Source organism: Plantactinospora sp. CNZ321 (genome assembly GCF_004217235.1).
In genome coordinates this window covers 292337-350007 of the sequence record NZ_SHKQ01000001.1, presented here as the reverse complement: position 1 = coordinate 350007, position 57671 = coordinate 292337, and the positions used below count along the sequence as shown (strand labels likewise).

At 70.7% G+C, this 57671-nt stretch carries 46 protein-coding genes (2 of these 46 running past the window's edge); 26 read left to right on the top strand and 20 right to left on the bottom strand.

Annotation, left to right across the window (positions count from 1 at the left end; translation table 11 throughout):
- Positions 1-988, bottom strand: partial view of a MurL-like N-terminal domain-containing gene (locus EV371_RS01485; protein WP_130460447.1) — the 5' portion only. 362 nt of this gene lie to the left of the window's left edge; 988 of the gene's 1350 nt are visible here — the first part of the coding sequence; its start codon is at positions 986-988; its stop codon lies beyond the left edge, outside the window.
- A 22-nt stretch (positions 989-1010) separates the two neighbouring features.
- A complete protein-coding gene (locus EV371_RS01480; RefSeq protein WP_130460446.1) occupies positions 1011-2363 on the bottom strand; it encodes an acyltransferase family protein in 1353 nt (450 codons plus the stop codon).
- Positions 2364-2691: 328 nt separating this feature from the next.
- Between EV371_RS01480 and ngcE (EV371_RS01475) the strand changes: the two genes are divergently transcribed.
- The 6 genes from ngcE (EV371_RS01475) (at position 2692) to EV371_RS01450 (ending at position 7219) form a co-directional block, all read left to right on the top strand.
- Entirely contained in the window at positions 2692-4104 is a 1413-nt protein-coding gene (gene ngcE / locus EV371_RS01475) for an N-acetylglucosamine/diacetylchitobiose ABC transporter substrate-binding protein (protein WP_130460445.1), read from the top strand.
- Positions 4105-4207: 103 nt separating this feature from the next.
- Entirely contained in the window at positions 4208-5116 is a 909-nt protein-coding gene (locus EV371_RS01470) for an ABC transporter permease subunit (RefSeq protein ID WP_130460444.1), read from the top strand.
- 95 nt (positions 5117-5211) lie between these two features.
- On the top strand, positions 5212-6027 hold the full coding sequence (locus tag EV371_RS01465; RefSeq protein WP_130465575.1) for an ABC transporter permease subunit: 816 nt from the start codon (positions 5212-5214) through the stop codon (positions 6025-6027).
- A 371-nt stretch (positions 6028-6398) separates the two neighbouring features.
- Positions 6399-6599 carry a DNA-binding protein gene (locus EV371_RS01460; RefSeq protein ID WP_130460443.1) on the top strand — a complete coding sequence of 67 codons (201 nt, stop codon included), beginning with the start codon at positions 6399-6401 and terminating at the stop codon, positions 6597-6599.
- 84 nt (positions 6600-6683) lie between these two features.
- Positions 6684-6968, top strand: coding sequence for a type II toxin-antitoxin system prevent-host-death family antitoxin (locus EV371_RS01455; RefSeq protein ID WP_130460442.1), 285 nt, complete (start codon positions 6684-6686; stop codon positions 6966-6968).
- Positions 6965-7219 (top strand): Txe/YoeB family addiction module toxin, encoded by a 255-nt coding sequence (locus EV371_RS01450; RefSeq protein ID WP_130460441.1) that lies wholly within the window; start codon positions 6965-6967, stop codon positions 7217-7219. Before EV371_RS01455 ends, EV371_RS01450 begins: the two co-directional genes overlap by 4 nt.
- Positions 7220-7282: 63 nt before the next feature.
- Here EV371_RS01450 and EV371_RS01445 read toward each other — a convergent pair whose 3' ends face one another.
- Positions 7283-8275, bottom strand: a complete 993-nt coding sequence (locus EV371_RS01445) for a BadF/BadG/BcrA/BcrD ATPase family protein (protein ID WP_130460440.1) — start codon at positions 8273-8275, stop codon at positions 7283-7285.
- 201 nt (positions 8276-8476) lie between these two features.
- On the opposite strand from EV371_RS01445, the gene EV371_RS01440 reads away from it, so the two are divergent.
- The 4 genes from EV371_RS01440 (at position 8477) to EV371_RS01425 (ending at position 12961) form a co-directional block, all read left to right on the top strand.
- The gene (locus EV371_RS01440) at positions 8477-9439 is read left to right on the top strand and encodes an SIS domain-containing protein (RefSeq protein ID WP_130460439.1); all 963 of its coding nucleotides are present in this window, start codon (positions 8477-8479) and stop codon (positions 9437-9439) included.
- Positions 9440-9644: 205 nt separating this feature from the next.
- The gene (gene ngcE, locus EV371_RS01435) at positions 9645-11099 is read left to right on the top strand and encodes an N-acetylglucosamine/diacetylchitobiose ABC transporter substrate-binding protein (RefSeq protein WP_130460438.1); all 1455 of its coding nucleotides are present in this window, start codon (positions 9645-9647) and stop codon (positions 11097-11099) included.
- Positions 11100-11119: 20 nt separating this feature from the next.
- On the top strand, positions 11120-12028 hold the full coding sequence (locus EV371_RS01430) for an ABC transporter permease subunit (RefSeq protein ID WP_130460437.1): 909 nt from the start codon (positions 11120-11122) through the stop codon (positions 12026-12028).
- A gap of 12 nt (positions 12029-12040) precedes the next feature.
- Positions 12041-12961: an ABC transporter permease subunit gene (locus EV371_RS01425; RefSeq protein WP_130460436.1), complete on the top strand. Its 921-nt coding sequence runs from the start codon at positions 12041-12043 to the stop codon at positions 12959-12961.
- 29 nt (positions 12962-12990) lie between these two features.
- Here EV371_RS01425 and EV371_RS01420 read toward each other — a convergent pair whose 3' ends face one another.
- The 3 genes from EV371_RS01420 to EV371_RS01410 all read right to left on the bottom strand — a co-directional run bounded on the left by EV371_RS01420 (position 12991) and on the right by EV371_RS01410 (position 23932).
- Positions 12991-13566 carry a hypothetical protein gene (locus EV371_RS01420; protein ID WP_130460435.1) on the bottom strand — a complete coding sequence of 192 codons (576 nt, stop codon included), beginning with the start codon at positions 13564-13566 and terminating at the stop codon, positions 12991-12993.
- On the bottom strand, positions 13560-22049 hold the full coding sequence (locus tag EV371_RS01415; RefSeq protein WP_130460434.1) for a golvesin C-terminal-like domain-containing protein: 8490 nt from the start codon (positions 22047-22049) through the stop codon (positions 13560-13562). Before EV371_RS01415 ends, EV371_RS01420 begins: the two co-directional genes overlap by 7 nt.
- A gap of 83 nt (positions 22050-22132) precedes the next feature.
- Positions 22133-23932 carry a BTAD domain-containing putative transcriptional regulator gene (locus EV371_RS01410; protein WP_165436575.1) on the bottom strand — a complete coding sequence of 600 codons (1800 nt, stop codon included), beginning with the start codon at positions 23930-23932 and terminating at the stop codon, positions 22133-22135.
- A gap of 250 nt (positions 23933-24182) precedes the next feature.
- On the opposite strand from EV371_RS01410, the gene EV371_RS01405 reads away from it, so the two are divergent.
- Positions 24183-24893, top strand: a complete 711-nt coding sequence (locus tag EV371_RS01405) for a DNA alkylation repair protein (RefSeq protein WP_130460432.1) — start codon at positions 24183-24185, stop codon at positions 24891-24893.
- 31 nt (positions 24894-24924) lie between these two features.
- Here EV371_RS01405 and EV371_RS01400 read toward each other — a convergent pair whose 3' ends face one another.
- On the bottom strand, positions 24925-25722 hold the full coding sequence (locus tag EV371_RS01400) for an alpha/beta hydrolase (RefSeq protein ID WP_486484432.1): 798 nt from the start codon (positions 25720-25722) through the stop codon (positions 24925-24927).
- Between the two features lie 171 nt (positions 25723-25893).
- Between EV371_RS01400 and EV371_RS01395 the strand changes: the two genes are divergently transcribed.
- Both EV371_RS01395 and EV371_RS01390 read left to right on the top strand, forming a co-directional pair.
- Positions 25894-27648 (top strand): bifunctional 3'-5' exonuclease/DNA polymerase, encoded by a 1755-nt coding sequence (locus EV371_RS01395; RefSeq protein ID WP_130460431.1) that lies wholly within the window; start codon positions 25894-25896, stop codon positions 27646-27648.
- A 119-nt stretch (positions 27649-27767) separates the two neighbouring features.
- On the top strand, positions 27768-28367 hold the full coding sequence (locus EV371_RS01390; protein ID WP_130460430.1) for an NTP transferase domain-containing protein: 600 nt from the start codon (positions 27768-27770) through the stop codon (positions 28365-28367).
- A gap of 22 nt (positions 28368-28389) precedes the next feature.
- On the opposite strand, the gene EV371_RS01385 is transcribed toward EV371_RS01390, so the two are convergent.
- Together EV371_RS01385 and EV371_RS01380 are read right to left on the bottom strand one after the other, a co-directional pair.
- A complete protein-coding gene (locus tag EV371_RS01385; RefSeq protein ID WP_130460429.1) occupies positions 28390-29199 on the bottom strand; it encodes a metal-dependent hydrolase in 810 nt (269 codons plus the stop codon).
- 353 nt (positions 29200-29552) lie between these two features.
- Entirely contained in the window at positions 29553-31487 is a 1935-nt protein-coding gene (locus EV371_RS01380; RefSeq protein WP_130460428.1) for a glycogen debranching enzyme family protein, read from the bottom strand.
- Positions 31488-31735: 248 nt separating this feature from the next.
- On the opposite strand from EV371_RS01380, the gene EV371_RS01375 reads away from it, so the two are divergent.
- Entirely contained in the window at positions 31736-34483 is a 2748-nt protein-coding gene (locus tag EV371_RS01375) for an MGH1-like glycoside hydrolase domain-containing protein (protein WP_486484431.1), read from the top strand.
- Between the two features lie 178 nt (positions 34484-34661).
- A complete protein-coding gene (locus tag EV371_RS01370; RefSeq protein WP_130465572.1) occupies positions 34662-36908 on the top strand; it encodes a S8 family serine peptidase in 2247 nt (748 codons plus the stop codon).
- 160 nt (positions 36909-37068) lie between these two features.
- Here EV371_RS01370 and EV371_RS01365 read toward each other — a convergent pair whose 3' ends face one another.
- Both EV371_RS01365 and EV371_RS01355 read right to left on the bottom strand, forming a co-directional pair.
- Positions 37069-37725 carry a hypothetical protein gene (locus EV371_RS01365; protein WP_130460427.1) on the bottom strand — a complete coding sequence of 219 codons (657 nt, stop codon included), beginning with the start codon at positions 37723-37725 and terminating at the stop codon, positions 37069-37071.
- 763 nt (positions 37726-38488) lie between these two features.
- Complete coding sequence (locus EV371_RS01355; protein WP_130460425.1) at positions 38489-39451, bottom strand: phosphotransferase; 963 nt, start codon at positions 39449-39451, stop codon at positions 38489-38491.
- Between the two features lie 415 nt (positions 39452-39866).
- On the opposite strand from EV371_RS01355, the gene EV371_RS01350 reads away from it, so the two are divergent.
- Positions 39867-40034, top strand: a complete 168-nt coding sequence (locus tag EV371_RS01350) for a hypothetical protein (protein ID WP_486484430.1) — start codon at positions 39867-39869, stop codon at positions 40032-40034.
- A gap of 73 nt (positions 40035-40107) precedes the next feature.
- A complete protein-coding gene (locus EV371_RS01345) occupies positions 40108-40833 on the top strand; it encodes a nucleotidyltransferase domain-containing protein (protein ID WP_130460424.1) in 726 nt (241 codons plus the stop codon).
- Positions 40834-41070: 237 nt separating this feature from the next.
- Here EV371_RS01345 and EV371_RS01340 read toward each other — a convergent pair whose 3' ends face one another.
- Complete coding sequence (locus tag EV371_RS01340) at positions 41071-41538, bottom strand: NUDIX domain-containing protein (RefSeq protein WP_130460423.1); 468 nt, start codon at positions 41536-41538, stop codon at positions 41071-41073.
- Positions 41539-41752: 214 nt separating this feature from the next.
- Between EV371_RS01340 and EV371_RS01335 the strand changes: the two genes are divergently transcribed.
- Both EV371_RS01335 and EV371_RS01330 read left to right on the top strand, forming a co-directional pair.
- Positions 41753-42283, top strand: coding sequence for a SigE family RNA polymerase sigma factor (locus tag EV371_RS01335; protein WP_130465571.1), 531 nt, complete (start codon positions 41753-41755; stop codon positions 42281-42283).
- A complete protein-coding gene (locus EV371_RS01330; RefSeq protein ID WP_130460422.1) occupies positions 42280-43473 on the top strand; it encodes a hypothetical protein in 1194 nt (397 codons plus the stop codon). The genes EV371_RS01335 and EV371_RS01330 overlap by 4 nt, the downstream gene beginning before the upstream one ends.
- 75 nt (positions 43474-43548) lie before the next feature.
- Here EV371_RS01330 and EV371_RS01325 read toward each other — a convergent pair whose 3' ends face one another.
- The 3 genes from EV371_RS01325 to trmB all read right to left on the bottom strand — a co-directional run bounded on the left by EV371_RS01325 (position 43549) and on the right by trmB (position 47607).
- Positions 43549-44373, bottom strand: coding sequence for an inositol monophosphatase family protein (locus EV371_RS01325; protein ID WP_130460421.1), 825 nt, complete (start codon positions 44371-44373; stop codon positions 43549-43551).
- A gap of 37 nt (positions 44374-44410) precedes the next feature.
- Entirely contained in the window at positions 44411-46915 is a 2505-nt protein-coding gene (locus tag EV371_RS01320) for a DUF3516 domain-containing protein (RefSeq protein ID WP_130460420.1), read from the bottom strand.
- A gap of 101 nt (positions 46916-47016) precedes the next feature.
- Complete coding sequence (gene trmB / locus EV371_RS01315) at positions 47017-47607, bottom strand: tRNA (guanosine(46)-N7)-methyltransferase TrmB (protein WP_349340816.1); 591 nt, start codon at positions 47605-47607, stop codon at positions 47017-47019.
- Positions 47608-48202: 595 nt separating this feature from the next.
- Here trmB and EV371_RS01305 point away from each other — a divergent pair.
- Together EV371_RS01305 and EV371_RS01300 are read left to right on the top strand one after the other, a co-directional pair.
- Entirely contained in the window at positions 48203-48706 is a 504-nt protein-coding gene (locus tag EV371_RS01305) for a hypothetical protein (RefSeq protein WP_349340808.1), read from the top strand.
- 19 nt (positions 48707-48725) lie between these two features.
- The gene (locus EV371_RS01300) at positions 48726-49436 is read left to right on the top strand and encodes a class F sortase (RefSeq protein WP_130460419.1); all 711 of its coding nucleotides are present in this window, start codon (positions 48726-48728) and stop codon (positions 49434-49436) included.
- A gap of 70 nt (positions 49437-49506) precedes the next feature.
- On the opposite strand, the gene EV371_RS01295 is transcribed toward EV371_RS01300, so the two are convergent.
- From EV371_RS01295 to add, 4 genes are all read right to left on the bottom strand, one after another.
- A complete protein-coding gene (locus EV371_RS01295) occupies positions 49507-49845 on the bottom strand; it encodes an antibiotic biosynthesis monooxygenase family protein (RefSeq protein ID WP_130460418.1) in 339 nt (112 codons plus the stop codon).
- A 4-nt stretch (positions 49846-49849) separates the two neighbouring features.
- On the bottom strand, positions 49850-50650 hold the full coding sequence (locus tag EV371_RS01290; protein WP_130460417.1) for an exodeoxyribonuclease III: 801 nt from the start codon (positions 50648-50650) through the stop codon (positions 49850-49852).
- 81 nt (positions 50651-50731) lie between these two features.
- Positions 50732-51652 carry a PAC2 family protein gene (locus EV371_RS01285; protein ID WP_130460416.1) on the bottom strand — a complete coding sequence of 307 codons (921 nt, stop codon included), beginning with the start codon at positions 51650-51652 and terminating at the stop codon, positions 50732-50734.
- Positions 51653-51666: 14 nt separating this feature from the next.
- Complete coding sequence (add, locus tag EV371_RS01280; protein WP_207230375.1) at positions 51667-52689, bottom strand: adenosine deaminase; 1023 nt, start codon at positions 52687-52689, stop codon at positions 51667-51669.
- A 329-nt stretch (positions 52690-53018) separates the two neighbouring features.
- Between add and EV371_RS01275 the strand changes: the two genes are divergently transcribed.
- The 3 genes from EV371_RS01275 to EV371_RS01270 all read left to right on the top strand — a co-directional run bounded on the left by EV371_RS01275 (position 53019) and on the right by EV371_RS01270 (position 55808).
- Complete coding sequence (locus EV371_RS01275) at positions 53019-54410, top strand: hypothetical protein (protein WP_130460414.1); 1392 nt, start codon at positions 53019-53021, stop codon at positions 54408-54410.
- A 184-nt stretch (positions 54411-54594) separates the two neighbouring features.
- Complete coding sequence (locus EV371_RS33225; RefSeq protein ID WP_165436574.1) at positions 54595-54741, top strand: hypothetical protein; 147 nt, start codon at positions 54595-54597, stop codon at positions 54739-54741.
- A 407-nt stretch (positions 54742-55148) separates the two neighbouring features.
- Positions 55149-55808, top strand: a complete 660-nt coding sequence (locus tag EV371_RS01270) for an EcsC family protein (protein WP_486484900.1) — start codon at positions 55149-55151, stop codon at positions 55806-55808.
- A gap of 33 nt (positions 55809-55841) precedes the next feature.
- On the opposite strand, the gene EV371_RS01265 is transcribed toward EV371_RS01270, so the two are convergent.
- On the bottom strand, positions 55842-56720 hold the full coding sequence (locus EV371_RS01265; RefSeq protein ID WP_130460413.1) for a GDSL-type esterase/lipase family protein: 879 nt from the start codon (positions 56718-56720) through the stop codon (positions 55842-55844).
- A gap of 290 nt (positions 56721-57010) precedes the next feature.
- On the opposite strand from EV371_RS01265, the gene EV371_RS01260 reads away from it, so the two are divergent.
- Both EV371_RS01260 and EV371_RS01255 read left to right on the top strand, forming a co-directional pair.
- Positions 57011-57280 carry a DUF6343 family protein gene (locus tag EV371_RS01260; protein ID WP_130460412.1) on the top strand — a complete coding sequence of 90 codons (270 nt, stop codon included), beginning with the start codon at positions 57011-57013 and terminating at the stop codon, positions 57278-57280.
- A 114-nt stretch (positions 57281-57394) separates the two neighbouring features.
- A protein-coding gene (locus EV371_RS01255) for an NADP-dependent succinic semialdehyde dehydrogenase (protein WP_130460411.1) crosses the window boundary here: on the top strand, positions 57395-57671 show its beginning. Its footprint extends 1139 nt past the window's final position; the window shows 277 of its 1416 coding nt (coding positions 1-277); its start codon is at positions 57395-57397; its stop codon lies off the right edge, out of view.

Below are 57671 nucleotides of genomic sequence, written 5' to 3'. Positions count from 1 at the left end.
CCCCGCACCACCGGTCGCTGGGGTCGCGCAGCTTGAACGCCGCGTTGCAGCTCGTCACCACGTCGTCGTAGCGGTCGAACTGGGCGAAGAGCCGGGCGATGTGCAGCTCCGAGAGCTGCCGCAGCAGCGAGAAGTACGGCTCGGTCAGCCCGGCGTGTCCGGCCAGCGCGGCCCGGAGCAGCCCCTCCGCCTCGACTCCCTTGGACCACTGGTGGTTGACCTGGACACCGTGCCAGACCAGGTTGGGGTCGGATGCGGAGCGCTCGTTCGACATCACCACCGGGCCCAGCCCGTGCAGTACGGCGGTGGCCACCGCGACCAGCGAGTTGATGGCGGTGACCGGGATGTGCCCGTTGCGGGCTCCGGCCGCGTTCAGCTCGATCAGCGCCGGGTCGAGCCGCCGCCGGGCGGCCAGCGGGGTCAGCCCGGAGGCCTCGTCGACGCTGGCGATGATGTGGTTCGGGTTGACCGAGAAGGGCACCGGGTCGAAGCCGGCCCGGCGCAGCGCCTCCAGGGTGACGATGGAGTCCTTGCCGCCACCCACGGTGGAGAGCGGCCGGCGGTCCGAGTTGTCCCAGCCGACCGGTTCGGCGATCCGCCCCGGTGGCAGCTCGGGGGTCAGGTCCAGCACGTGCGGCAGGTCATTGCGGTAGGCGTACTCGGCGAGTCCGGCGGTGTAGACGGCGGTGACCAGCGCGACCGCCTGCTCGCCCAGCGGTGCCGGCAGGACCAGCCTGGGCGGTGCGGCGGCCTTGTAGTAGCTCACCCCGGCGACCAGGTGCAGCAGCTCCAGCACCCTACCGAAGGTGGCCAGGGCCTTCGGTGACGGCGGTGCCTCCGGCCGGGGGAAGCTGATCCGCTCGGTGAACCGCAGCTCGCCGTCCGGGCCGGTCAGCGCGTATTCGAGGGCGGCCTGGCCGGTGGCCGGGTCGAAGGAGTGGGCCGGAAAGGAGAAGGCGGCCATCCGCCGGAGCTGTCCGTTGGGCACAGGCAATAGTATTCCGCCCTGGTCAGTCCGGGGCCGGGGTGGGCACCGAGCGGAGCAGCCGGAGCAGGCCGGCTCCGAGGAGATACGCGACCAGCGCGCCGGTGGGCAGGCCGAGCGGGTACTCGCCGCTCTTCGGCGCGGCGTTGTTGCTGAACAGCCCGACCACGGTCGCGGCGAAGCCGAGCACGACGAGCAGCAGCCGGGGCAGCGGGCGGGCGAGGGTGCGGCACAGTGCCGCCGGCAGCGCCCGGTGCCGGCCGTGCGGGCGGCGGGAGCCGCGCAGCTCGATCCGGCCGAAGATGGCGACCAGCACCGCCAGTACCCCGGTCAGCATGATCAGCCAGGGGATCCGCCAGAGCCACCAGGTGGTGGTGCCGACCGGCGGGGCGGGCAGGGCGCCGAGCGCGTCCAGCCCACCGGCCAGCAGGATCACGGCGGTGAGGTGCCAGAGGAAGATGGTCAGCACCACCGAGTTGACCGCGACGACCAGCATCCAGGGGTGGGTCCGGTGCAACCACCGCTCGGCCGGGGCGCGGAGCAGCATGATCAGCCCGAGCTGCGCGGTGGCCAGGGCGAGCAGGGCCAGGCTCGGCGGGGACATGTTCTGGATCCGCTGGTCCGGTTGGTTGATCATGCTGGTCGGGTACGGGCCGACCAGGGTCAGCAGCAGCAGCGCGGTCAGCCCGACCGCGAGCAGCGGCCCGCCCACCCGGGGACGCATCGGCAGGTGCCCGGTCCGCCAGGCGAACCCGACCTGGTGCATGGCGAGCCAGCCGAACAGGAAGTTCCCGTATCCCAGCCGGCTCTCGCCGAGCAGCCGGGCCAGGTCACCGAGGGCGGTCAGTCCGAGCAGTACCACCGGCACGACCAGGCCGTACCGTCGGTGCAGGGCGTACGTGACCGGGGTAAGCAGCACCACGCAGAGGTATGCGGACAGGAACCAGAGCGGTACGGTGGCGTACCAGACGACCTCGCGGACCTGGGACGGGCCGCCGCCGAGCAGCCGGGCGGCCAGCGCGGCGAGGGCGAGCAGCACCAGCAGCACGGTGGTGGGCCGGAGCAGCCGTCCGCTGCGGTCCCGCAACCAGGCAGCGGCGTCGCCGCCCTGCTGTCGGTGGCTGGCCAGCGAGGCGGCGTTGGCGTAGCCGCCGACCAGGAAGAACAGTGGCATGACCTGGAAAAGCCAGGTGCCCGGATGGGCCCACCCGATGTCCTCAAGGGCGTTGTGGCCGCGCAACTGTCCGTCGTCGCCCTCGATTACGGCGATCAGCCAGTGACCGAGCACCACCAGGGCGATCGCCGTCGCGCGGAGCAGGTCGACGTAGCGCTCCCGCCGGGCTGGCGTGCGGTCGGCGACCTCCCGCAGGCGGCGCATGTGGCCAGGCTATCTATTCTGTCGGCCCCCGGACGCGCTATGCGGGAACCCGGGGTGGATTGCCGCTGCGTAACGGTTCGGCCGCCGGGGCTTGCTGCCGGCACCCTCTTCCGTAAGAATCCTTCAGTAACTTTCTGTCAAGTGAAGACAAGCACCACTGTCCGAATTTTCCCACCTGTCAAGGCGACACCACCCCACACGACCCGTCGACGGCCGAGCCGCCGACCAGCACCGCCAGCGCCACCCGACCCGATGACCCCGAGCCTCGTTGGCGGGCGCCGCCCCAACCGGCTGCGGCGTCCACCTGGACCGGATCCGAGGAGAAGCAATGAACAGGCGTGACATTCTCCGTCGTACCGCCGCGGCCGGCCTGCTGGCCGTCCCCGCCACCGGTCTGTTGACCGGTTGCGCCCTCGGCGGCGACGACGACAAGAGCGGCGGCGAGTCGCTCGAAGGCACGAAGAGTGAGCAGAACCCACTCGGGGTCAAGGAAGATGCACCGCTCGAGGTGGTCATCTTCAACGGTGGTTTTGGCGAAGAGTATGCCAAAGCCCACCAGGCGATGTACACCGCCAAATATCCAAAGGCAACGATCAAGCACTCGGCGACCCAGGAGATCAGCAAGACCCTCCAGCCCCGGTTCGTCGACGGCACCCCGCCGGACGTGGTGAACAACTCCGGCGCAGGGCAGATCGACTTCAACGGCCTGGTCTCGCAGAACGCCCTGGCCGACCTCGGCGAGCTGCTGGACGCGCCCAGCCTGGACATTCCGGGCAAGAAGGTCCGGGACACCCTGCTGCCGGGCGTGGTGGACGTCGGGTCGTACGACGGCAAGTTCCTGGTGCTCAGCTACGCGTACACCGCCTACGGCATCTGGTACTCCACCAAGCTCTTCAGCGAACGGGGCTGGCAGTACCCGAAGACCTGGGACGACCACATCGCGCTCTGCAAGCAGATCAAGGCCGCCGGCATCGCTCCCTGGACCTACGCCGGCAAGCACCCCCGGTACATGAGCTGGCCGGTCCTCTCCACCGCCATCAAGTTCGGCGGCCCGGACGTGTCGAAGGCGATCGACAACCTGGAGCCGAACGCCTGGAAGTCCGAGCCGATGAAGATGGCGGCGGACGCCTGGTACCAGATCGTCAAGGACGGCTTCATCATGCCGGGCAGCCCTGGCCTGGACCACGTGCAGTCGCAGACCGAGTGGTGCCGGGGCAAGGCCGCCTTCATCTCCTGCGGCTCCTGGCTGGAGAGCGAGCAGGCCAAGGTCACCCCGCCCGGCTTCAACATGTCCGTCGCGCCGACCCCCAGCCTGGGGACCAGCGACAAGCTGCCGTTCGAGGCGATGCGTGGCACCGCCGGTGAGCCGTTCATGGTCCCGGCCAAGGCCAAGAACCGGGCCGGCGGCCTGGAGTACCTGCGCACCATGCTGTCGATGAAGGGTGCCCAGGACTTCACCCGGAAGGTCTCCAGCCTGACCGTGGTGGCCGGCTCCACCGAGGGCATCGACCTGCCGTTTGGGCTGAGCACCGTGGTCAAGGCGCTGGACGCCTCGGGCAGCAACGGGTTCAACTGGGTCTACAACAACTACTACCGCAAGCTGGAGCGCGAGCTGGTGGACGCGGCCTGCGGCGAGTTCTTCAGCGGCCGGAGCACCCCGGCCGAGTTCCTGGACGCGTGCCAGAAGGGTGCCGACCAGATCGCCGCGGACAGCAGCATCAAGAAGTACAAGCGTCAGTAGGCCGTCGGGTGACGTCGCGGGGGTCGGCCGGCACGGCCGGCCCCCCGGCGTGATCGTCGCGGGGACAGGTCTTCCCGCGTGGAGTGGGCAGGATGTCAGTCACGTGAAACATGGCAAGTATCCGCTGATCATCACCTTCCTGGTACCGCCGCTGCTGCTGTACGGCATCTTCGTGCTCTCGCCGTACCTGCAGGCGTTCCAGATCTCCACCACCAACTGGCTGGGCTACTCGGCCTCCGCCGACTATGTCGGGCTGGAGAACTTCAGCACGCTGCTGCGTGACGGCGCGCTGTGGAACGCGGTGAAGAACAACGCGATCCTGCTGGTGCTGCTCCCGGTCCTGACCATCGGGCTGGGGATCTTCTTCGCCAGCATGCTCAACATGGGCGGCCGGCGCGGCAGCGCCGGGGTGGTCGGGGTGCGCGGTTCCAGCGTCTACAAGCTGGTCTACTTCTTCCCGCAGGTGCTCTCGGTGGTGATCATCGCGTTGCTCTGGAAGGAGGTCTACCACCCCAACAACGGGCTGCTCAACGCCACGCTGCGCACGGTCGGGCTGCCCGCGCCGACCTGGCTCGGCGACCCGCGTACCGCGTTCTGGGCGGTGTTGGCGGTGATGGTCTGGAGCAACGTCGGCTTCTACGTGGTGCTCTTCGGCGCGGCGATGCAGGCCATTCCGAAGGACATCTACGAGGCGGTGATGCTCGACGGCGCCTCCCGGCTCACCACGCTGCGAAGGGTGACCCTCCCACTGCTCTGGGACACCGTGCAGGTCGCCTGGATCTATCTGGCCATCGCCGCGCTCGACGGTTTCATCCTGATCCAGCTGATGACCGACGGCGGTCCCAACCACTCGTCGGACGTGATCGGCCTGCGGATGTACAACACCGCGTTCGGCACCGAGACCAAGTTCGGGTACGCCTCCGCGATCGGCGTGGTGATGTTCTTCCTGACCCTGTCGGTGGCGGTACTGGCGCTGCGCGTCACCCGCCGGGACCGAATCGAGTACTCGTGACAACCGTCGACACTCCCGCGTCGGCTCCGCCTGCCGTCGGCGCCGACAGCCGGTCCGGGACCGGCGACCGGGCACCCCGCCGCGAGCGGGGCGTGATGAACGTCTTCTCGCACGGCTTCCTGCTGTTCTGGGGGCTGCTGACCACCCTGCCGCTGCTCTGGGTCGTGATCAGTTCGTTCAAGAGCGACGGCGAGATTCTCAGCGATCCGTGGGGGTTGCCCGGCGCGCTGCGCTTCGAGAACTGGGCGCGGGCCTGGACCGAGGCGCGGATCGGACAGTACTTCCTGAACAGCGGGATCGTGGTGGCCGGCTCGCTGACCCTGACCATGTTCTTCGGCGCCACCGCCGCGTACGTCTTCGCCCGGTACGATTTCCGTTTCCGGCAGGGGTTCTACTACCTGTTCGTCGGCGGCATGATGTTCCCGGTCTTCCTCGCCCTGGTGCCGCTCTTCTTCGTGGTCCGCAACGCGGGGCTCTTCAACACCTGGACCGGGTTGATGCTGGTCTACGCCGCCTACTCGCTGCCATTCACTGTCTTCTTCCTCTCCGCGTTCTTCCGAACTCTGCCGACCTCGGTTGCCGAGGCGGCGCTGATCGACGGCTGCGGACACTTCCGGCTCTTCTTCCGGGTGATGCTGCCGATGGCCCGACCGGGCCTGGTCAGCGTGGCGATTTTCAACTTCCTCAGCCAGTGGAATCAGTTCATCCTGCCGCAGGTGCTGATGCAGGGGGACGAGTCGAAATGGGTACTTGCACAGGGGCTTGCGGCGCTGGCGATCAGCCAGGGCTACCAGGGCGACTTCAGCGGGTTGTTCGCCGGCCTGACCCTCGGGATGTTGCCGGTGCTGGCGGTCTACGTCCTGTTCCAGCGCCAGATCCAGTCCGGACTGACCGCCGGCCAGTTGAAGTAGGGCCGACCGCCCACGCGGTACCGCCGCGGTAACGGCCCGGACCTACCTGGGACAGGTCCGGGCCGTGCTACGTCTCCGGCTGCCACTTCCTCCAGTTCCTGGTCAACCGTTCGTACGCCACCCTGGCGGCCCAGCAGTAGCCGGGAACACACGCGCCCCCCTTCGTCGCGTCCGGGCCTGCCCGGTGGCCGGCGCTCCTTGCCAACGGACGGGTTGATCCGACCACCCGGGCAGGCCAGGGCCGACGTGCCGCCCCCGAGCCCAGCTCCACGAGCGGCACAGCCCAAGCACAACAGCCTCCCTTGTCACTTCGACACTGTCAATATGGCAGGTGTCGAAGTGGCAAGGTCATTTGTGCCTACCGTCGCCCCATGAGGCTGGTTGCCCTGGCAGACGTCGCCGCGATGCTCGGTGGGGTATCACGTACCAGGGCAACCGAGATCGTCCGACGGCCTGGCTTCCCCGAGCCCATCGACACGGTCGGGAACGGCCGCATGCGGATCTGGGATCGAGACGCCGTCGAGGCGTGGATCCGCGAGAACCGGCCCAGCCAACGCGACGAGAGCGAGTAAGCCAACGTCGGGCGGCGCGGGACTCGCCTGACGTGCGCTCTCTAGGGTTGTACAATTTTATGTACGTCGCGTCCGGGAGGCATCATGCGTACCGTTCCCTACTCCGAAGTCCGGCAGAACCTGGCTAGGATGCTGGACCACGTCGTGGACGACGCGGAGGAGATCGTGGTGACCCGCTCTGGCCGTGAGGCGGCCGTCATCATCTCGCTGCGTGAGTACGAGTCGCTTAAGGAGACGGCGTACCTGATGGCCAGTCCCGCCAACGCGCGCCGTCTGAACGAAGCCGTCGAAGAGTTGCGCAACGGGGGCGGGGAGATGCGTGACCTGATCGACCCGGACGCCATGCCAGGTGGGGCGTCGGCGGCGTGAAGGTCCAGTTCGCAGGCCGGGGCTGGGAGGACTATCTGAGCTGGCAGCGAGATCGTCAGATGCTGAAGCGAGTGAACACCTTGATTGAGGACATCCGACGCAACGGCCACCAGGGCATCGGCAAGCCGGAGCAGTTGCGCGGCAACTGGGCTGGGTTCTGGTCGAGGCGAATCGATCAGGAACACCGCCTGGTGTACCGGATCGTCGATGACACCGTGCAGATAGCGCAGTGCCGCTATCACTACGAATGAACCTTCCAACCTCCCCCTCCTGAGTAGCGACAGGAGCCCCGGAGCGGCAGGCTGATACCGACCTCAGTGGGCGGCCGGGCCGAGCAGCCGGCGGTGCAGTGCGGCCGGGTCGGTCAGCTCGGGCAGGTCCCGGGCGGCCAGCCAGGCGGCGCCGAGCGCACCGTCCCCGGCGGTCCGCAGCGGCGCGTCCGGCCAGCGCGCGGTCAGGGCCGGGCGGACCGCCTCGGCAAGCGGGGTGTCCCCGGTGAGCAGCCCGCCGCCGAGCACGATCGGGGTACGCGCGTCAGCGGGCCGGATCCGCTCCACGTTGGCGGCGAGCAGCCGGGCGGCCTCGGCAAGGATCGCCCCGGCGGACGGGTCGCCCTCGCGGTCGGCCCGGATAACCAGCGGTGCGAGTGCGGCCAGTTCGACGGGGGGGCGCCGGGTCACCGTCTGGATCAGGCTGTCCACGGTGTCCCGGGGCCGTGCGGCGACCTCCGCCGAGCCGAGCAGTTCGGTGAGGACGAGGGTGCCGAGCGGGCCGGGCGTCCGGTGCCGGTCGAGGTCGGCCAGCGTTCGTCGGACCGCCTCCCGACCGAGCCAGAAGCCGCTGCCGGCGTCGCCGAGCAGCCAGCCGTGGCCGTCGGCGACCTGGGCCAGCGTCATGTCGCGTACCTCGACGGCGATCGCCCCGGTGCCGGCGATCAGGATCGTGCCGTCCGGCTCGGCGGTGCCCGAGGCGTACGCGACAAGGGCGTCGCCGAGGACCTCGTACCGGCAGCGCAGCCCGACCTCCTGCCAGACCCGTTCGAAGGCCAGCCGGCCGGCCGGATCGGCGAGCAGCCGGCCGGCTCCGGCCAGCCCGATCACGCCGGCCCAGGCCAGTCCCGGATCGATCTCGGCGAGGGCGTCGGTCAGCGCCAGCCGGAGCTGTTCGGCGGCTCGGTCGGCGCCGTGGGTGGTCGGGTTGCCGCCGCCGGCCAGCCCGGTGCCGAGGGGTTCCCCGGCCAGCGAGACCACTGCGGCCCGGGTTGAGGTGCCGCCGACGTCGAGCCCCACCACTATGCCGTCGGACATGACCGGCAACCGCCTTTCCCGCGCCCAGTCGATCGGCGTCCATGCTGCTCGGTACGGCTCTTCCGGGCAAGCGCCGGTAGTCCGGCACAGGGGCGGCCGAGGTAACAGTTTGAAAACTTCACCCATCGTCTTGACAAGCGGGGGGTGTTAGTAAGAACTTTTACCACTAACAGTTAACTTCCTTTTCCGAAGGGTGTGCCCATGGTCGAGCCGGAGTCGGACAACATCGCGGGGACCGCGGTGGTCGACGCCGGGCCCGACCGCCGGGCCGCCGCCGGGCTCTCCCCGGCCGACAGCGTGCTGGTCAGGGTCCGGTCCCGGCTCACCGAGTTCACCGGCGCCCTGCAACGGGTGGCCGAGCAGGTGCTCAGCGACCCGGCCGCCGCCGCCCGGGCCACCATCGTCGAACTCGCGGAGCGCAGCGGCACGTCCCCGGCCACCGTCACCCGGTTCTGCCGGGCGCTCGGCTTCGAGGGTTACGCCGACCTGCGGCTCGGGATCGCCGCCGAGACCGGTCGGGCGCACACCGCCGGCTGGACCGTCGACATCGGTCGGGAGATCCAACCGACCGACCCGCTGGAACGGGTGCTCGGCCAGATAATCGCGGCGGACACCCAGGCCATGCGCGACACCGCCGCGCTGCTCGACCTGGCCGAGGTCGGGCGGGCCGCCGAGGCGATCGCCGGAGCGGCCCGGGTGAACATCTTCGGCGCCAGCGGCAGCGCGCTGGTCGGCGAGGAGATGCAGTTCAGCCTGCACCGCATCGGCGTGGCCGCGTGGGCCTGGAACGACGTACACGAGGCGTTGGCCGGTGCCGCGCTGCTCCGCCCCGGCGACGTCGCCCTGGGCATCTCGCACACCGGCCAGACCCGCGAGACCATCGAGACCCTCGCCGAGGCGGGCAGTCACGGCGCGGTCACCGTGGCGCTGACCGGGTTCCCCCGGTCCCCGCTGGCCGAACTGGCCGACATCGTGCTGCGCACCGCCAGCCAGGCGACCACCTTCCGGCCGGACGCGCTCTCCGCCCGGCATCCGCAGCTCGTCGTGCTCGACCTGCTCTACATCGCCGTCGCCCAACGCACCCACGACCGGGCCCACGCCGCGTTCCAGCGGACGGCCCGGGCGGTGGGCGGGCACAAGGCAATCAGGGAGGCGCGCCCGTGACCCGCATCCGACCCCGACCCGTCGCCGGCGGAGGCATCGCATGCCACCTCCGGCCCGATCGCTCCGCGCAGGAGCGCGCAACCCGCACCGCTGGCAGGTCCCGGTCATCCGGAGTCGTCCGGTTGGCCCGACCCGATTCTCAACCGAGGAGATGAAGATGTCCGCAATCCCCGACCACACGTCGGACCGCGTTGATTCGTCGAGTATGACCGGGCCTGAGCTGCCGGCGGCGCTGGGCAGCAGCCGCCGCACGGTGCTGCGCCGGGCCGCGGCCGTCGGGCTGCTCACCATCCCGGCCGCCGGGCTGCTCGGTGCCTGTGCCACCGGCGGTGACGACGGAGGCACCACCGAGCAGGAGACCGGGGAGAAGAGCGCCACCAACCCGCTCGGTGTCAAGGAGGACGCCGCGCTGGAGGTGATCATCTTCAACGGTGGGTACGGCGAGAAGTACGCCACCGACGTGCACCAGAAGCTCTACAAGGCGGCGTTCCCGAAGGCGGAGATCAAGCACCAGGCGACCCAGGCGGTCTCCACGGTGCTCCAGCCGCGGTTCACCGCCGGTGACCCGCCGGAGTTCGTCAACAACTCGGGCGAGAAGTTCCTCGACTTCGGTGCCCTGGTCAACGACGACCAGCTCCAGGACCTGACCGAGCTGTGGGACGCGCCGTCGGTCGACGACCCGAACAAGAAGGTCCGGGACACCGTCATCCCCGGAGTCGTCGAGCAGGGCATGTTCAACACGAAGGACGGTGGCCGCAAGCCCTTCGTGCTCTACTACGTTTCGACCGTCTACGGCATCTGGTACTCCGGCAAGCTCTTCAAGGACAACGGCTGGACCGTACCGACCACCTGGGAGCAGTTCACCGCGCTCTGCGACCAGATCAAGGCCAAGGGCATCACCCCGTTCGGTTACGCCGGGGCGAACGCGGCCTACTACATGTGGAACGTGATCCTGACCCAGGCGGCCAAGGTCGGCGGTCCGGACGTGCTGAAGAACATCGACAACCTGGAGCCGAACGCCTGGAAGGCCGAGCCGGTGATCCAGTCCGCCAAGGCCTGGGCCGAGATCGGCGCCAAGTACGGCGACAAGAGCTTCGAGGGCCTCAAGCACACCGACGTGCAGCTGCGGCAGAACCAGTACAAGCTCGCCTTCTATCCCAGCGGTGACTGGCTGGAGAACGAGCAGAAGAAGGACACGCCGGCCGGCTTCGAGTACCAGCTCATGCCGGTGCCGAGCCTGACCGCTGGAGACAAGCTGCCGGCCGGGGCGATCCGGGCGGCCGGTGGCGAGGGCTACTTCGTCTCGGCCAAGAGCAAGAACCCGCGCGGCGGCATGGAGTACATGCGGCAGATGCTCTCCAAGGCGGGCGCCCGGGGCTTCACCGAGACCGTCGGGGCGGCCACCGTGGTTCCGGCCGGCAGCGAGGGCTACTCCTTCCCGCCCGGTGTGGCCAGTTCGCAGGCCGCGCTGAAGGCGGCCGGGACGAACGTGTTCAACATGATGTTCGACAACTGGTACAAGGAGCTGGACACCGAGGCCCGGACGGCGACCAACGAGCTGATGTTCGGCCGGGCCAGCGCCGAGCAGTGGGCCGAACGGATCCAGAAGCGCGCGGACGCGATCAAGAACGACAGCAGTGTCGCCAAGTTCTCGCGCTGACTGACCGGAGTGGAGTGATCATGCGGCAGGGCAAGTACCCGTTCGTGATCGGCTTTCTCTTCCTGCCGGTCACGCTCTACTCGGTCTTCGTGATCGCGCCGTACGCCCAGGCGTTCCAGCTCGCGATGACGAACTGGCGGGGGATCGGCGCGCCGGAGTGGATCGGGTTCGAGAACTTCCAGCGGTTGTTCAACGACACGGCCTTCTGGAAGGCGGTCCAGCACCACGGGATACTGCTGCTTGCCCTGCCGCTGATCACCATCGCCATCGCGCTGTTCTTCGCGTTTCTGCTCAACGTCGGCGGCGGCAGCAAGGGCGGCCAGCGAATCGGGGTCCGGGGCTCCGCCTTCTACCGGGTGGTCTTCTTCTTCCCCCAGGTCCTGGCGGTGGCGATCATCGCCGTACTCTTCCAAATGGTGTACCGGCCGGACGAGTCCGGCCTGATCAACGGCGTACTGACGAAGATCGGGCTCGAACCGATCTTCTTCCTGATCAACCCGAACCTCGCCCTCTGGTCGATCATCGGGGTGCTGGTCTGGCAGGCGGTCGGCTTCTACGTGGTCCTCTTCTCGGCCGGCATGGCGTCGATCCCGACCGAGATCTACGAGGCCGCCGAGATCGACGGCGCCACCAGGATCACGCTGTTCTTCCGGGTGACCCTGCCGCTGCTCTGGGACACCCTCCAGGTGGCCTGGGTCTATCTCGGCATCGCGGCGTTCGACGCCTTCGCCATCGTCGCGGTGCTCTCCGTCGACAGTGGCGGCCCGGACGGCGCCACCACGGTGCTCGCGATGGAGATCTACCGCAACGCGTTCATCTACGGCCGGGCCGGATACGCCTCGGCGATGGGAGTGGCGCTGTTCTTCCTGACCATCACCTTCGCGGCGCTCACGCTGCGGGTGTCCAAGCGGGAGAGCATCGAGTACTAGATGGGACCCCAGATGACGACACAGACCGAACGCCCGGTGACCGGACCGGTGCGACGCAAGGCGGCCGACGGTGCCGGCAAGGGCCGCGACCGCCGGGTCAGGTCCGAGGTACGACTGCTCTCCAGCCTGGGGCACGTGGCCCTGGTGGTCTGGGCGGTGATCGTGATCGTCCCGATCCTCTGGACCTTCCTGGCCTCGTTCAAGAACACCGCGGAGATCTTCAGCAGTCCGTGGACCCTCCCCGCCGAACTGCGCTGGGAGAACTGGGGCCGGGCCTGGACCCAGGCCCGGGTCGGCAAGTTCTTCGTCAACAGCGTGATCGTGGTCGCCTGCGGCGTCTTCGGCACCATGCTGCTGGGCTCGATGGCCGCGTACGTGCTGGCCCGCTACAAGTTCGTCGGCAACCGGCTGATCTACTACCTGTTCGTCTCCGGGCTGGCCTTCCCGGTCTTCCTCGCCCTGGTGCCGCTCTTCTTCGTGGTGGACAACCTCGGCCTGCTCAACACGCACACCGGGCTGGTCCTGGTCTACATCGCGTACTCGCTGCCGTTCACGGTCTTCTTCCTGGCCGCGTTCTTCAAGACGCTGCCGACCTCGGTGGCCGAGGCGGGCATGATCGACGGCTGCTCGCACACCCGGCTCTTCTTCCAGGTCATGATGCCGATGGCCAAGCCGGGACTGATCAGCGTCGGGATCTTCAACATCATCGGGCAGTGGTCGCAGTACCAGTTGCCGCTGGTGCTGCTCTCCAACGCCGAGGACAAGTGGGTGCTCACCCAGGGCATCGCCGACATCTCGGTCAACGCCGGCTACGAGGCGGACTGGTCCGGGCTCTTCGCCGCGCTGACCATGGCGATTCTGCCGATGATCGTGGTCTACGCGATCTTCCAGCGACAGATCCAGTCCGGCCTCACCGCCGGCGCCCTGAAGTAGCCCCTGACCCGTTGGACGTGACAGGAGAATCAGGATCGGTAGTAGTCAAGCGCGCATTTGGAGCGGTCACTGATCTCTGAGGCCGTCAGCCGCTCCTCATTCTTCGCGCCGAGATTGTAGCCGTACTTCACGGTCTCCGGATCCGTGCCAGCCGGATAGGTCGGTACCCTGCCTACCTCGAAAGCGCCCCCGACCGAATGGCCGGCCTCGGGATCGTTGATCCGAAACATGACGGCGAGCGTCTCCGGTAACTCCATGGCGGAGCCGGCGGGGACGCTCACCTTCTGATAGCCGGCGTCGTCGCCAACCACGATCCAACCCCGCGCGGCACGATCGTCGGTCGGCTCCGCCACCTTCCAGTACGTGAATCTGGTCGATTCCCGGTCGAAGGTCGACTCCTTGGCAGCCGCCGTGTTGTCGATGGCCTCGACGCTCGCGATCCGTTCGTCGTCGCAGAGTGGCGCGAAGACGTGAAGTTCGTCGCCTATCCGCGCCACGCCGATCTCGTAGATGTCGTCACTGGGGGCCACGTACTCACACCCGGAGGCGAGTAGGGCCGCCACCGCGAGCAGGGGAGCCATCAGCCATTGCCGTTGGGTCAGCAATTGTAGCCACCTCCACCGTTCGAGGCCTGCTCGGCGGCCTCCTCGTACCTGTTGCACGGCTTGTTCCGGTCTACGAACTCCGCCCACAGGTACATGCCGCCGAAGATCCAACCGTACCGCCGCCACTGCTCGTCGCGGTGGAACTTCTCGTGCGTGGCAAGATCCGGGTCCATGGTGCCGCCGTCCCAGACGAACGTGTCGCCCAGTTGGGTCCCGCCACGGGAATGCATCGGGAGCCAGCCCTCCTCGCAGACCCGGAGGCCATAAACGGTCTGGCACTCTCCGCCGGTCTGGGTGACGATCCACTCCACCGCATCGCCGAGCACTGCCGACTGCCAATCCGTGAACCGGTCCCACTGCTCCGCGACGTAGGCGGTCGTCGCCTCCCAAGCCGCGGTCGCTTTCTCGTCGATCCAGTTTCCGATGTCGCTGGCGGTGTCCTTGATCCAGTTTCCGACGTCGCTGGCCGTGTCCTTGATCCAGTTTCCGACGTCGCTTGCGGTGTCTCCGATCCAGTCTCCGACGTCGCTGGCGGTGTCCCCGATCCAGTCCCCTGCGTCGCTTGCGGTGTCCCCGATCCAGTCTCCGGCGTCCGCGGCACAGTCACCCCAGCTCATCGGGTTCCAGCTACAGGAGTCGTGGCCGTCGTTCTCGACGAGGGAGATGGGATTGCCGCCGGCGAAGGCGTAACGGTTGGCGTTCCAGGGGTCGATTCCGAGTCGCAGGTCGGCAAGGGCGCCGTTGTAACTGTCCCGGGTCAGGAACCGGTTGAGGCTGGGTGCGTAGTCGCGGAAGCCCATGTCGTACGTGTCGGAGTTGGCGTTGACCCGCTTGGCGTTGTACCGGTACGAGTTGTAGGGCTGTTTGTCGGGGTCGGTCGGATCGGGCTTGTCCACACCGGTGAACTGCGCCTCGTCGTCGCTCCCGTAGGCGGTGTAGCCGTAGGTGGCCCTGGTGTTGCCGGCCTCGTCGGTCAGGATCTCGACGTCGGAGTGCGCGTTGTACCCGTAGTAACCGCGCTCCTCGCCGCCGTCGCTGCGGTACGTGATCTGCGAGAGTCGTTCGCCCCACGGCGAGTACTGGTACGACTTCTCGATCTCCCCGGCGACCTCCTCGTCGAGGACCTCGCCGGAGAGCCCGAGGTAGTGGAAGGTGACCGTCTTCTCCTGCGCGGTTCCCGCGTCGGTGGTCGTCGTGGTGGTTCGATCCATCGGGTCGAAGGTGTACCTCGTCGTCGAGGTCTGCGTCCGGTTCTCGACGATGTGGTCGAAGCCGTCGTAGATGTTGCGCTGCACCGTCTGGTCACCGGAGGTGATGGTGTCGAGCCGACCGAAGGCGTCGTAGTTGTAGCGCGACGTGGCCGGGCCCGTGGTGGTGCTGAGTAGACGGTTCCGGTCGTAGTTGAACGTCGACGCCACACCCATGACCCTCTGGGAGATGACGTTGTTGTTCGCGTCGTGCACGTACGTCTCGGTGCCAGCACCGTCACCGGTCCTGGTCAACGACGCGACCCGGTCCCGTGGATCGTAGGTGTAGACCGACGTGGTGCTCAGGTACGCCGCGTGGTTGTCGGCGTTCATCTTCTTGGCTACGTCACTGACGCGGTTGCCGTTGAGGTCGTAGTCGAGCATGTGGTCGGCGACGAGGGTACCGTTCGACCTTTTCTCCGTCTGTGTGTGCACCAGGCCGTCCAGGTAGTACGTGTAGTCGACCGTGTTGCCGTTCCCCTTGACCTCGGTCAGCCGCTCACCCCGGTCGGTGTAGGTGTAGCTGGTGACCTTCGGGTCCGGGTCACCCGCCGAGGCGCCGTTGGCGATCGTGGAGATCAGGTCCCGCGGGTCGTAGGTGTAGGCGGCGTGCTGTCGGTCGTGGGTGATCGACACGGGGGCGTTGTTCTCGTTGTACCTGAACTCGGTGGTGTTGCGCAGTTCGCCGGCTCGGAACTCGCGGACGGCGTCGACCTGGTTCAACCCGGTGTACTCGACCGTGTACTCGTCGACCCGCGCCCCGGGACTGGCATCGTTGATCTTGGTCAGGTTGCCGTTCGGGTCGTACCCGTAGGTGTAGTCCTGCTTCTCGTGGTCCGGCTCGCCGGCGTTGTTCCGGACCAGCTTGACCGCGTCCGCGACCACGGTGCCGGTCGCCTGGTCGGAGAGGCTCACCAACTTGTCGGCGCCCTCGCTGAAGGAGTAGGAGCCGAGCGACACCCAGGCGCCACCGTTGGTCGTCTGGTCGATCGTCCGTGCCGCGCTGCCGTTCGCGTGGGTAACGGTGTAGCGGGCGTTGCTCGCCGCACCGGAGACCCGCGGGTAGCGGACGAACACCTCGTACGTGCCGTCCTGTGGCACGTTGAGCCGCCAGTCGAAGCTGTTGACGCCGCTGCCGGCCGGACGCGTCTGGTAGTTGTGGCCGTACCTGCCGGTCGCCGGATCGGTCACCGTCGTCCAGGCACCGGTCGTACCGGTGTTGTTGAAGTCGGAGTTGTCGACCAGCACCACCTGGCTACCGACCGGCACGCCGTCGTCGGCCCGGGACCGCAGCTTGCCGTCCGGGTGGTACGTCCAGGTCATCGTCCGGCTCGACGATCCGCCCGCCGAGATGACGGTACGGGCGGTCTGCGCCCCGAGCTCGTTGTACTCGTACTCGGTCAGGATGTCCCACGAATCCGTCGAGGTCTCGGCCCAGCCGTTGTCGAAGTACGTGTAGGTGGTGTCGTTGCGCACCGACTCGCCGGACGACGGCGGTGCGGACAGGGTCGTCAACCGGCCCACGTCGTCGTAGCTGTAGATGGTCCGGTCCGCCGTCGTGTAGCGGGGGTCGTCCTCGTCGTACGCGGTATGGGTCTCCTTCACCCGGTTCAGTTCGTCGTAGACGGTGACCGTGGCGAAGTCGTTCGGGTCGTCGGTGGTCGCCACTCCTCGGGGGCTGATCACCTTCGTTCGGTTGCCGGCCTCGTCGTAGCGGTACTGGGTGGTCCGATAGGTGGTGACGCCGCCGACCGTCTCGTGCGGCACCCTGACCTCTGCCGGCATGCCGCGCGGGTCCAGCACCGTGGTGGTGGTGTTGCCGAGTTCATCGGTGGTGGCCGTGACCAGGCCGTCCCGGTCGTACGTGCTGGTGGTGAACTTGCCCAGCGCGTCGGTGGTCCGGGTGACCCTACGGGCCAGGTCGTAGGCGTACCTGGTGGTGTAGTCGGTGGTCTCCGGCGTGGCGTTCTTCCGAGGGTCGATCACCGTGACCACGTTGCCGACGTTGTCGTACTCGTAGCTGATCCGGTGCCCCTCGGCGTTGGTCACGCTGGTGCGCTGGTAGATCTCGTCGTAGGTGTTGGTGGTGACGAAGTCGCCCTCTTCCGGCGTCAGATTGCCCTTCGGCTCGGTGGTGGTGATCAGGTTGCCGGCCCTGTCGTACGTGAACGAGGTCTTCCGTTCTGGGTCACCGGCCTTGTCGACCGGGGCGTACGACTCGACGAGCTCGTCGCCGGCGTTGTAGACCGCCCTCGACACCGCCGCGTTCGGCGAGGTCGACTCGACCACGTTGTCGTTCGGGTCGTAAACCGGGGCGGGAGTGACGATGAACTCACCCTCGTCCTGCTTCTTCGGTACCCGCTTCTCCAGCGGCCGACCGAAGGTGTCGTACGTCTGGGTGGTCGTCTTGCCCAGCGCGTCGGTGACCGTGAGCACCTGGCCGCGCTCGTCGTACTCGAAGGTGGTGCGCTTGTCGAGCGCGTCGGTGATGATCCGCGGGTAGCCGTTGGCGTCGAAGTCGTCGTGCCGCGTGGTGTTGCCGTTGGCGTCCGTCGCGGTCAGCTCCTGCCCCCAGTCGTCGTAGGTGTACGACGTCTTGTAGTCCTCCGGATCCGCGGTGGTGTTGCCGAACGGGTCGACCACCCAGGCGAGATCGCCGTCGGTCTGGTAGCCGAACGTCCACCGGCGACCCTCTGGGCTGGTCTTGCTGACCAGGTCCGCGACGTAGCCGTTCAACTGGGACTGGTAGCCCAACGTGGTGCCGGGGGTGCCGTTCCGGACCGCCTCGGCGTCCCTGACTTCGAGGGGGTAACCGGTCTTCTGGTCGTACCGCCAGGTGGAGACGGCGCCGTTCGCCTCCTCCCTCCGGACCACGTTGTGGTCGTCGTCCCAGCCCAGCTTGGTGACCTGCTGCTTCGCGTCCGTGGTCTGGACCGGCCGGCCGTAGCCGTCCATCTGCCAGTTGGTCGGGTGGTTCTCGGCGTCGGTCACCGTGGTGTGGATGGTGTCGCCCTGCGGCCCGTCCGGATCGGTGTACGCGAACTGGGTCGGATGCCCGAGCCGGTCGGTGTACGTCCTCGTCCGCCAGTGGAACTTCGGGTCGTCCTGTGGCGGCGAGTAGTACGCCAGGTTCGTCGCGTTGCCGCGCGGGTCGGTGACCTTGACCAGCTTGACGTTCTTGTTCCCCTGGGTCATGTCGTAGGCGAACCTGAACAGCTTGGGATCACCATTGTTCGACCCGGCACCGTCGACCAGCTCACCCAGCAGCCCCTTGTCGGTGTAGGTGAACGTCAACCGCCGTCCGGAGATGTCGGTGATCCGCGAGACGTGGTCGATGATGTGCGGGTTCGTCAGGTTCGAGGCCGACCGCCGCGTCCAGGTCGTGTCGTCGATGTAGTCGTACGTCTGACCCTTCGCGTAGTAGTCGACGGTCAGCGTCCGCCGACCGGACGGGTCGGTCAGATACCTGAGGAACTTGGTCGGCTTGTTGCTCGACCTCCGCTCCTCGTAGGTGAACGACGTCTCGTTGAGGTTGTTGTCCACCACCGCCGACAGGTAGCCGTCGCAGTCGTAGAAGAACCTCGTCCGGTCCGGCCGAGTCAACTGCCAGGCCCGGGACTCCTCCGTCTTGTTGCCGCAGGCCACCAACCGTTGCAGGTAGAGGTGCACGCCCTTCGGGCTCACCCACTCCTGCGCATCGTCGTTCCAGGTGAACCAGTGACTCGTACCGTCGCCGTCGGTCAGCGTCACCGTCCTAGGGTTGGGGTTGGGGTGGAAGTCCAGCGGCGTACCGAGCCGCATCAGCGACGACGCCTGTAACGACCAGCCGTACCCGGCCACCGTGTCGGAGGTGTCGAGGGAGTTGTACGCCAACCGCACGAACGTCGAGAGCCCTCGGGACGGGTTGCTGAACGCGTCGTACGACCAGACGGTGTTGCCGGCGTACAGGTTGTTCCGCAGGGTGCCGCCGGCACCGGTTTCCTGCTGCGCGTACGAGTAGAACTTCTCCAGGCCGAGCTGGTCGGAGGTCGGCTCCGCCACCGCCACCGTCTGGTTCAGCGAGGTGATCGGCGCGACAGCCGACAACCACTCGTCGGTGGCTTTGTTGTGCAGTTCCCACTTCAGGACGTAGTCGGTGCGCTTGTTCCCCTCCGTGCTCGACGACGGCGTTCTCACCTGCGCCGACACCGTTACGGCGTCCCCCGCGGTGACGTCCCGGCCCAACGGGGTCACGGCCTGGCTGGCCGGGTCGTCGAGCGGGAGGCCGTCGGCCCGGGCCCACCGGTACGACAGCTCCCAGTCCGCCGCCGACCAGGTGCCGGTGGTCGGGTTCGACACCGTCACCGGCACCGTGTAGGCGCTGCCGGGCGCCATCTGCTGCGGCGTCTCCGGCGCGTGGTAGGTCTGCTCCGTGGTCGGCACGGTGTACGTGACCACCAGCTTCGGTCGCAGCTGCGGCTCAGCCGCCTCACTGGACAGGAAGAGCATCCGCTCGGCCGGGCCGGTCTCGTCCGCCAGCCGCACCAACAGACCGTGGTTGGGCGTCGTGCCGGACACCCAGCGCTGCGTGACGTCCTCGACGTACCAGCTCCGCCACGCCGGGTCGTTGGTGACCCCGGTGACCGTGTCCGGTACCGCCGGATCGTAGTCCCCACCCTCGGCCACCCATGGCGTTCCGGTGGCGGCGTCGTCCCAGGAGCCGCTCGCCTCGTCGAACCCTCGGGTGAGCGCGTGCACCTGGTAGGTCGCACCCCCGGTGGTCGGGGTGGTCGCCGACCACAGCTCGAACTCGGCCCCGAGGATCCGGGCGTTTGCGGGAATGGAGGACACACCCGGGAACCGGACGACCGTCCGGGCCGTGCCGTAGGTGGTGGAGTCATTGCCCACCATCAGCCACGGCTTGCCGGCCAGCACGTCGTGCCCGCTCGACGGCTGGGCCGAGGTCAACGTGGTGTCAGTGGCGTCGCCCTGCAACACCCGCACGATCCGCCCCGCCCGGGGCAGCCGGGCGATCTGGGTCGGTGCCGGGATCACCGCCCCGTCGTTGGCCTTCACCGCGACCATGTAGTAGTAGACCTGCCCGAACGGGTCGGTGGAGTCCACCGGGGTCGGGGTCGCCGTGGTGTCGCGGAAGCTCGTCGCCGTCTTGGACACCGGCGCCACCAGCGTCGCCGCCGACGGGGTGAAGGTCTGGAACACGCTGCGGTGCACCTGGTACTCGACGATGTCGCTGCCGGAGTACGCCGACCAGTCCAACTCCGCGCCGGTGGCGTGGATCGTCGTCGGCGCATCCAGGGACACCCCCGGTCGGCCGTAGTTGATGATCAACTTAGGGGTGTTCTCGTTCTCGCCGTTGTAGGCGTACTCCGCCGCCTCGTAGCGCGGACCGCCCCGGCCCAGGATCGCCTCGTTCGCCGCCTTGAGCATGAACCCGTGGTTCGCGGTGCCGGTCAGCCACGACTGGACCACGTTGGTCACCGGGAACCGGTGCCACACACTCGACTCGCCGGCCTTCTTCACCGCGCCGGCCTTGGTGAACCGCACCGCGTCCGCGATCACCGCCACCGAACCGGACACCCCGGCATCACCCAAGACCACCCGACCGGTCGTGCCGGCGGCGAACGGGTACGTCCCCAGGGTGGCCCAGTCCGCGACCCCCGGGACCTGCTGGTTCACCGTCTTCGACGTGGTCCCGCCCGTGTGCACGACCCGGTACGGCGCCGCGGTCGACCGGTCCGACGCGGTCACGTGGTGCGCGTCCACGGTGTACGTCCCGGCCTCCGGCAGGGTCGGAATCCAGGTGAACGTCTCACCAGAGACGGAGTTCTTGTTGTACCTGTAGGTGCCGTTGACGGCGTACCGGGTGTAGTCGGTGTTGGCCGACGCCGGCCAGTCCCCACTGACCGCCGTCTTCGCCGTGTCGGTGTCGTCGACCGTGACCACGGTCGCCGCCCCGGCGCCCATGCTCGCGTTGATCGAGTTCCAGGTCACCGTCGACTCCGACCACGGCGCCGTCACCTGCCGCGCCTCCAACGGCACGTCGTAGCCGCCGGTGGTGTGGTCCTGGTCGAAGTACATCTCCAACGACGCCGAGTCGATCGCCGTGTTCAGCGGGATACCGGCGAGGTTGAACCTGACCAGGCTGCGCGCCCGGGACGATGTCGTGGTCCCCACCGAGAGCCGCCAGTTGCCGTCGAAGTTGCCGGTCGGATCGTCCGACGTGATCATCGCGTCCGCCGACTGTGTCGTCGTCGGCTGGATCTTGATCGTCGGGTCCACCGTCACCGGAAAGACCCGGGCCGGGTCGGCCAGCCACGCCGGATCGGCGGCAACGGTCAGCGTCGGCACCGGACCGGAGGTGTCCAACCGCTGGGTGACCCGGTCGCTCCAGGCCTTCCCGTACGGCGATTCCGCGTCGTCCCGGGAGTCGAACATGAACGGCGCCGGCATCACCAGCAGCACCTGCCCGCTGTCCGGGTCCCGGAACTCGATCGCCTGGTCGTCCCGCTGGGACACCGACAACCGTCCCGGATCCAGCCGGAACGTCACCGACGTGGCCGCCGAGGCGCGCTTCAGGATGATCGACTCCTTCAGCGCATCCCCGAGCACCTCATAGGAGACGTCGACCCCGTCGACCAGATCCCGGTAGGTGACCGTGTCCCCCTCGGCGGTGGGCGTGACCTTGCGCCCGGCACCGGCCAGCCCCAGTCGAACCCGTTCACCGCCCAACTCGAACCGGACCAGGTCGTCGCTGCGTACCCCGAACCGGCTGGCGAAGGTGTTACTCGTGTTCGCGTACCCGGCAGCACCGACCGATCGGACCGTCGTGTCGATCGGCAGGAACCGACCCGAGGCGTCCCGGTAGAACCGGGCGCCGGTCGACACCTCCGCCTGGACCCGCCCATCCGACATCTCGAAGAACCGCGTCGTCGCCGACCGCCGGCCGGTCAACTCCCGTACCCGCTTCGCCGGCTTCACCACCCGGCCAGCCGGTGTCGCCTGATCCACCGCCAACCCCGGACTTACCGGCTCCGACCGCTCGCGGCGCGGCCCAGCGGCACCGACCAGGCCCCGCGCCGCCTCACCCAACCGGGACAGCCACCCGCCGTCGTTGCGCTCGCCGCCAGCGGCCCCGCTCGGCGTCGGTTCCCGGGTTGGCAGGGCCTCCACCCCGCCGAGCGTGACCACCAGGGCCAGTAACAGAACGGTGGCCAGCACCCCGCGCAGCTTCCCCATCAGCCATCACCCTCAGCACCGACGTAGACACGTGGGGTCGAAGATAGGGGACAGAGATATATTTGCCGCTATCGTCGAGATACTTATCGGGCGGTATCGACCCGGTCGGCCGACGGCACCGCTGCCACCGGCTGGGCTGCCAACTCCATGGCGTACTCGGCAACGAACGGCAGCGGACGGTAGCCGCGCCGCGCCTCTGGGTGGGTCAACTGCGCGTCGACCAGACCTTCCAACGCCGCCCAGGCCCGGGATACCGACACGCCCAGCCGTGCCGCGACCTGCTCGGGCGACACCGGGGAGGGCAGCTCGCCGAGCAGTCGGAAGACCTGCCCGGTCAGCTCGTCGGCCGCATGTGCCGCCTGGTAGCCGGCGGCGACGCTGTCCCGGACCGACAGGTCCTCGTACCTCAGCACGTCGAGCCGGCGCCGCTCGTCACCGAGCTGCTCGGCCAGGAGCGCGACCGGCCACTCGGGTCGGCTGGCGAGCCGTGCTCCGGCCACCCGCAACGCCAGCGGCAGCCCGGCGCACAACCGCACCAGCTCGGCGCTGGCCTCAGGTTCGGCGTCGAGTCGCGCCACCCCTACGAGGCTGGCGAGCAGCGCGTACGCGTCTGGCGGGGCGAGCGGGTCCAGCGAGACGTGTCGTACACAGTTCAGGGTGTGCAGCCGGCGTCGACAGGTGACGAAGACCGCGCAGCCCGGTTCGGCCGGCACCAGCGGACGTACCTGAGCGGCGTGCTCGACGTCGTCGACCACGACCAGTACCCGACGCCGGGCCAGAACGGACCGGTAGCGGCCGGTCAGCTCGTCGAGCCCGTCGGCCGGGTCGGGGGCCATGGCGAGCGCCCGGAGTACCCTCGCCACCACCTCCACCGGCAGCACGGCTCCGGCCGTAGCCGAGGACCGACGTAGGTCCAGGTAGACCTGGCCGTCGGGGAAGTCGGCGGCCAGCAGGTGTGCGGCCCGGACCACCAGTGCGGACCTTCCGCTGCCGCCCGGGCCGGAGACCAGCACGGTGGTGGGTAACCGTCCCGCCGCCCGTACGGCCGCGACCAGCTCGGCGACCTCGGCGCTCCGGCCGACCAACTGCACCCCGTCCGGCGGCAGCTCCCGTGGCGCGCCGGAGTACTGCCGAGACTCCCTCCCGGCAAGCGCGATCGCGGTCCGGTCGCCCGGCGGGTCCAGCGTCGGTGCCCGGTTGAGCACCGCCCGGTACAGCTGGGTCAGCTCCGGGCCGGGTTCCACCCCGAGTTGCTCGCCCAGCACCGTCCGAGCCTCGTGGTACGCACCCAGCGCCGCCGCGGCGTCCCCACCACGGTAGAGGGCGAGCATCAACTGGCCCCAGGCCCGCTCCCGCAGCGGATGGCCGTGTACGTGTTGGCGTAGTACCGGGACGACCTCGATGTGCCGGCCCTGCCGTAGTCGTGCCTCTCCCAGGTCCTCGATGACGTGTAGGCGCTGCTCGTCGAGGCTGGTCAGCCGGGCGTCGATGGTCGTACCGACGGGCAGTCCCTCGCCGGCTCGACCCCGCCAGAGCCGAAGCGCTGCGGTGAGGCGGGGTGCCGCCAGGTGGGGGTCGCCCGCCATGAGCGCGTCCCGGCCCGTCCCGGCCAACCGCCGGAAGTCGTCGACGTCCAGCTCACCAGGCTCCAGGCGCAACCGGTACCCGCCGCGCTCGGCCACCAGACGGTCGCCGACGATCCGGCGCAGCGCCGCGGCATGGCTCCGCAGGTTCGCGATCGCCGAGCGTGGCGGCGGCTCCGCCCAGACCATCTCGGAGAGTCGGGCGAGCGACACCGAACGGTTGGCCTCCAATGCCAGCCCGGCGAGCATGCTCCGGCGCTTCGCCGCACCGAGGGCCGCGAGCCGACCGTCGCCGAACACCTGTACAGCACCCAGTAATCGGACCTCGACCCGCATGGATCAACGTGCCCGTGCAGCAGTGATCACTCATCCACGCTAAGTGGTGGTAATCCCGCCTTACAAGGCGTCGATCTATATCAGTCACGGTGACGAATGTCTGTCTTTTCGTCGGCGAGTCCGCGTAACGCCGCAGCGTGCCGCGTCGCTCGGCGCGCCGACCGCACGCGAGCGGCACCGGCGCGCCGCGGCGGTCGCGGTAGGTTGCACAGTCGTGGCCAGCTCCGCCGACGTCCGTGACGAACTCGCCAGCCTCGCCGACCCGCGCCGGGCGGCGCAGCTGAGCCGGTTCCTCCAGATGGTTCCGGGCGGCTACGGCGAGGGCGACCGGGCCATCGGCGTCACCGTGCCGGAACAGCGCAGGGTGGCCGGCCGGTACTGGCGCGAGCTCTCCCTGGCCGAGACGACGAAGCTGCTGACCAGCGGCGTGCACGAGGAGCGGCTGACCGCACTCCTCATCCTGGTGCGGAAGTTCGCCAAGGGGGACGAGGCGGAGCGGGGCCGGATCTTCGACCTCACCCTGGCCAACACCGGGCACATCAACAACTGGGACCTGGTCGACTCGTCCGCGCCGTACATCGTCGGGCCCTGGCTGATCGACAGGGACCGGAGCGTACTGGACCGGTTGGCCGGGTCGAGCATGGTCTGGGAGCGGCGGATCGCCGTCATGGCGACCTTCGCCTTCGTCCGGGCCGGAGACTTCCACTGGACCTTCCGGCTCGGCGAACGGTTGCTGCACGACCCGCACGACCTCGTGCACAAGGCGGTGGGCTGGATGCTGCGCGAGGTGGGCAACCGCGACAGAGCGGCGGCCGAGGAGTTCCTGACCCTGCATTACCGGGTCATGCCCCGGGTCATGCTGCGGTACGCGATCGAGAAGTTCGAACCGCGGCGACGCCGGGAGTACCTGTCCGGGGCCGTGTAACGGACCCGTGTCCGCCGGGACGGTGGGGGCGTCAGTGCCCGGACCGTCGCCATTCGTCGGTCATGGCGATGATGCGGTCGGTCACGGTGCGTGGCTCCACCAGTTGGTGCAGATGCCTGCCCGGAACGTGGTCGACGGCCCAGCCTCGTTGCCTCGCGTCGTCGGCGACGCGCTCGTAGGGTGGGCCGAACAGCAGATAGCCGCACGGCCGGCTCTCCCAGCCGGGCGGGTTGGGCAGGAGTTCCTCGTAGTAGCTCAGCGGGAGCCGAGGCTGTTCGGCCGAGACGGCGTCGCGCGTCCGCGTGTCCGGGAACATCGGTGCGACGTCGGATTCGTCCCACCACGTCGTCCACGGCGGCAGCCGGCCACCGATCGCTTTCGGGCGTAGGAAGTCCAGCAGCTCAGGTGGCGCGACAGGCGTCGGCCCGGCAGGTAGCGGCAGTGCCGCGTCGACGAACAGGCAGCCGGCGACCCGCCGACTGGTCGCCTCGACGAGTACCGGCACGAACAGGCCGGCGTTGCTGTGCGTCACGATCACGGCGGGTTGGTTCGGCGGTAACCGGTCGATCGCCGCGCTGACCGTCCCGGCGACAGACCGCCAGAACGGCGGCCGCGCATCCGCGACGCCGACGAGCGACGGCACGATGACCACCGCTCCGGAGCCTTCGAGAAGCTGCGCGGTCGGTGCCCAGGTCAGTGGCCCGACCGACGGACTGTGTACGAGGACGAAAGCGGCATCCATCAGTACACCCTCGATGTTCCGCCGGCCGGGCACCACCCCACCCGGTACGCCGACCGCGAACAACTGCGGGCCTGGGGCAGCCCGCACCCGGTCAGTGTGGCGGTGACTCGAACAGGCCGGTCGTGCATCCCAGCTCGCCCGGTTCCAACGAGGTGCGGTTGTATCTGGGCGACACGATGGCACCGACGGGCGATCTGACCAGGAGAAGACAGTACCGCTCGGCGGGGCTGCCCGGCTGCGGGTGGCGGTCGTCGGGGGATGTCGGTCGGTGCGGGCAGAATCGGCGTCGTGCTGGTGGCGGTGGTCCGGGACGAGGACGGCGAGGGGGGTTTGCTCCAGCCGTTGCATCCGGACGGCCGCCCCGCCGGACCGGCCGAGCGGGTCGCCGACCTCGGCGCGGCGGTCGCCGGCCGGGAGGCCGCCCAGGTTCAGGGGGATCCGCCCCGCTGGGTCTGGGCCTCCACCGCCGCGATCTATCCCGGGCTGCTGCGCCAGGGGCACCGGGTGGAGCGCTGCCACGACGTCGAGCTGACCGAGGCGCTGCTGCTCGGCCGGGACGGGCGCTGGGGAGAGCCGCGCGGCCTGGCCGCCGCGTGGGCCCGGCTGACCGGCGCGCCGGTGCCGGCCGATCCGCCGCCCCGGGCCGCCGCGCCGCCCGGAGCGGCGCAGGCCGCACTCTTCGAGGTGGTCTCCGGGCCGCCGCCGCTCGGCCTCGACGCGCTGGTCCGGGTCTACGCCGACCAGCAGGCCCGGATCGCGGCGGCGCCGCATCCCGGGCGGTTCCGGCTGCTGGTCGCGGCCGAGTCGGCGGGGGCGCTGATCGCCGCCGAGATGAGCGCGACGGGGCTGCCGTGGCGGGCCGACGTGCACGACGCGCTCCTGGTCGACCTGCTCGGCGAGCCGTCGCCGGTGGGCGGGCCGCCGCGCCGGCTGGCCGAGCTGTCCGCGCGGATCGCCGCCGCCTTCGGGGTACGCCAACTGCACGCCGAGTCGCCCGCCGAGCTGCTCCGGGCCTTCGCCCGGGCCGGCCACGACCTGCCCAGCACCCGGGCCTGGGTGCTGCGCGGGGTCGACCATCCGGCGGTTCCGCTGCTCCTCGAATACAAGGAGCTCTACCGGATATGGACGGCGCACGGCTGGGCCTGGCGGGACGCCTGGGTCCGGGACGGCCGGTTCCGTCCGGAATACGTGCCGGCCGGCGTGGTCTCCGGGCGGTGGGCGACCCGGGGCGGCGGCGCGTTGCAGATCCCGAAGGTGATCCGGCGGGCGGTGCTGGCCGATCCCGGCTGGCGGTTCGTGGTCGCCGACGCGGGCCAGTTGGAGCCGAGGGTGCTGGCGGCGATCTCCGGGGACGCCCGGCTGGCCGCCGCCGGTGGTGCGGGTGACCTCTACACGGCGCTGGCCCGGGAGAGCTTCGGCGGTGACCGGGCCCGGGCCAAGCTGGCCCTGCTCGGTGCGATGTACGGCCAGACCGGCGGCGAGGCGATCCCGGCGCTGGCGGTGTTGCGGCGCAGCTATCCGACCGCCTTCGAGTACGTCGAGGCGGCGGCTCGGGCCGGCGAGGGCGGCGGGCTGGTCCGGTCCTGGCTGGGGCGGACCTGTCCACCCGCCTCGGTCTCGGTGCGGGAGTCGGAGGAGGGGGAGGGGCCGGTGGTGGAGTCGGCCGGCATCGACCCGTTCGGTCCCCGGGCCCGGGCCGCCGCTCGGGCCCGGGGCCGGTTCACCCGCAACTTCGTCGTCCAGGCGACGGCGGCGGAGTGGGCGCTGACCCTGCTCGCCGGGCTGCGCAACGGGTTGGCCGGGCTCGGCGACGGGCCGGGGGCGGGCCGGCCCGAGCTGGTCTTCTTCCAGCACGACGAGGTGCTGGTGCACTGCCCGGCGGAGCTGGCCGCCCAGGTGACCGCCCTGGTGCACGAGGCGGCGACGCAGGCCGGGCGGCTGCTCTTCGGCGAGACTCCGGTGCGGTTCCCGCTCGACGTCTCGGTGGTGGACTCTTATGCAAATGCGGCATAGTTGCGAAATGGTCCGATTAGTGCCGATACCTGGGTGGCGTCCGATCGTTGGGACCGTTGTGCGCGCGGCGGGGGTCGCGCGACGGGCGGAAGGTGACAGTGCTGAGTCGGATCGCAGGAATGATCATCGCCGCGGGCGGGGGACGCCGGATCGGCGGCCCGGAGGCGTTGCTGCACCAGGGGGAGCGACCCCTGGTGAACCAGGTGCTCGACACGATGCGTGCGGCGGGCTGCGGGCCACTGGTCGTGGTCCTCGGAGCCGCGGCCGAACAGGTACGGGCCACCGCCGACCTCACCGGAGCGACGGTGGTGGTCAACCGCTCCTGGGGTACCGGGATCGGCTCGTCGATCCGGCTCGGCCTGGACGCCGTACCGGACCGGCGGATCGAGGCGGTGGTGGTGGTTCCGGTGGACATGCCGGGACTGACCGAGGCGGCGGTACGCCGGGTGGCGGCGCTGCCCTACCCGGATGCCCTGGTCTGCGCCACCTACGACGGGTTGCGCGGCTATCCCATGCTCTTCGGCCGCCGGCACTGGGCCGGGATCGCCGCGTTGGCGAACGCCGACGTCGGCGCCCGTCCGTACCTGATGGCGCACAAGGACGAGATCGTCGACATCGCCTGTGACACGGTGGCGGACGGCAGCCGGGCGAACACTCCGGAACTGCTCGCCGCCTGGGGGCTGACCGTCCCGGTGCCGGCCCAGCGGGTCGCCGTCTGACCCCGGCGGGCTACCGCCGGGGTCAGACCTCGATGTTGAAGCGCCGGAGTACGGAGGGGGCGACCAGGCCGACCGCGGAGAGAATCGAGATCACCGTGAAGGCGCCACGCAGCACGACCGTCTCCACCTTGCCGCCCACCTTGACGGCGATCTTGTTCGGGATGCCGATCATCATCCACATCCGACGCTTGATCGGGATAGGCCAGAGGATCGGCACCCCGTTGCTGGTGATGATGTCGCCCATGATGTGTACGAAGCAGCCGACCCCGACCGCCAGCCCGAGCATCGGATAGCCCCGGTCACCGGGCAGGTGCAGGAAGGTGAAGTAGGCCGCCGCCAGCGACACCAGGGTCACGATCACCCAGCCGGCCCGCTTCGCCCACTCGTCGAAGAGACCGCGCAACGCCAGACCGATCATGAAGAAGAGGATGCCGATCACCGCCCACTTGCCGTAGGCGGTGCAGAGCGCGGTGGTACCCCAGCCGACCAGGACGGTGAACGGCAGGGTGTGGGTCAGCGTACGGTGGCCGTTGTTCCGGTGCGGATCCTTGCTCAGCTTCGTCGCGTGGTAGACACCGAGGGAAATCTTCTCCATCACCTCGGCGAAGAAGAGCGAGACCACGCCGAAGGTCCGGGCGACGGTCGCACCGCCCTGGTTCTTCGTGACCTTGCCGGACATGTCGAGGTCGGGAAAGAGTGCCCCGCCCGCGCAGACCGCCGTACCGACCGCGATCGCCAGCGGCGACTGCTCGTAGCCGGCGAAGTAGTCCAGTCCCCAGGATCCGGCCAACCAGACCGCGGCGCCGGACAGCGCATGGGATGGTCCCATCATCGTTGTGCATCCTCCCCGGGGTACATCCCATACGGCTGGCGACACTGTGCCAAACCGGGGATCACGAGGCAATCACCGTTTGATCCACATTGGTGTCAGCCACGTCACGGTCTACTTCACCGGCTCGCTCCGGTGCGGTCAAACGCGGGTCTGCTTCGGGTTTTCGGCCAGGTCAGCCCGGGTGCGCCGCCGACCCGCGAACGGGTACTCCGGACGGTGCGGCGGCCCGGGACAAGCGGTGCTGACGCGGGGACCCCGGCGTGTCGCCGGACCGGCGCCGGATCAGCAGCCGGGGCCGCCGCTGCCGGGAAACCGGCGAAGGCGGGGCCGCTCGGGCCGGTAACGCCGCTCGGTCAGTCCCGCCGTACCCGAAGGAGTTCCGCCACCGACCAGGCCTGGAACGGTGCCCCGGTGGCCCCGTGCGGCGGTTCGGCGTCGGCGGTCTCGCTCACCGAGCCCAGGCCGTACTCGGGCAGGTGCGCCGCCAGCCCGGTGAACAACCCCGCCACCGGCAGTCCGGCTCGACGACAGGCGTCGGCGTACGGGCCGGTCAGCCAGGGCCAGACGGTGCCCTGGTGGTAGCCGGAGTCCCGCTCGGCCGGGCCGCCCCGGTGCCGTGGTCGGTAGCCGGGGCTGTCCGGCGCGAGGCTGCGCGGGCCGAGCGGGGTGAGCAGGGCCGCGCCGATCCGCCGCAGCACCACCGGATCCGGGTCGAGCGGCGCGTACGGCAGCGACCAGCCGAGGAGTTGGTTGGGTCGGAGCAGGTCGTCGTGCCGCCGGCCGTCGGCGGCATCCGGATCGCCCGGCGGCGGGGCGTCGAGCACGTCGTACAGCCAGCCGTTCGGCGCCGGGAAGCGGCGCCGGAACGCCGCCCGGGCCCTGGCGTGCGCGACCCGGGCCGACCCGGCGTCCTGGCCGAGCAGCCCGGCCAGTTCGGTGACCGCCGCGAGCCCGTTGACCCAGAGTGCGTTCACCTCGACCGGCTTGCCCGCCCGCCGGGTCACCGGTTCGCCGTCGACCCGGGCGTCCATCCAGGTCAGTGCCGCCCCGGGGCTGTCCTGGGTGAGCAGCCCGTCGGTCGGATCCGCCACGATGCCGTACCGGGTGCCCCGCAGGTGGTGCTCGACCACCGCGCGCAGTGCCGGCAGCAGCTCGGCGCCGAGGTCGGTGTCCCCGGCGACCGCCACGTGCCGGGCCACCGCGTGCAGGAACCACAGCGTCCCGTCCACGGTGTTGTACTCCACCCGCCCGGTGTCGGCGGTGTTCGCCAGCATGCCCTCGGAGAGCGTCCCCGCGTACGCCCGGAGCAGCTCCCGGCCCTCGTCCGCCCGACCGGTGCCGAGGAACAGCCCCTCGTAGGCGATCATGGTGTCCCGGGACCAGGCGCCGAACCACGGGTAGCCGGCCACCACGTCCGGCCCGCTGCCGGTGCGGACCACGAACGCGTCGGCGGCCAGGGTGAGCCTCGCCGCCACCCCGTCCGCCGGCCGCCCGGTCGCCACCACCCGGCGGTTGCGCCGCCGGGCCGCCTCGATCAGCTCGTCGGCCGGCGGCGGCTCCTCGGCCAGGTCCCCGGCCCAGGCGAGCACCGAGACGCTCTCCCCGGGCCGGTCGAGCGCCCCGCCGAACCGGCCCGCACACCAGAGGTCCTCGTCCGGGGCGAGTCCCCGGGCAGCCTCCTCCCGATGGTGCACCCCGTGCCACCAGTGGCCCTCGGCCGACCAGCCCGGCCCGGCCAGCCGGAACGCCTCCTCGACCACCGCGCCGCCGGCCACCGGCGCGATTCTCGGCGCGGGCCCGTCCGAGCGCCGCTCGCCGTGGCCGTCCCGCCAGGTCACCACGGCGGCCAGGCTGAGCCGGGCCGGGCCGCCGGCGACCAGCCGGTGCCGGACCGCCAGACAGGACCGGCCGTACCTCATCGCCAGCTCGCGCTCCAGCACCAGGTCACCGATCCGCCACCGCCAGCGCGGCAGCCCGTCGACCAGGTCGAAGCGTTCCAGCAGCGCGAAGCCGGTCGGGTCGACGGCGCCGGAGCGCCACTCGTGCGCGCCGAGCCGGACCACCGCGCCGGAGGGCAGGATCAGCTCGGGGTCCAGGCTGACCAGCCCGAGCCGGCGGGCCGCCGGGGTCTCCCCGGCCACCATCAGCAACCCGTGGTACCGCCGGGTGCGCAGCCCGCTGACCGTGCCCATCGCGTACCCGCCCAGGCCGTCCGGGACCAGCCACTCCCGGTCGACGCCCGTGTCCAGGTGACCGCAGACCCGTGGCCCGAACTCGATCGGCAGCATGGCGCCCATGATGCCCGTTCCGGTGCCCCGGCACACCGCGGACGGCCCGGCGACGTGCTGCCCAGCCTGGCGGCCCGGCGACGTGCTGCGGAGCCTGGCGGCTCGGCTGAGCGCTGCCCAGCCTGGCGGCTCGGCTGAGCACTGCGGAGCCTGGCGGACCCGGTGGGCGACGGTGACGTCGCGGCGATCGTTGGCCGGGTGTGCCGGGACCGATCACAATGATCGGAAGGACGACCGGGATCGGTCGGATGACGGGCGGGGGTCGGATGGACGACGGGAGGGACACCGGTCGGCGCAGCGCCGGCAGCGGGTCCCCGGGGCGTGCCCGGGACGCGGGGCGGACCGGACTGGATCCGGGGCGTGCCGAGCTGGATCCGGAGCGTGCACGGCTGGCCGAGGCCGACGCCGGCCAGGAGCCGTGGCGGGCCTGGGGGCCGTACCTCGCCGAGCGGGCCTGGGGGACGGTCCGGGAAGACTACAGCGAGCACGGCACCGCCTGGGACTACTTCCCGCACGACCACGCCCGGTCCCGGACCTACCGGTGGAACGAGGACGGGATGGCCGGGATCTGCGACGAGTGGCAGACCTTCTGCTTCGGCCTGGCGCTCTGGAACGGCGCGGACCCGATCCTCAAGGAGCGAATGTTCGGGCTCGGCGGCGACGGCGGCAACCACGGCGAGGACGTCAAGGACTACTGGTGGTACCTGGACTCCACCCCCACGCACTCCTTCATGCGCTGGCGCTACCACTACCCGCAGGCCGCCTTCCCCTACGACGAGCTGGTCGCGGTCAACGCCGCGCGCGGCCGGGAGGAGCCGGAGTACGAACTGGTCGACACCGGGATCTTCGACGACGACCGGTACTGGGCGGTGACCGTCGACTACGCGAAGGCGTCCCCGACCGACATGTGCGTCTCGATTTCCGTGGCGAACCGGGGAGCGGAGCCGGCCACCCTGCACGTGCTGCCCACGCTCTGGTTCCGCAACACCTGGTCCTGGGGGCTGCCCGGCCGGGACCAGGTGCCGAGGCTGGTCGGCAGCCCGGGCCGGCTGGTCGGCGAGCACTGGGTGCTCGGCCAGTTGGTGCTGGAGGGCGACGGCGGCCCGGCCGCGCTGGTCTGTGACAACGAGACCAACACCGAACGACTCTGGGGGCTGCCCGGGCGCAGCGCCTACCCGAAGGACGGCATCAACGACCACGTGGTGCACGGCGCGGACACGGTCAACCCGGCCGGCGAGGGCACCAAGGGGGCGCTGCACTACGTGCTGGACGTACCGGCCCGGGGCGAGATGGTGATCAAGCTTCGGCTCATCCGGACCGCCCCGCCGCCGGCCAGCGAGCCCGCGCCCTCGCTCGACCTCGGGGCGGAGCACGACGCGGTGCTGGCGACCCGGCGCGCCGAGGCGGACGAGTTCTTCGGCCGGCTGATTCCGGACGGCGCCTCCGCGCAGGAGACGCTGGTCGTCCGGCAGGCGATCGCCGGGCTGATGTGGGGCAAGCAGTTCTACCACTTCGACGTGCAGCAGTGGCTGACCGGCGACCCGGCCGCCGCACCCCCGCCGGACGGGCGCCGGTTCGGCCGGAACAGCTCCTGGCGGCACATGAACAGCTTCGACGTCATCTCGATGCCGGACCCCTGGGAGTATCCCTGGTACGCCGCCTGGGACCTGGCCTTCCACTGCGTGACCATCGCCCGGGTCGACCCCGGCTTCGCCAAGGCGCAACTGCTGTTGCTGCTCCGTGAGTGGTACCTGCACCCGAACGGGCAGATCCCGGCGTACGAGTGGGCGTTCGGCGACGTGAACCCGCCGGTGCACGCCTGGGCGGCGCTGAAGGTCTTCGAGATCGACGGTGGTCGGGACTTCGACTTCCTGGCCCGGATGATGCACAAGCTGCTGTTGAACTTCACCTGGTGGGTCAACCGCAAGGATGTCGGCGGCAACAACGTCTTCGAGGGTGGCTTCCTCGGGCTGGACAACGTCGGCCCGTTCGACCGCTCGGCCGCGCTGCCGGTCGCCGGGGTGCTGGAGCAGTCCGACGGTACCGGCTGGATGGCCATGTACGCGCTCAACCTGCTGGACATGGCGCTGATCCTGGCGGTGCACGACCCGACGTACTCGGACATCGCGACGAAGTTCTTCGAGCACTTCGCGTACATTGCGGCGGCCGCCTACGACCAGGGCCTCTGGGACGAGGAGGACTGCTTCTTCTACGACGTGCTGCGGCTGCCGGACGGGACCAGCCGACCGCTCAAGGTGCGGTCGGTGGTCGGGCTGCTGCCGCTGGCCGCGATCACCCGGCTGACCACCGTGACGCTGAACCGGCTGCCCGAGCTGACCGCCCGGCTGCGCTGGTTCCTGGCCAACAAGCCGGAGTACGCCCGGGTGATCGGCGGTCGCCGGCTCGGGGTCGACGGGCGGCAGCAGCGCCTGCTCTCCATGGTCGGCCCGGACCAGGTGGTCCGGCTGCTCGCCCGGATGCTGGACGAGGAGGAGTTCCTCTCCCCGTACGGGCTGCGTACGCTCTCCCGCCGGCACCTGGACCAGCCGTTCGCGGTGGAGTTGGGTGGGCAGGAGTTCACCGTCGGCTACGAGCCGGCCGAATCGACCTCCGGGCTCTTCGGCGGCAACTCGAACTGGCGTGGCCCGATCTGGATGCCGACCAACTTCATGCTGATCTCCGCACTCCGGGACCACGCGGCGTTCTTCGGCGACGACCTGCTGGTCGAGTATCCGACCCGGTCCGGGAGCAAGCACACCCTGACCGAGATCGCCGACGACCTCTCCGCCCGGCTGATCGCGCTCTTCGTGCCGGACGCCTGGGGGCGCCGCCCGATCTACGGGATCGCCGAACTCTTCCAGACCCATCCGGACTGGAAGGACCTGCTCGCCTTTCCGGAGTACTTTCACGGCGACAACGGAGCCGGTCTGGGTGCCTGGCACCAGACCGGCTGGACCGCGCTGGTCGCCGACCTGATCCTCACGCTCCGCCGATAGTCGAGAGATCCTGGTCAGGTAACGGCCCTCCCGGTCCAGATGCCGACTGCACCGGTGTCGGTTACTGTCCGCCAGTATTCAGATACCCCTCGTAGTGTCCCGTTAGCCGTTTCCCGGGGCGGCGTCGCGGCACCGTCGCGCGGGCCCCGGCCACCGGCAGGAGGGGAGAAGAATGGCGATGGAAATTGCCAGCACATCAGGTCACCGCCGGGCGGGAAGATTCGCCCTGGTCGTCGCGGTAACCGCCGGGCTGCTCGGCGCGGCGGCGGCACCGGCGGCCGCGGCACCGGCCGGCGGTACGATCCGAAACTCCGGCGGCGCCACCGCGATCAGCGGAAGCTATCTGGTGGTCCTCAAGGAGGCGTCCGTCAGCGCCGACTCGGTGACCGACCGGGCCGGCGTACTCGCAGACCGGGCCGGCGGAAAGGTGGCCCGCACCTACCGGCACGCGCTGCGCGGCTTCGAGTTCACCGGCTCCGCCGAGGCGGCCCGGCGGCTCAGCACCGACCCGTCCGTGGCGTACGTCGAACAGAACCACCGGGTCCGGCTCACCGGTACGCAGACCCCGACCCCCTCCTGGGGCCTCGACCGGCTCGACCGGCGCCCGCTGGCGCTTGACGACAGCTACACCTACCCGAACACCGGCAGCGGGGTCCGGGCCTACGTCATCGACACCGGCATCCGGCTCACCCACAGCACCTTCGGCGGTCGGGCGGTCTCCGGCTTCGACGCGATCGACGGCGGATCCGCCGACGACTGCCAGGGGCACGGCACGCACGTCGCCGGCACCGTCGGCGGCGCCGAGTACGGGGTCGCCAAGGGCGTGACCCTGGTCGCGGTACGGGTACTGGACTGCAGCGGCAGCGGCAGCTACGCGCAGGTGATCGCCGGCGTCGACTGGGTCACCGGCGACCACGACCCCGGCGAGCGCGCGGTGGCGAACATGAGCCTCGGCGGGCCGGCGAACAGCGCGGCCAACACGGCGGTGGCGAACTCGATCGCCGACGGCGTCAGTTACGCCGTCGCGGCCGGCAACGCGAGCGTCGACGCCTGCGGCAGCTCACCGGCGAGCGTCCCCGCCGCGATCACCGTGGCCGCCACCGGCGGCTTCCCGGGCGGCCCCGGCCGTACCGACGCCCGGGCCACCTTCTCCAACTACGGCACCTGCGTCGACATCTTCGCCCCAGGGGTGGCGATCGTCTCGTCCACCATCGACAGCGACACCTCCAGCGGGCCGGCGGACGGCACCTCGATGGCCTCGCCACACGTGGCCGGCGCCGCCGCGCTCGTGCTGGCGCAGAACCCGTCGTACACCCCGCAGCAGGTGCGCGACGTACTGGTCGGCGGCGGCACACCCGGCCTGGTCACCGATCCCGGTCCCGGCTCGCCGAACATCCTGTTGCACGTCGCCGGCGTACCCACGTCCGACTTCACCCTCACGGTCGCCCCGGGCGGTGGCTCGGCCGGTCCGGGCGGCACGGTCAAGGCGACGGTGAGCACCCGGGTCACGGCCGGTTCGGCCCAGACGGTCGCGCTGACCGTCGCCGGACTGCCCAGGGGGGTCACCGCCACGTTCAGCTCGGCCTCGGTCGTCGCCGGCAGGTCGTCGGTGTTGACGATCCGGGTCGGCTCGGCGGCGGTGCCGGGCAGCTACCGGCTGACGATCACCGGCACCGGCCCGTACGCCACCAGGGTCGCGCCGTACACCCTGACCGTCACGAACCCCGCCGGCTGTACCGGCACGAACAGCGCCGACGTCGAGATCCCGGACATGTCCAGTGTGGAGAGCGGGGTGACCATCACCGGCTGCCCGGGCCGGGCGTCGGCGTCGAGCACGGTCCGGGTGCGGATCCTGCACACGTACCGCGGTGACCTGGTGGTGCACCTGGTGGCGCCGGACGGCAGCGCGTACCTGCTGCACAACCGGACGGGCGGCGGCGCGGACAACATCGACCAGACCTTCCGGGTCAACCTGTCCAGCGAGACGGCGAGCGGCCGGTGGCGGCTGCGGGTGCAGGACATGGCGTACGCGGACGTCGGCTGGATCGACACCTGGACGCTGAACCTGACGGCCGGTACGCCGACCGCCTGCGCCGGCAGCAACACGACGGCCGTGGCCATCCCGGACCTCGGCACGGTGCAGAGCCCGATCGTCCTCAGTGGCTGTTCGGGGAACGCCTCGACGACCAGCGCGGTCGCCGTACGGATCTCGCACGGCCGGGTCGGCGACCTGGTGCTGCGGCTGGTCGCCCCGGACGGTAGCTCCTACCTGCTGCGTAACCGGGTCGTCGGCGGGTCACCGATCAACGCGGTCTACCTGGTGAACCTGTCGGCCGAGGCCCGCAACGGCAGTTGGCGGCTGCGGGTGCAGGACGCGGCGGCCCCGTACGCCGGACGCCTCGACACCTGGTCCCTGACCGTCTGACCGAACCCCGCGATCCGCCCGCCCCGCGGCGGGAAGATCGCGCTCGATCTGGGAACGAGTGGCCTTCCAGCGCGGGGAGGCCACTCGTTCCCGCACGTAGTGCGTTCTCGTCCGGGGGTCCGGCCTCTGCGTGCTGTCTTCGTTGCCGGTGCCGGTGCTGTCAGGCGGCGGTGGACCAGATGGCGGTGAAGGCGGCGGCCTCGCCGGCCAGCCAGCGCGCTACCTGGTCGGAGCGGACGGCGGGATCGGGGTGGTGGGTCATCCCCCGGCGGACGTCGACGAGCACCGGCTCGGCGCCGGGCAGCACCTGGTCCATCTGCCGGCCCATCAGGTGCAGGGTGGCCAGCAGCGCCTCCTGGCTCGGCGGCTGCTCGTCGAAGTGCAGCCGGACGGCCTCCCGCCGGCCGTCGTCGTAGCGCAGGCCGAGGTGCGGGTTGACCTTCACCGGCAGGTCACCGACCATCCCGAGCGCGTCGTGGGTCTGGGCGAGGTTGACCGCCGACAGGTCGCCGAGCGAGTGCAGGTAGCTGATCGCGCCCGGGACCAGCGCCTCGTAGAGCGGACGCCAGCGCGGCTTGACGACCCCGGCGATCTCCGCCAGGTGGCGGCCGCCGGTCCGGAAGGCGATGTCGGTCTTGAGCGCCTTGACGAGCTGCCCATGCGGGTTGAAGCCCGAGCGGCTCGCGCGTTGCTTGCGGAGGCCGCCGACGAACGTCGCCTTGGCCGGGCCGGTGCGGTCGACGTAACGGGTGAAGGCGAGCAGGGTGGCGTAGGGGAGGGGGGCGGCAGTAGGCGCGGTGGCGACGGACTCTGGCACGGCTGTCCTCCCAGTTCAGAAGCCGTTTTAGTACACACATTCTAATTGATTCTCGCCGCTCTGCCCAGCCCAAAAGGGGCATATCGGGTGTCGCGTCCGCGCGAACCTGGCGGAGTCCGGACCTACCTTTCGGATGATCTTGCGGAGTCCGGATTCGGGTTGCGGTTTCACCCGTACGTGCCGAGTTGGTAACGCAAGGCGGGCATCGACGGAGTGAAAGATCCCGTGGCATGACTGTCGACTACTTCACCTGGCGCCACGCCCGCCGGCTGGCCGGCACCGGCGCGACCGAGGCCGACATTGCCCGGGTCCTCGACGACTTACTCACCCGGGCCGAGCACGGACCGGACAAGGCCGGCGCCCGAATCGCCGCCCGCACCCGCACCGGCCAAGCCACCCACCGGTCCCCGCTGCCCGAGCCCGCACGATCCGGGAACCCTTCGACGAGTACACCGCTGCGATCGAGGGCCTCTACAAGTGGATGTTCGTGCAGTCCACCGGCCTCGACTCTGCCGAAATCGAGGCGGCCAACACCTTGATCGATGAGTACAACGACGTCCTCACCGGGCGTCGACCCTGATGCGGCTATGACGAGGCGGCCCCGACCGATCTGTTCGACACCGGGCCCCGCAAGGCGCTGTCAGAGCCGCCTATGCCGCCGAGGTTGCCCGCCGATCACGACGTCGCCGCCGCCGAACCTCGATTCCTCGCTTGGTTAAGCGGTGAACGATGAGGTCCGAGCCGCGCCCCGGACCGCCTTGGCTCAGCCCAGCGCGTCCATCAGGGCGGTGACATAGACATCCAACCGCTCCTCCACGGCTCGCGTCGTCAGCTCCGTCCTGCCTGCCTCCCGCCATGGCTGCGCCACCAACTGCACTTCTTCTGAGCACGCCAGCGCGTCCCGCACCTGCCAGTACAGCCGCTCGCTCGCGGTCGCGGCCAGCCCTTCGCCGGCCTCCTCATACGCCTGAGTGAACCGCAGACCCCACGCCGGGCCGTGCAGCAGCGCGAGATTGGTGGAGCAGTGCGCCGCATCGAGATCCGCCGGGCCCCAGGAGGTCGCTGCCCAGTCGACGACGCCGGTAATCCGGGCACCTGCCGGACTTGCCGGCGGCACGTCGAACAGCACGTTGCCGGGTTGGAAGTCCCGGTGCAGGAATCGCCCTTCATAGGGCGGCGCGGGCCTGCGGATCACGTCGATCGCCGCGGCCCATGCCGCCGCGTCGGCGCCCTTCGGAGTCACGACGGTGTCGGCGGTCGTCAACGCCACATACTCCCGGGGCCGCTCGGCGGGTCGCAACGCGTGGATCGCCACGAGTTGACGGGCCAGCAGAGGAACGCGCGTCTCCAATCCCTCATCGTCGAGGACCGTCCGGCCTGCCAGACGTGTCATCAGCAGCGATGGATACTCGCAATGCGCGGCGGTCGGATCAACCGCGAGCAGTCCAGGAGCCGGCACGCCGGTCCCCGTGAGCAGGGACAGGGCGGCGGCCTCCCGGTTCAGCCAGTCCTCGGCGTGTCCCACATAGAACGGGTCGACGAAGCTCCGCAACACCAGGTCACGGGTGCTTCCGTCCCGCGTGCCGATGGTCAGCCTCCGCATTTCGGCAGTAACACCACCGTGCAGCACCTCGACCCTGACGATCCGTTCGCCGACCTCCAGATGCCGGCTCACCCAAGCCAACGTCAACGGTCGGACAGCCGCCGCCTCATCGTGGTTGGTCACCGTGCCACCTCATCATCCGGAGGGCGGCGCGCGCGACGTCGGTCAAGCCACCCCACTACATCTTCACCAGCAGGACGTCCGACGCGGAGGGAGACCCACAGACACCGCCGAGCCCGGAAACCGCAAGGCAAATCCGGACACTCTCACCCGGCGTCGTCCGGACCTACCCTACGAGTCGCTGGCCGGCGCCTTGATCATCCGCAACCTTGAACCGGACGCGACATCGGGTGTCGCTTCCGCCTGAACCCTGCGAGTCTCCGGGAAGTCTGCGAGTGATCTTGCGAACCGTCCTCCTACCGGCCGGCGGCCCCCCGGAAGATCTTCTCGACGGCCTCAACGATCTGCGGCCACGTCGTTCATTTCACTCGTCTGTCGGGCCGAGCCGATCGAGCAGCTCGAAGAGTTCCGGGGGCAGATGCTGCGCCAGGCGGAGCCCTTCGAATGCGCCGGCGGAACGATTGCCGACGGCAGTATCGCCGGTTTCGCCTTCCCGGCATGGCACTTGACGATTTACAACGCGCTTGACGAGAACGGCCTGCTCTTCGGCCCGCCAAGCCAGGACTGGCGCGGGCACGTCCTCTGACGGCCCATCACCCAATCCGAAGCGGGCGTCCGCTCCAGGTCGGCTGCTGGAGACGATCCTTACACTCGCCATCATGGCGACATCACCCGCTGCCGTTCGAGATCTTGCCAACGAGCTGAGCGAACTCGGATGGGTCAGCGACCTGATGGTGGCAGGATCGTTGGCCACCGGTGACTACGTGCCTCGCATCAGCGACCTTGACCTGGTTGCGCTCGTCGACGGACCTGTCGACACCGGTCGGCAGGCAACACTTGCAGGCATCCATCGTCACCTCGACAGCGGGAGCGGAGCGGGATTCAAACTCGGATGCGTGTACGTCGATGTCACGACCATCTCCGCTATCGAGGTGCAGCATCCGACCTGGACCCATGGCCAGCTCGTTCACCGCATCCTCTCCAGGATCACCAGAGCCGAACTGGTGCGGCACGGATACGAAATCCTCGGACGCTCGCCGCGCGACGTCTTCCCCGAAGTCTCGGCCGAGGACATAAGAGCGGCGGCCCACGCCGAGCTGACCGGCTACTGGGCCTGGGCCGCGCGACGCCCATGGATCTGGCTTGACCACACCATCGCTGAGCTTGGTCTCACCTCCATGGCCCGAGGTCGCTACGCACTCGACAGCGGCGAGCTCCTCACCAAGACGCAGGCCATCCAGCAGGCGCAGGCCCCAAGCTGGCTGATCGACCAACTGATGGCTAGACGGCGAGGCGAAGCCGTCTCGTCGCCTCGGATGCGGACGGCATTTGCCGCTTGGCGCGACGCCCGCCGAACCGTCGCTCACGCAAGGCGCGCTCGCTGAGCGCCACCCCACCTCCGCCGCCTTGTCGCGATGACCCAGGAGACGGAGAATCGACCAAGTGCGTCCGGACCACATTCGATGGTTCGTCCGCACGAACGTGTTTCGCTCGTGGTCACCACATAGGCCAACGGCTTCGGCGCCGTGCCCGGGCGAGCCTCGCGAGTGTCCGGGTTGCCTTCGCGAGTGGACCTGCGAGCCGCCCGGACTGCCCTGCGGGCTGCTGGTCTCCACGCGGGCTCAGTGCTGGACGAGGCCGCCGACCGGGACCGGAGCGACGTGGCCCGTTGCCGGCAGGGTCTGCGCCAGCGCAAGACCAATGTCGACCAGCGATGATCGGCGTAACCGCGCCACGTGCGGGATCGGAGTCCATACCGCCTCGACGGCTTCGTCGTTCGGCTCGGGCCTGAGTGCGCCACCGGTGATACGGACCCGGTAGAAGATCCCGACGTTCTGGTGCTCGGTCCCCGACCACGCTTCGGCGGCGGCGATCACCCTGGAGTCGACGCCCAGCAGGCGTTCGACCACCGCGTTGCAGCCGGTCTCTTCGGCGACCTCCCGGATCACCGCATCGAACGGATCCTCCGCGTGCTCGACCCTGCCACCGGGCAGCGTCCAGAGGGTGTCGCCGGTCGGTGCTACATGACGGGCGAGGAGCACCCGCTCACCCTCGATGCATATGGCGTATGCGGCCAGCCGGAAACTCACCCTCGCACCCCCCGGTCTGACCCTACCCCCGGGAGCTCTGGACGTCGGGGGTACTCGATCCGCATGGGGATCGTCCCGCCGCACGTCTGCAGCTGGACCACACAGGTGACCTACGCCGGCCTCGGCTGCAACCTGATCCGACACCGGCACGTGTTACCGCCGTCCTCCGGCCTGCGGCCGGGAACCTGTCCGGGGAGGGGTCGTGCAGTTGTCAATGCCGCCGCGTCTGGACCAACCACCGCCGTCGAATGCCGGGGGTAAGGTGCCAGAGGTCGACTTCGACGCGTTCTACCAGGCACACTTCCGGGCGCTGACCGTACAACTCTGCGCGTACACCGGAGATCTCGGGCATGCGCAGGACCTGGTGCAGGAGGCGTTCTGCCGCGCGTTCTCCCGGTGGCAGAAGATCGTCCGTTACGACGACCCGGTGGCGTGGGTCCGCAAGGTCGCCTGGAACCTGGCCACCAGCCGGTGGCGGCGGCTGCGTACCGCCCAGCTCTTCCTGGGGCGGCAGCGTGCGGAGCATGTACCCGCACCAAGCCTGGACCGGGTCGCGCTGGAGGCGGCCCTCGCCCTGCTACCTCCGCACCACCGCCGCGCCGTCGTCCTGCACCACCTGGCCGACATGCCGATCTCGGAGATCGCCCGACAGGAGGGTGTGGCCGAGGGAACGGTCAAGTCCTGGTTGCACCGCGGCCGGGCGGCACTGGCCACCCACCTGACCGAGCGAGGAGCGCAGCCGTGACCGACGATGACATGTTGCTGAACGCCCGGTTCGCCGCCTACCGCAACGAGCGGATGACCGATGTCACGCCGGCCGGTCCGGGTGCCGTCCGTACCACGGTGCGGAAGCGCCGCAGCGTCGCCACCACCGTCGGCGCCGCGGTCGCCGTGGCGTTCGTCGTCGGCCCGGCGGCCGGGTACGCCGCTCTCAGTCAGGATCGGACCCCACCACCCCCGCCGGCCACTTCGACCGAGCCCACCCCGCCCCCGACCCCCGCCCCGTCGCTGAGCCCGACGCAGAGCGCCACCACCGCGCCGGCGGTACCGGACCGCCGCATCACCAGCGCCGACCTGCTCGCCGCCCGACCCGACCTGCCGGCGTGGTGGGGCGACGCGCCATGCCAACGCGGAGGGCGGCTCGGCGGCAGGGCGCCCCAGGAGGAGGGGAACTGGCTACAGAGTGCCGACTATGCCGATGTGGACCTGGACGGCGCCGAGGAGACCGTGGCCATGATCGGCTGCAAGTTCAACCGCTCCGTCGTGCAGACCCAGGTTGCGGTCTTCGGCCGGGACGCGACCGGCAACATCGTCACCATGGGTCAGGTGCTGACGAGCCGGCCGCTTGGCTGGATCTTCCAGGTCGACACACGGCCGGACGGCTCGATCCGGATCGAGGTCGGCGACCGGGAGCCGGCCGGCGACCCGGGATCGGCTGCGGTGGTCCGGCAGTGGCGCACGTACGGGTGGACCGGCGAGAAGTTCGCGCAGACCGGCGGCCCGACCGGGTTCCCCGCCAAGAAGGGCCTGGCCGACCTGCGGGTGACCGCCACCGACGTGGTGTACGGGCCGCAGGCCGCCGACGGGTCGCGGCACGGCAGCACCACCGTCACGATCCGTAACGCCGGGCCCGCCGACGCGGACCATGTGCTCCTGTCGCTGGAACTGGGTGAGAACGTGCGCCACGAGGGCGGCGGCTGGACCGACTGCCTCGAAGCGGCCACCAACCCCGACTCGTCGCCGGCCAACCTCGACTGCCTGCTGGACCGGATACCGGCCGGCCAGACCAGGACCCTCGTGCTCGGCGTGGCCAGCAGCGGCGCGAAACTGACCCAGGTCTCCGCCCGAGCCCACGTGACGCGCCTCGACCAGCAGCGGAACCCCGTGCCGGACGTCAAGGAGGCCGACAACGAGTTCCACTTCGACCAGCGCTAGCCCACCGGGGCGCTGCCGGCGGCCGGACGTCCGGCAGCGCCCCGGTCGCGGTCCGGTTCGGCCGGTGCCGGTGGCCTACGGCGGGTCCGCCGACGGATCGGCGCCGGCCCCGAACTGCTTCTCCACCAGGGCCAGCAGTGCGGCGTGGGTCTGTGCGTCGGCCGCCACGAGCAGACCGCCCGGACCGGTGTGCAGTGGCTGCCCGCGCAGGCCGGTGACCACACAACCCGCGGCCCGGCACAACGCGATCCCGCTGGTGAAGTGCACGCTGTCCCGCAGGTGCCCGTCGGTCACGTATCCGGCCCGCCGGCCGGCCGCGACCCAGGCCACCGCGAGGGTGCTGGAGACCACGCGCGGGCGGAAGCGCTCGGCGAACCCGCGGTCGGCGAGCAGGCGTACGGCCCGGAAGGCGGGATCGTTCGGGTACGGCGGATCCAGGTTGACGTCCACCAGCCAGCAGTCGGCCGACGGACGGAGGTCGGTGTCCACGCCGTCGTGACGTACCCGGGCCCGGGCGCCGTCGGTCCAGAACACCTCGCCGCTGAACGGGTCGGCCGAGGCTGCCACGATGGTCTCCGGGCCGGAGTGCAGCGCGACGTTCACCGCGACCAGCATGCTACGGGCCGCGTAGTTCAGGGTGCCGCAGAGCGGGTCGACCAGCCACTCCCGGCCGTTCCCGGCGGATCCCGTGCGGCCGCTCTCCTCACCGACCACGGTGTCGTCCGGGCGGGCGGCACGGAGCACCGCCAGGATCGCCTGCTCCGCATCGAGGTCGGCGGCGGTGGCGAAGTCGCCCGAACCCTTGTCGAACCGGGCCAGCGCGCCGCCGTACCGGGAGCGCACCACCTCGGCACCCGCCTGTGCCGCCGCGATGGCCAGCTCGTGATCGGTGATCGTCATGCGGGCAAGGATATGGGCCGGCCGCAGACCGCGACGGCTACTGGAGCTGTCCGACCTCGGTCACCCGGAGCACCGCCGTACCCGCCGCGTCGGAGGCGGCGAGGTCGACCTCCGCGCTGATCCCCCAGTCGTGGTCCCCCTCCGGGTCGTCGAGGATCTGCCGGACCGTCCAGCGGTCCCGGCCCTGCTCGATCATCAGCAGCGCGGGACCGCGCGCGGCCGGCCCGGTACCGATCTCGTCGTACGCCTCGAAGTAGGGCTCCAGCGCGTCGGCCCAGGCGTCGGCGTCCCAGCCGTCCTCGGCATCCAGCGCCCCGAGCTCGTCGAAGCGGCGCAGCGCGGCCAGCTCCACCCGGCGGAACAGCGCGTTGCGGACCAGTACCCGGAACGCCCGGACGTTGCCGGTGACCGCCGGCGGCTTCTCGTCCACCACCACCACAGTGGTCGGGTCGGCCGGGTTGCGAAGCCGCTCCCACTCGTCGATCAGGCTGGAGTCGACCTGCCGGACCAGCTCGCCGAGCCACTCGATCAGGTCGATCAGTTCCTCGGTCTTGGCGTCTTCGGGCACGCTCTGCCGCAGCGCCTTGTACGCGTCCGCCAGGTAGCGCAGCACCAGTCCCTCGGAGCGGGACAGGCCGTAGAAGTTGACGTACTCGACGAAGGTCATCGCCCGCTCGTACATGTCCCGGACCACCGACTTCGGCCGCAGCTCGTAGTCGGCCACCCAGGGGTGCCCCCGCCGGTACATCTCGTAGGCGGCGTCCAGCAGTTCGGCGAGCGGCTTCGGGTGGGTCACCTCGTCGAGCAGTTCGAGCCGGGCCTCGTACTCGATGCCGTCGGCCTTCATCGCCGCGACCGCCTCGCCCCGGGCCTTGAACTGCTGTGCCGAGAGCACCTGCCGAGGGTTGTCGAGTGTGGATTCCACCACCGAGAGCACGTCCAGGGCGTATGTCGGGGAGGCGCTGTCCAGCAGCTCGATCGCGGCCAGCGCGAACGGCGAGAGTGGCTGGTTGAGCGCGAAGTCGAGCTGGAGGTCGACGGTGAGGCGTACCCGTCGACCCTGCTCGTCCGGCTCGGCGAGCCGCTCCACCACGCCGCCGGCCAGCAGTGCCCGGTAGATGGCGATGGCCCGCCGGATGTGCCTGCGCCGCGCCGGGCCGTCCTCGTGGTTGTCGGTCAGCAGGTGCCGCATCGCGGCGAACGCGTCGCCGGGCCGGCTGATCACGTTGAGCAGCATCGCGTGACTGACCTGGAAGCTCGACGTCAGCGGCTCCGGCTCAGCCTCGACCAGCCGCTCGAAGGTGGGCCGGCCCCAACCGATCGACCCCTCCGGTGGCTTCTTCCGGACCACCTTGCGCCGCTTCTTCGGGTCGTCGCCCGCCTTGGCGAGCGCCTTCTCGTTCTCGATCACGTGTTCCGGCGCCTGCACCACCACCGTGCCCAAGGTGTCGAAGCCGGCCCGCCCGGCCCGGCCGGCGATCTGGTGGAACTCGCGCGCCTTGAGCAGCCGGGTCTTGACACCGTCGTACTTCGACAGGCCGGTGAACAGCACGGTACGGATCGGCACGTTGATCCCGACCCCGAGGGTGTCGGTACCGCAGATCACCTTGAGCAGCCCGGCCTGGGCCAGCGTCTCCACCAGCCGCCGGTACTTCGGCAGCATCCCCGCGTGATGCACCCCGATGCCGTGCCGGACCAAGCGCGACAGCGTACGCCCGAAGCCGGCGGTGAACCGGAAGTTGCCGATCGCTTCGGCGATCATGTCCTTCTCGGCCCGGGTGGCGACGTTGACGCTCATCAGCGCCTGGGCGCGTTCGAGCGCGGCGGCCTGGGTGAAGTGCACGACGTAGATCGGCGCCTGCCGGGTGGAGAGCAGCTCCTCCAGGGTCTCGTGCAGCGGCGTCATCGCGTAGGAGAACATCAGCGGTACGGGCCGCTCGGCGTTGCGTACCAGCGCCGTCGGCCGCCCGGTACGCCGGGTCAGGTCGTCGACGAACCGGGTGACGTCGCCCAGCGTGGCGGACATCAGCACGAACTGCGCCTGCGGCAGCTCGATCAGCGGCACCTGCCAGGCCCAGCCCCGGTCCGGCTCGGCGTAGAAGTGGAACTCGTCCATGATCACCATGCCGACGTCGGCCCGCTCACCGTCGCGCAGCGCGATGTTGGCGAGGATCTCCGCCGTACAGCAGATGATCGGCGCATCCTCGTTGACGCTGGCGTCCCCGGTCAGCATCCCGACGTTCTCGGCACCGAAGATCTCGCAGAGCGCGAAGAACTTCTCCGAGACCAGCGCCTTGATCGGCGCGGTGTAGAAGCTGACCCGATCGTCGGCCAGGGCCGCGAAGTGGGCACCGGTGGCGACCAGGCTCTTGCCGGAGCCGGTCGGGGTGCTCAGGATGAGGTTGGCCCCGGAGACGATCTCGATCAGCGCCTCCTCCTGGTGGGGATAGAGGCTGAGGCCACGCTCCTGGGCCCAGCCGGCGAACGCGTCGAAGAGGGCGTCGGGTTCGGCGCTGCCCGGCAGCTGGTCGGTGAGCCTCATAGCCGGTCCATGGTGCCTGTCCCAGCTCGGCAACGCCAATCGGTCCCGTGTAGGGAAGGGGCCCTTCTACAGCAGAAAACGATAGGCGGGGCCCTTACACCTCAGCGGCGCCGGAAGATCAGGTCGAGGATCGGACGGCCGGCGGAGGCCCCCCGCCGCTCGAACTTCGTCACCGGGCGGTGGGCCGGACGGGGCGCGTAGCCGGGATACAGGTTCACCAACTCCGGGTCGGCGGCCAGGGTGTCGCGCATGCTCGCGGCGTACTCCGGCCAGTCGGTGGCGCAGTGCAGGGTGCCGCCGCGGACCAGCCGGGAGCGGAGCAGCGCGACGTGCGCGGGTTGGATAAGCCGGCGCTTGTGGTGCCGAGGCTTGGGCCACGGGTCGGGAAAGAAGATGTGTACGCCGTCGAGCCGGTTCGGCGGCAGCAGGTGCCGTACCAGGTCGAGCGCGTCACCCTGGGCGATCCGGAGATTGGTCAGCCCGTGCCGCTCGGTGAGGGCGAGCAGGTTGGCGATGCCCGGGGTGTGCACCTCGACGGCGAGATAGTCCCGCCCCGGGTCGGCGGCGGCCATCGCCACGGTGGCGTCACCCATCCCGGAACCGATCTCCAGCACCACCGGCGCCGCCCGCCCGAACAGCTCGACCAGGTCCAGTTGGCCGGCCGCCCGGTCGCTGGCGGCCCGCTCATCGATGGCTGAGGCGTTGGCGGCTGAGGCGGCGTGGGTGGTTGAGGCGGCGTTGGCGGCTGAGGCGGCGTGGGTGGCTGAGGCGGCGTTGGTGGCTGACGCGGCGTTGGTGGGCCGGTCGTTGGTGGGTTGGTCGATCATCGGCAGGTCGCCGTCGGCGACGTGATCCGGCGCCGGCACGGTCAGGCCGTACCGGGGCCAGAGTCGGTCCAGCGCGTCCAGGTGTCGCCCGCTGAGCCGGCCCCGGCGCGGGTGGAAGGTGCGGATCCGGGCCTGCTGCCCCGGCGGTACCCGGCGCGGGGCTCCGGCGGGCGCGGGCCGCGGTGCGGGCGCCGGTGTGGCGGTCTGGTCCTGGCTGCCGAGGCTCACGGGAAAGCCAGCCTACGCGATCGCGCCGACCCGCGACCAGCTACGCAGCAGGCCGACCCCCGGATCCGCCCCCGCCGGAACGGATCGGCCCGAGGACGCCGACCCCGGAAAGGATCTACCCGAGAATGCCCGACCGGATGTGCGCGGCGTCGACAGGTGAGAGGATTTCCCCATACGGCGGGCCCCGGGCCGCGTTCGCCCGGCCCTGCCCGAGGCGCCGGAAGGGGGACCAGTGGCCACGCGTCGACGCATCGCGATCCTCTGCGGTGTCCCGCTCGCCCTGCTCCTGGCCGGGCCCGTCCCGGCCCGCGCCGCCGACGTCTTCGTGCAACTCAACCCGAGCACCGTCGAGGCCGGCTTCATGGTCGGCATCAAGGCCAGCTGCCGGACCAACACCCAGGCCGCCACGGTCGAGTCGCCGGCCTTCGGCACCGTGACCGTGCAGCCGCAGGCCGGTTTCCTCACCGCGGTCGCCACCGTTCCGGAGACGACCCGGGCGGACACCTACCGGGTCCGGCTGAGCTGTCCGGACGGCGGGACCGCCTCCACCCGACTGATGGTGGTGGGCGCCACCCGGCCGCAGCGAGGCCCGGCGACCGGCTTCGGCGGCAGTGCCGGGGACGACCCGGGCGGACTGCTGGTGGCCGGTGGACTGGCCAGCACCGTACTCGGCGCCGTGCTGGGCCTGGTCGCCATCCGCCGCCGGGCCCGGTCGGCGTCTCCGCGCCGGAGCTGACCGGGAGGAGTTTCGCCCGATGGCCCGTACCCCCACCGGCCGGCGACCCTGGCTCGGCGGCCGGCAGCCGGCGGCACAGCTGCGGCATCCGGCGGCCCGATCCGGCGCCAGCCGCCCCCGTCGGAGCCTGATCGGGCCGGTGGCGATCGTCCTGGTGCTCGTCGGGGTCTTCGCGACCGGCGCCGGGCTGGGCCAGTCGGCGGGCGGGCCGTGGCGCTGGCTGCACGGCGGCACCAAGGAGCCGCCCCGGGACTTCCCGGTGCTCGCACCCAGCCGCCCGGTGAAGCTGGCGGTCCCGTCGATCGGGGTGCGCGCCCCGGTGCACCGGGTCGGGCTCGCCGACGACGGCTCGATCGCCGTACCCGCGCTGGAGAAGCACAACGAGGCCGGCTGGTACGACCGCGGCCCGACCCCCGGCCAGTTCGGGCCGGCGATCATCGTCGGGCACGCGGACACCCGGACCGGGCCGTCGGTCTTCCACGACCTGGTGAAGCTCCGGCCGGGCGCCCGGATCGAGGTGACCCGGCAGGACCGGTCGGTGGCGATCTTCGAGGTCAACTCGGTCGAGCACTTCGCCAAGGACAGGTTGCCCACCGAGCGGGTGTACGGCGACTTCCGCCGCCCGTGGCTGCGCCTCATCACCTGCGGCGGGCGCTGGGTCGGCGGCGGTACGGGCTACTCCGACAACATCGTCGCCTTCGCCTCGCTTGTCGACTCCCGGAAGCCCTGACCGGTCGGCACCTGCCGGGGAGCTTCCGCCGGCCGGGCCGGGGAGCTTCCGCCGGCCGGGGCCGGGCAGGTTACGGGGCGGTCGGGCCGGCCTGCTGGACCACCTCGAACTCGAGCAGCGTGGCTCCGGTGGCGGCCGGTCGGGGCTGCTCGGCACCGGACCCGCCGTCGGCCGGTCCGCGCGCGTGCGCCTGCCGGGCGGGCCCGTCCGCCCAGGCCCGGTACGCCTCCTCGCTCTCCCACTTCGTGTAGACGAAGTAGCGGGTCTCTCCGGCCACCGGACGGAGCAACTCGAAGCCGAGGAACCCGGGAGAGTTCTCGACCGCGCCCTGCCGGCCGGCGAACCGCCGTTCGAGCTCCGCGCCCGCCCCTTCCGGCACCTCAATCGCGTTGATCTTCACCACTGCCATGACCTCACCCTAGATCGGTGTGGTTCGGGTTGGGGGCGGTGTCCACGACGATCGGTGCGTGGTCGGAGGGGCCCTTGCCCTTGCGGGCCTCCCGGTCCACGTACGCCGAGGTGACGCGTTCGGCGAACGACTCCGTGGCGTACACCAGGTCGATCCGCATGCCCTTGTTCTGGTGGAACATGCCGGCCCGGTAGTCCCAGTAGGTGAACGGGTGCGGGCCCTTCATCGGCGTCGGTACCACGTCGGTCAGGCCGAGGGCGCGCAGGTCGGCCAGGGCCTGCCGCTCCGCCGGAGTCACGTGCGTCGAGTTGACGAAGAGCCCCGGGTCCCAGACGTCGGCGTCGGTCGGCGCCACGTTGTAGTCGCCGCAGACCACCAGCGGCAGCCCGGTGCGCAGCTCGGTGGCGAGCGCGTCCCGGAGCACCGCCAACCAGGCGAGCTTGTACTCGTAGTGTGGCGAGTCCGGGGTACGCCCGTTCGGCACGTAGATCGACCAGACGCGGAGCCCGGCGCAGGTCGCGGAGATCGATCGGGCCTCGGGCTCGGGAAAGCCGGGCTCGTCGGCGAAGCCGACCGCGACCTCGGCCAGGCCGACCCGGGACAGGATCGCCACCCCGTTCCACCGCCCGTCGCTGTGGCTGGCGACCTCGTAGCCCAGCTCGCCGACCTCGGCGGTCGGGAACGCCCCATCCGGGCACTTCGTCTCCTGCAGGCAGACCACGTCCGGCTTCGTGCCGGCGAGCCAGTCCAGCAGCCGGGGGAGCCGGGCCTTCACCGAGTTGACGTTCCAGGTCGCCAGGCGCATGTGTCCCAGCCTGCCCGATCGGGGCGGGAAACGCAGGTACGCGCCGCCGTCGGCGGCCGGCCGGCCACCGAGCCCCGGTGGTCAGGTGCCCGGGGTGTCCCCGGGCCGGCCCTGTTCGGCGAGGAAGCGTTCCAACTCCGCGCCGAGTTCGTCGGCGGTGGGCAGCGGTCCGGTCTGGTTGGCGAGCAGGTTCGAGCCGCCCCGACCCCGGGTGAAGGCGTCGTACTGCTCCTCCAGCGCCTGCACCAGCGAGGTTGCCTCGTCGGTCTGCGCCACCTGGCGATCGATGTCGACCCGGACGGCCTCGGCGGCGGCCCGGAGCGCCTCGGTGGGCAGCAGCAGGCCGGTGGCCCGGGAGACCGAGGTGAGCAGCAACTCGGCCGCGCCCGGATACTCCGTCTGGGCCACGTAGTGCGGCACGTGCACCGCGAAGCCGACCGCGTCCCGGCCCTGCTCGCCGAGGCGGAACTCCAGCAGGTTGCCGGCGCTGCCGGGCACCTGGATGCGCTGCAGCCAGGACTCGTAGCCGGTGATCAGCTCCGGTCGGGTGGCGTGCGCGGTGACCCCGATCGGGCGGGTGTGCGGCACCGCCATCGGTATCGCGTTCAGCCCGATCGTGACGCGTACGCCGAGCCGCCGGATCAGGCTGGTCAGGGCGGCGATGAACCGTTCCCACTGGAAGTCCGGCTCGGGGCCGGAGAGCAGCAGGAACGGGGTCTTCTCGTCGTCGCGCAGCAGGTGCAGTTCGAGCTTCGGCTGCTCGTAGTGCTCCCAGTGGTCCTCGACGAAAATCATCGTGGGTCGCCGGGACCGGTAGTCGAGCAACTGGTCGACGTCGAAGGTGGCGATCGTCCGGGACTCGAGGGTCGACACCAGGTGTTCCCGGGCGAGCCGGGTCGCGTTTCCGGCGTCGACGAAGCCGGAGAGCGCCTGGATCAGCACCGGCTGACCCAGCTCGGGCAGGTCGTCGGTGAGCTGGTACAGCTCGTTCGGGTCGAGCACCGGTCAGGACCTCCTCAGGGGGTACGCCGGGACGCGCCTTCGGCGGGTGGCGCCCCGATGTAGCAAACGCTGCCGCTATCTTGGTCCATTCCGCCGAGCCACTCCGCGACCCCCACCAGCATCGTCGTCCGGATCTCCTCCGGAGCGGCGGACGCCTCGATCGACGCCCGGCCGAGGGTGGCCAGCTCGGCGTCGGTGCAGCCGAGTACGTCCCGGGCCAGCACGTACTGGTCGAGCAGGTTCGTACCGAACAGCAGCGGGTCGTCGGTGCCGAGCGCCACCGGCACGCCCGCGCTGAGCAGGGTGCGCAGCGGGGTGGCCGCCAGCCCGGTGGTGACGCCGAAGGGCGGATATGAGCTGGGACACACCTCCATCGCCACCGCGCGGTCGGCCAGCAGGTCGAGGGTGGCCGGGTCGACCGCGGCGGTCAGCCCGTGGCCGACCCGGTGCGCGCCGAGCAGCGCGACGCAGTCCCGGACGTGCCAGGCCGGCTCGTAGAACCCGCTGTGCGGCACGGCGAGCAGTCCGGCCTCGGTCGCGGTGCGCATCGCCGGGACGAAGTCGGCGATCCGGCCCCGACGTTCGTCGTTGGAGAGCCCGAAGCCGACGACGCCGTGTCCGGCGTACCGTGCGGCGAGCCGGGCGACCCGCTCCGCCTGGGCCGGGGATCCGGCCCAACTGGCGGCCAGCACCACGCCGGTACGCCGATCGGCCGCGCCGGCTAGTACCGCCTCGACCACCGGCTCCAGCCCGCCCAGCCGGTCGGCGTACGTCGTCGGGTCGACCTGGATCTCCACCCAGCCGGCGCCGTCGGCGACGTTGTCGGCGGTTGCCTCGGCCACCACCCGGGTCAGGTCCTCGGCGCTGCGCAGCGCCGCTCGGGCGAGGTCGTAGCGGGTCTGGAACGCGGCCCAACCGGCGAGGGGAGCGGTCGGCAGCGGCTCGGGCAGCGGCAGTCCATACCGCTCCGCCAACTCGGCGAGGGTTCCCGGGCGCATCGAGCCGGTCAGGTGCAGGTGCAGATTGGTCTTGGGCAACCGACGGAGATCACGGCGGGGGAACGGATCGGGGGCGGATGCCATAGTCCACGGTCTCACGTCCGGGGGAACGGGTGGGGGACCGGCCGGCCGGGCCGGACTCGACCGATCGGAGGAGGGGGCCGATGTTGCAAGGAGTGACGGATGATTCAAACGTATATGCCCGAGCGGCCAGCAAAAACGTGCTCTTCCCGAAATACCTGGTTCGTCCTGGCTGACCCTGGGCGCTCGCGCCTGGGTCCACCTGACCGATTGCCCGGACGGCAGATGTGGTGGAGCCCACTAGGTGACTCCCCGTAGTTGGCCGTCGGCCTGCCTAGCCTCGTCGGATGCCTGACGACGACCGTTCCGAGACCGGGTACTCCGCCATGCCCAGCACTGTCCGATCGGACGATCCCCCCTCCTCCGCCCCGGCGTCCGCTGCTTCCGTGCGCCGGTCGTCGCCCGACAGTCGCCCGCCGACCCCGGCTCGGCTGTGGAGGCTCGTACTGCTGCTGTTCGTCGTGGTCGACCGCGTCCGGCCGCTCGGTCCGGCCGTGGCGCGCCGGCTGGCCCGGCCCGCGGCTGCTCTGGCCCGGCCCGCGGCTGCTCTGGCCCGGCCCGCGGCTGCTCTGGCCCGGCCCGCGGCTGCTCTGGCCCGGCCCGCGGCTGCTCTGGCCCGCCGGCTGGCTTGGCCCGCCGCTGCCGTGGCCCGGGTCGGCCGGCCCGGAGTCGCCCGAGCCGGCCGGCTGGTCGGGGTGGCGGCGGCCCGACTGCGCGTCGCGGCCGCGCCGGCCCTGGCCCTGCTCCACGCCCAGTGGCGGCGCCTGCGTCGGACCGTCGAGCCCGGGCTGGTCCGGGTCCGCCGGGTGCCCGCCGTCCGGACCGCGGAGCGAGCGGTGCGCCGGGCCGCCGAACGGGCCGCGCCGCCCGCCCGCCGGCTCCTCTCCCGGGCCGGCGCCCTGGCCGCCCGGACCGGGCTGCCGCAGCGGCTCGGCCTGCGCCGTCCGGACCGCCGGGTCCGGGTTGCGCTGGCCGCCGGGCTGCTCTGCTGTCTCGGTGTGCTGGCCGCCGTCGAAGTGATCTCAGCGTCGGCCGACCCGACCGACAGCAGCACGGCGCACGCGGATGACCGGGTCGCGCTCTCCCGGCCCGACGACGGCAGCGGCGGCCGGCCCGACGACGGCAGCGGCGGCCGCGCGCCGGACCGTTCGAGCCGCTCCGGCGATCACGGCCGGTCGGACGGGGCGAGGTCGGACGAGGCGGACCCGGACACGTCGTCCCCGCTGGACGACGCGGAACCGGTGGCCGGGCTGACTCCGGTCCAGATGGACAATGCCCGGGCGATCGTCCGGACCGGTCGGGACATGGGAGTGTCGCGCCGAGGGCTGATCATCGGGGTGGCCACCGCCATGCAGGAGAGCAACCTGCTCAACCGGGCCAGCGAGGTGCTGCCGGAATCGAAGCGCTACCGGCACCAGGGCACCGGCTGGGACCACGACTCGGTCGGACTGTTCCAGCAGCGCACCAGCAGCGGCTGGGGACCGGTGCACCGCCTGATGGATCCGGCGTACGCGAGCGCCCGCTTTTTCGAGGCGTTGCGCCAGGTGCCCGGCTGGCAGCGGATGCGGCTGACCGAGGCGGCCCAGGCGGTGCAGTACTCGGCCTACCCGGAGCACTACGCCAAGCACGAGGGTCAGGCGGCCAGGGTGGTCGACGCACTCGTCCCGGATTGGCGCTGAGCCAGGGGCGAGTCGGCGGCGCGCGTGGAGCCGTCGACGGCCGCCAGGTGGAGGGCCGTCGACGGCGACGGGCTTGATCGGCCCGGTCACGATGGCGGAGTGGACCCGTTCGTACCGCGACGCCGGTGTGCCGCGGTGGGGGACCGGGTAAACCTGATGTCAGGACCACGCGAGGAGGACCGAGATGGCGTCACTGGTGCAACGGATCCGGATGTACCTCAGATCCCCGCAGGGCCGACAGCTCATCGACCGAGGGCGGCGTGAACTGGCCAAGCCGTCGAACCAGCACCGGATGCGCCAGATCATGTCCCGGCTGCGCGGCCGGCGCTGACCGTCGATTCGGCGCCGACTCGTCGGCTCTGGCCGGCCGGTGGTGGTACCCCTGATCCCTCTTCCCGAGACCCGGAGTGTCCCGTGACCGAGTCCCAGCCGGTGGGCGCCGCCGCGCCGGTGCCGCCGTCCGACCGTACGCTGCCGGCCGCCGCGAATCCGGGCCCGGTATCCCGACCGGAGACCGCCGTCGGAGTCGCCCAGGTCGACCCGACCGCCACGACCGACCCGACCGCCACGACCGATTCGACCGTTGCCGGGCTGCCGGCCACCGATGCAACCGTTGCCGGGCTGCCGGGCACCGAGCCGACCGTTGCCGAGCCGCCGGGGGGCGAGGAGTCCGAGTCGCCGGGTGCCGAGGCGACGGTCGCCGGGCCGCCGGGGGCCGAGCCCGGCGACGGCCCGGAGTTGACCGTCGCACCGCCCAGCGGGCTGTGGGAGCGGATGCGGGCCGACCCGCAGTACGCCCCGGAGCACCTCGCCCTGGAGGCGGTCCGGCGGATCGGACCGCAGGCCCGGGCCTGGGCCGAGCGCACCCGTGGCTGGTATCCCCAGATGACGCCGGAGGCCATGGCCCAGACGGCGATCCGGAAGTTCGTCAACCACGCCCGGGTGTCCGGGGCGATCTCCGGGGCCGCCGGCCTGCCCGGTGCAGTCCTCGACATGGGAGTGCTGGCCTGGACCCAGGCCCGGATGGTCCTCTACGTCGCGGCCGCGTACGGGCACGATCCCGAACATCCGGACCGGGCGACCGATCTGCTGGTGCTGCAACGGGTACACAAGATCGCCGAGACGGCGCGGGTGGCGCTCGGCGTGGCGGCCGGGCGGGAGCGGGTCGACGCCCTGCGGAGCCGGTCGGACGCGCCGCTGGCCCAGGTGATGCTGCGGCTCGGCCTGAAGCTGGCGCAGATGGCCGGCGTCCGGGCCGTGAAGCGGATGGCCGCCAAGGCGGTCCCCGGGGCGGCGGTGGTCTTCGGCAGCTGGGCGAACTCGTCGGCCACGAAAGGCCTGGCGACCCGCTCCCAGGAGTTGTACCGGGCCCGGGCGATCATGCCGCCGAGCCGGTAGCCCGGGCACCCGGCCGCCCGTTGCCCCGCGCCCTCAGTCGGCCCGTCGGGCCTGGGCGGCCAGGCCGGAAGCCCGCCACGCCACCTTGGCCAGCTCGTCCTGCCCGGCCACGTTCGGGTGGAAGTAGTCGAGCCGGTTAAGCAGGTCCAGGCCGAACCGCACCCGGTGCGCGGCGCCGCCGTCGTACCGGCAGCGGGACCCGTACGCCTTGCAGGCGGCGGCGAGCTGCTCGTTGTACGCGTCGATCCGGGCCCGGAACGTCGATCGGCGGGTACGGTCGGCCGGCGCCGTCGAGGTGGGGCTGGCCAGCAGCGCGGGACAGATCCGGCCCCGCCAGGCGCGTACCGCCCGGGTGTCCTCGTGACCGACCTCCCAGATCCGGTAGAGGTTCGGGATGCTCACCACCAGCACCCGGGCCTTCGGCAGGCCCTTCTTCAGCGTCGCGAGTCCACGGTCGATCCCGGTGCGGAACGCCGCGACACTGGTCATGTCCTCGATCCCGCCCCGGCAGGCGTCGTTCGCTCCGATGAGTACGGTCACGTAGTCCACCTTGGCGCGTACCGCGGCGGCGGCCTGGCTGGCCAGTCCCGAGGCACGGGCCCCGTTCACCGCCTCGTTGTGCGCCTTGCCCCGGATGGCCGGGTTCACCTCCCGGAGCCGGCGGTAGAGGCTCTCCACCCGGCTGCTGTCTCCGGTCGACCACGAGTTCCGCTGGCAGGCGGCGAGGATCACGCAGGAGCCGAAGCCGGTGCTGATGGAGTCGCCGAGCGCCGCGATCGAGTCGGGCACGCCGGGCCGGGGCGGCGCGGGCGGAGGATCGGGCTGACCGCCACCGCCGCCGTCGGACCCCTCGCAGGCCAGTGCGAAGGCCGCGAGCAGGGCGGTGACGGCGGCGGTCCAACGTCTGGGCATGCTTCTCCCGTTACGGAGCGGAAAGCAATCGCTCCGTAACTGTACGGGGCGACGCCGCCGGCCGGGAAGCCACGCCGGCCGCCATCGGCACGCGGATCACCGACACTCGCGCCGTCAGGCCGGTCGGGCGGGTCTCCGGAACCCATGCCGGATCGCCGGTCTTCGGCCAACCGGTGGTCGCAGCGAGGGTCGTGGTGCCGGCCCGGAGCGGGCCGGGCTTCCGGGTCGGGTCGGCGGCGCAGAGGCGGTCGGCCGGGTTAGGCCGAGCCCATACCGGGTAGTTTGGGGAAATGGCGGCGAGATCACAGCCCCGACGGGCGAAAGGGACGGTTGGTCACCCGTACAGCGCGCTGAACCTGCGTTTGGTGCTGGCCATCTTCGGTCTGGTGATCTGTGTGGTGCTGGGCGTGCTGGCACTCCGGGCCGACCTGCTGGCGCTGGCGGTGGCCCTCGGCGTCCTCGCCCTGGTCGCCGTGGTCGATCTGGTGGTGGTGCAGCGCCGCCGGATCGCGCGGCGCCGCGAGGAGCCGCCGGGCACGAAGCACTCGCTCTTCGAGTGAGCACGGAGCCGCTGCGAGTGCGGCTGGAGCCGGTCCCGGCCCGTCCGTCGCCCGGGCTCCGCACGATCCGCCGACGGCTCCGCACGATCCGCCGACATCGCCAGGGAGTACGACATGTCGATCGCCACCATCGACCCGAACACGGGACGGGTGCTCAAGACCTTCGACGAGATGACGGACGAGCAACTGGAGACCGCGCTCGCCCGGGCGGCGGCCGGCTTCGACGAGTTGCGTGCCACCACCTTCGCCGAACGGGCCCGGTGGATGTCCGCCGTGGCGGACCTGCTGGAGGTCGAGTGCGACGGCGTGGCCCGGATGATGACGACGGAGATGGGCAAGACCTACGCGTCGGCCAAGGCCGAGGTGGCCAAGTGCGCGGCGGCCTGCCGGT

Coding starts and splice junctions, on each gene's coding strand:
- EV371_RS01480 (WP_130460446.1), bottom strand. CDS start 2,363: ATGCGCCGCCTGCGGGAGGTCGCCGACCGCACGCCAGCCCGGCGGGAG.
- ngcE (WP_130460445.1), top strand. CDS start 2,692: ATGAACAGGCGTGACATTCTCCGTCGTACCGCCGCGGCCGGCCTGCTG.
- EV371_RS01465 (WP_130465575.1), top strand. CDS start 5,212: ATGAACGTCTTCTCGCACGGCTTCCTGCTGTTCTGGGGGCTGCTGACC.
- EV371_RS01460 (WP_130460443.1), top strand. CDS start 6,399: ATGAGGCTGGTTGCCCTGGCAGACGTCGCCGCGATGCTCGGTGGGGTA.
- EV371_RS01455 (WP_130460442.1), top strand. CDS start 6,684: ATGCGTACCGTTCCCTACTCCGAAGTCCGGCAGAACCTGGCTAGGATG.
- EV371_RS01445 (WP_130460440.1), bottom strand. CDS start 8,275: ATGTCCGACGGCATAGTGGTGGGGCTCGACGTCGGCGGCACCTCAACC.
- EV371_RS01440 (WP_130460439.1), top strand. CDS start 8,477: ATGGTCGAGCCGGAGTCGGACAACATCGCGGGGACCGCGGTGGTCGAC.
- ngcE (WP_130460438.1), top strand. CDS start 9,645: ATGACCGGGCCTGAGCTGCCGGCGGCGCTGGGCAGCAGCCGCCGCACG.
- EV371_RS01430 (WP_130460437.1), top strand. CDS start 11,120: ATGCGGCAGGGCAAGTACCCGTTCGTGATCGGCTTTCTCTTCCTGCCG.
- EV371_RS01425 (WP_130460436.1), top strand. CDS start 12,041: ATGACGACACAGACCGAACGCCCGGTGACCGGACCGGTGCGACGCAAG.
- EV371_RS01415 (WP_130460434.1), bottom strand. CDS start 22,049: ATGGGGAAGCTGCGCGGGGTGCTGGCCACCGTTCTGTTACTGGCCCTG.
- EV371_RS01395 (WP_130460431.1), top strand. CDS start 25,894: ATGTCGGTCGGTGCGGGCAGAATCGGCGTCGTGCTGGTGGCGGTGGTC.
- EV371_RS01390 (WP_130460430.1), top strand. CDS start 27,768: ATGATCATCGCCGCGGGCGGGGGACGCCGGATCGGCGGCCCGGAGGCG.
- EV371_RS01385 (WP_130460429.1), bottom strand. CDS start 29,199: ATGATGGGACCATCCCATGCGCTGTCCGGCGCCGCGGTCTGGTTGGCC.
- EV371_RS01380 (WP_130460428.1), bottom strand. CDS start 31,487: ATGCTGCCGATCGAGTTCGGGCCACGGGTCTGCGGTCACCTGGACACG.
- EV371_RS01375 (WP_486484431.1), top strand. CDS start 31,736: ATGACGGGCGGGGGTCGGATGGACGACGGGAGGGACACCGGTCGGCGC.
- EV371_RS01370 (WP_130465572.1), top strand. CDS start 34,662: ATGGAAATTGCCAGCACATCAGGTCACCGCCGGGCGGGAAGATTCGCC.
- EV371_RS01350 (WP_486484430.1), top strand. CDS start 39,867: ATGCTGCGCCAGGCGGAGCCCTTCGAATGCGCCGGCGGAACGATTGCC.
- EV371_RS01345 (WP_130460424.1), top strand. CDS start 40,108: ATGGCGACATCACCCGCTGCCGTTCGAGATCTTGCCAACGAGCTGAGC.
- EV371_RS01335 (WP_130465571.1), top strand. CDS start 41,753: ATGCCGCCGCGTCTGGACCAACCACCGCCGTCGAATGCCGGGGGTAAG.
- EV371_RS01325 (WP_130460421.1), bottom strand. CDS start 44,373: ATGACGATCACCGATCACGAGCTGGCCATCGCGGCGGCACAGGCGGGT.
- EV371_RS01320 (WP_130460420.1), bottom strand. CDS start 46,915: ATGAGGCTCACCGACCAGCTGCCGGGCAGCGCCGAACCCGACGCCCTC.
- EV371_RS01300 (WP_130460419.1), top strand. CDS start 48,726: ATGGCCCGTACCCCCACCGGCCGGCGACCCTGGCTCGGCGGCCGGCAG.
- EV371_RS01295 (WP_130460418.1), bottom strand. CDS start 49,845: ATGGCAGTGGTGAAGATCAACGCGATTGAGGTGCCGGAAGGGGCGGGC.
- EV371_RS01290 (WP_130460417.1), bottom strand. CDS start 50,650: ATGCGCCTGGCGACCTGGAACGTCAACTCGGTGAAGGCCCGGCTCCCC.
- EV371_RS01275 (WP_130460414.1), top strand. CDS start 53,019: ATGCCTGACGACGACCGTTCCGAGACCGGGTACTCCGCCATGCCCAGC.
- EV371_RS33225 (WP_165436574.1), top strand. CDS start 54,595: ATGGCGTCACTGGTGCAACGGATCCGGATGTACCTCAGATCCCCGCAG.
- EV371_RS01265 (WP_130460413.1), bottom strand. CDS start 56,720: ATGCCCAGACGTTGGACCGCCGCCGTCACCGCCCTGCTCGCGGCCTTC.
- EV371_RS01260 (WP_130460412.1), top strand. CDS start 57,011: ATGGCGGCGAGATCACAGCCCCGACGGGCGAAAGGGACGGTTGGTCAC.